General features: G+C 63.1%; 45 protein-coding genes. 23 read left to right on the forward strand and 22 right to left on the reverse strand.

The features are described 5' to 3' along the window. Positions 1 to 54: 54 nt before the first annotated feature. Together HCZ87_RS05535 and HCZ87_RS05540 are read right to left on the reverse strand one after the other, a co-directional pair. Entirely contained in the window at positions 55 to 765 is a 711-nt protein-coding gene (locus tag HCZ87_RS05535; protein ID WP_167642775.1) for an FkbM family methyltransferase, read from the reverse strand. A gap of 146 nt (positions 766 to 911) precedes the next feature. Beyond that, positions 912 to 2,726, reverse strand: coding sequence for an acyclic terpene utilization AtuA family protein (locus tag HCZ87_RS05540; protein WP_167642776.1), 1,815 nt, complete (start codon positions 2,724 to 2,726; stop codon positions 912 to 914). Between the two features lie 300 nt (positions 2,727 to 3,026). On the opposite strand from HCZ87_RS05540, the gene HCZ87_RS05545 reads away from it, so the two are divergent. The 11 genes from HCZ87_RS05545 to HCZ87_RS05595 all read left to right on the forward strand — a co-directional run bounded on the left by HCZ87_RS05545 (position 3,027) and on the right by HCZ87_RS05595 (position 13,158). Further along, positions 3,027 to 3,890 (forward strand): branched-chain amino acid aminotransferase, encoded by an 864-nt coding sequence (locus HCZ87_RS05545; RefSeq protein WP_167642777.1) that lies wholly within the window; start codon positions 3,027 to 3,029, stop codon positions 3,888 to 3,890. Between the two features lie 124 nt (positions 3,891 to 4,014). Beyond that, a complete protein-coding gene (locus HCZ87_RS05550; protein ID WP_167642778.1) occupies positions 4,015 to 4,470 on the forward strand; it encodes a universal stress protein in 456 nt (151 codons plus the stop codon). A gap of 190 nt (positions 4,471 to 4,660) precedes the next feature. Further along, positions 4,661 to 5,224, forward strand: coding sequence for a NifU family protein (locus HCZ87_RS05555; protein ID WP_167642779.1), 564 nt, complete (start codon positions 4,661 to 4,663; stop codon positions 5,222 to 5,224). Continuing rightward, positions 5,214 to 5,873 (forward strand): tRNA (adenosine(37)-N6)-threonylcarbamoyltransferase complex dimerization subunit type 1 TsaB, encoded by a 660-nt coding sequence (gene tsaB / locus HCZ87_RS05560; RefSeq protein WP_254868532.1) that lies wholly within the window; start codon positions 5,214 to 5,216, stop codon positions 5,871 to 5,873. Before HCZ87_RS05555 ends, tsaB begins: the two co-directional genes overlap by 11 nt. Beyond that, a complete protein-coding gene (locus HCZ87_RS05565; RefSeq protein ID WP_167642780.1) occupies positions 5,866 to 6,318 on the forward strand; it encodes a GNAT family N-acetyltransferase in 453 nt (150 codons plus the stop codon). The genes tsaB and HCZ87_RS05565 overlap by 8 nt, the downstream gene beginning before the upstream one ends. A 135-nt stretch (positions 6,319 to 6,453) precedes the next feature. Beyond that, positions 6,454 to 7,449, forward strand: coding sequence for a BMP family protein (locus HCZ87_RS05570; RefSeq protein ID WP_167642781.1), 996 nt, complete (start codon positions 6,454 to 6,456; stop codon positions 7,447 to 7,449). A 188-nt stretch (positions 7,450 to 7,637) separates the two neighbouring features. Beyond that, positions 7,638 to 9,167 carry an ABC transporter ATP-binding protein gene (locus tag HCZ87_RS05575; protein WP_167642782.1) on the forward strand — a complete coding sequence of 510 codons (1,530 nt, stop codon included), beginning with the start codon at positions 7,638 to 7,640 and terminating at the stop codon, positions 9,165 to 9,167. Next, on the forward strand, positions 9,168 to 10,262 hold the full coding sequence (locus tag HCZ87_RS05580) for an ABC transporter permease (protein WP_167642783.1): 1,095 nt from the start codon (positions 9,168 to 9,170) through the stop codon (positions 10,260 to 10,262). Continuing rightward, positions 10,262 to 11,269, forward strand: coding sequence for an ABC transporter permease (locus HCZ87_RS05585; RefSeq protein ID WP_167642784.1), 1,008 nt, complete (start codon positions 10,262 to 10,264; stop codon positions 11,267 to 11,269). Before HCZ87_RS05580 ends, HCZ87_RS05585 begins: the two co-directional genes overlap by 1 nt. Before the next feature lie 204 nt (positions 11,270 to 11,473). Further along, the gene (locus tag HCZ87_RS05590) at positions 11,474 to 12,391 is read left to right on the forward strand and encodes a sulfite exporter TauE/SafE family protein (protein ID WP_167642785.1); all 918 of its coding nucleotides are present in this window, start codon (positions 11,474 to 11,476) and stop codon (positions 12,389 to 12,391) included. Continuing rightward, entirely contained in the window at positions 12,391 to 13,158 is a 768-nt protein-coding gene (locus HCZ87_RS05595; RefSeq protein ID WP_167642786.1) for a TIGR02186 family protein, read from the forward strand. Before HCZ87_RS05590 ends, HCZ87_RS05595 begins: the two co-directional genes overlap by 1 nt. Before the next feature lie 126 nt (positions 13,159 to 13,284). Here HCZ87_RS05595 and HCZ87_RS05600 read toward each other — a convergent pair whose 3' ends face one another. The 5 genes from HCZ87_RS05600 to HCZ87_RS05620 all read right to left on the reverse strand — a co-directional run bounded on the left by HCZ87_RS05600 (position 13,285) and on the right by HCZ87_RS05620 (position 19,654). Next, positions 13,285 to 14,022, reverse strand: coding sequence for an SDR family oxidoreductase (locus tag HCZ87_RS05600; RefSeq protein WP_167642787.1), 738 nt, complete (start codon positions 14,020 to 14,022; stop codon positions 13,285 to 13,287). Further along, positions 14,019 to 15,560: an ATP-dependent RecD-like DNA helicase gene (locus HCZ87_RS05605; RefSeq protein WP_167642788.1), complete on the reverse strand. Its 1,542-nt coding sequence runs from the start codon at positions 15,558 to 15,560 to the stop codon at positions 14,019 to 14,021. The genes HCZ87_RS05600 and HCZ87_RS05605 overlap by 4 nt, the downstream gene beginning before the upstream one ends. Positions 15,561 to 15,656: 96 nt before the next feature. After that, positions 15,657 to 16,376 carry an autoinducer binding domain-containing protein gene (locus tag HCZ87_RS05610; protein ID WP_167642789.1) on the reverse strand — a complete coding sequence of 240 codons (720 nt, stop codon included), beginning with the start codon at positions 16,374 to 16,376 and terminating at the stop codon, positions 15,657 to 15,659. 421 nt (positions 16,377 to 16,797) lie between these two features. Next, on the reverse strand, positions 16,798 to 18,078 hold the full coding sequence (ccrA, locus tag HCZ87_RS05615; protein WP_167642790.1) for a crotonyl-CoA carboxylase/reductase: 1,281 nt from the start codon (positions 18,076 to 18,078) through the stop codon (positions 16,798 to 16,800). Between the two features lie 163 nt (positions 18,079 to 18,241). Beyond that, positions 18,242 to 19,654 (reverse strand): 1-acyl-sn-glycerol-3-phosphate acyltransferase, encoded by a 1,413-nt coding sequence (locus HCZ87_RS05620; RefSeq protein ID WP_167642791.1) that lies wholly within the window; start codon positions 19,652 to 19,654, stop codon positions 18,242 to 18,244. 176 nt (positions 19,655 to 19,830) lie between these two features. Between HCZ87_RS05620 and HCZ87_RS05625 the strand changes: the two genes are divergently transcribed. From HCZ87_RS05625 to deoD, 3 genes are all read left to right on the forward strand, one after another. Continuing rightward, complete coding sequence (locus HCZ87_RS05625) at positions 19,831 to 21,804, forward strand: protein meaA (protein ID WP_167642792.1); 1,974 nt, start codon at positions 19,831 to 19,833, stop codon at positions 21,802 to 21,804. Positions 21,805 to 21,933: 129 nt separating this feature from the next. After that, positions 21,934 to 22,254: an H-NS family nucleoid-associated regulatory protein gene (locus tag HCZ87_RS05630; protein WP_167642793.1), complete on the forward strand. Its 321-nt coding sequence runs from the start codon at positions 21,934 to 21,936 to the stop codon at positions 22,252 to 22,254. 16 nt (positions 22,255 to 22,270) lie between these two features. Next, positions 22,271 to 22,975 carry a purine-nucleoside phosphorylase gene (gene deoD / locus HCZ87_RS05635; RefSeq protein ID WP_167642794.1) on the forward strand — a complete coding sequence of 235 codons (705 nt, stop codon included), beginning with the start codon at positions 22,271 to 22,273 and terminating at the stop codon, positions 22,973 to 22,975. A gap of 93 nt (positions 22,976 to 23,068) precedes the next feature. Here deoD and HCZ87_RS05640 read toward each other — a convergent pair whose 3' ends face one another. The 14 genes from HCZ87_RS05640 to HCZ87_RS05705 all read right to left on the reverse strand — a co-directional run bounded on the left by HCZ87_RS05640 (position 23,069) and on the right by HCZ87_RS05705 (position 35,161). Continuing rightward, positions 23,069 to 23,929 carry a DUF1989 domain-containing protein gene (locus HCZ87_RS05640; protein ID WP_167642795.1) on the reverse strand — a complete coding sequence of 287 codons (861 nt, stop codon included), beginning with the start codon at positions 23,927 to 23,929 and terminating at the stop codon, positions 23,069 to 23,071. A 180-nt stretch (positions 23,930 to 24,109) separates the two neighbouring features. After that, entirely contained in the window at positions 24,110 to 25,288 is a 1,179-nt protein-coding gene (locus tag HCZ87_RS05645) for a type III PLP-dependent enzyme (RefSeq protein ID WP_254868533.1), read from the reverse strand. Between the two features lie 208 nt (positions 25,289 to 25,496). Then, positions 25,497 to 25,697, reverse strand: coding sequence for a hypothetical protein (locus HCZ87_RS05650; protein ID WP_167642797.1), 201 nt, complete (start codon positions 25,695 to 25,697; stop codon positions 25,497 to 25,499). A gap of 71 nt (positions 25,698 to 25,768) precedes the next feature. Beyond that, a complete protein-coding gene (locus tag HCZ87_RS05655) occupies positions 25,769 to 25,960 on the reverse strand; it encodes a hypothetical protein (RefSeq protein ID WP_167642798.1) in 192 nt (63 codons plus the stop codon). A 126-nt stretch (positions 25,961 to 26,086) separates the two neighbouring features. Beyond that, entirely contained in the window at positions 26,087 to 27,154 is a 1,068-nt protein-coding gene (locus HCZ87_RS05660; RefSeq protein ID WP_167642799.1) for an aldo/keto reductase, read from the reverse strand. 504 nt (positions 27,155 to 27,658) lie between these two features. Next, positions 27,659 to 28,438 carry a succinate dehydrogenase iron-sulfur subunit gene (locus tag HCZ87_RS05665; protein ID WP_167642800.1) on the reverse strand — a complete coding sequence of 260 codons (780 nt, stop codon included), beginning with the start codon at positions 28,436 to 28,438 and terminating at the stop codon, positions 27,659 to 27,661. 129 nt (positions 28,439 to 28,567) lie between these two features. Further along, positions 28,568 to 29,440 carry a hypothetical protein gene (locus HCZ87_RS05670; RefSeq protein ID WP_167642801.1) on the reverse strand — a complete coding sequence of 291 codons (873 nt, stop codon included), beginning with the start codon at positions 29,438 to 29,440 and terminating at the stop codon, positions 28,568 to 28,570. A gap of 88 nt (positions 29,441 to 29,528) precedes the next feature. Continuing rightward, a complete protein-coding gene (gene sdhA, locus HCZ87_RS05675) occupies positions 29,529 to 31,334 on the reverse strand; it encodes a succinate dehydrogenase flavoprotein subunit (RefSeq protein WP_167642802.1) in 1,806 nt (601 codons plus the stop codon). Positions 31,335 to 31,358: 24 nt separating this feature from the next. Then, entirely contained in the window at positions 31,359 to 31,730 is a 372-nt protein-coding gene (gene sdhD, locus HCZ87_RS05680) for a succinate dehydrogenase, hydrophobic membrane anchor protein (RefSeq protein ID WP_167642803.1), read from the reverse strand. An 11-nt stretch (positions 31,731 to 31,741) separates the two neighbouring features. Continuing rightward, positions 31,742 to 32,125 (reverse strand): succinate dehydrogenase, cytochrome b556 subunit, encoded by a 384-nt coding sequence (sdhC, locus tag HCZ87_RS05685; RefSeq protein WP_167642804.1) that lies wholly within the window; start codon positions 32,123 to 32,125, stop codon positions 31,742 to 31,744. A 336-nt stretch (positions 32,126 to 32,461) separates the two neighbouring features. Further along, positions 32,462 to 33,508, reverse strand: a complete 1,047-nt coding sequence (locus tag HCZ87_RS05690; RefSeq protein ID WP_167642805.1) for a MaoC family dehydratase — start codon at positions 33,506 to 33,508, stop codon at positions 32,462 to 32,464. Between the two features lie 2 nt (positions 33,509 to 33,510). Beyond that, positions 33,511 to 33,714, reverse strand: coding sequence for a DUF1737 domain-containing protein (locus HCZ87_RS05695; RefSeq protein ID WP_167642806.1), 204 nt, complete (start codon positions 33,712 to 33,714; stop codon positions 33,511 to 33,513). Positions 33,715 to 33,718: 4 nt separating this feature from the next. After that, positions 33,719 to 34,267 (reverse strand): NnrU family protein, encoded by a 549-nt coding sequence (locus HCZ87_RS05700; protein ID WP_167642807.1) that lies wholly within the window; start codon positions 34,265 to 34,267, stop codon positions 33,719 to 33,721. Positions 34,268 to 34,306: 39 nt separating this feature from the next. Next, positions 34,307 to 35,161: a CoA ester lyase gene (locus HCZ87_RS05705; RefSeq protein WP_167642808.1), complete on the reverse strand. Its 855-nt coding sequence runs from the start codon at positions 35,159 to 35,161 to the stop codon at positions 34,307 to 34,309. Positions 35,162 to 35,512: 351 nt separating this feature from the next. Between HCZ87_RS05705 and HCZ87_RS05710 the strand changes: the two genes are divergently transcribed. Then, entirely contained in the window at positions 35,513 to 35,839 is a 327-nt protein-coding gene (locus HCZ87_RS05710; protein WP_167642819.1) for a hypothetical protein, read from the forward strand. A gap of 333 nt (positions 35,840 to 36,172) precedes the next feature. Next, positions 36,173 to 37,135, forward strand: a complete 963-nt coding sequence (mdh, locus tag HCZ87_RS05715) for a malate dehydrogenase (RefSeq protein ID WP_167642809.1) — start codon at positions 36,173 to 36,175, stop codon at positions 37,133 to 37,135. Positions 37,136 to 37,206: 71 nt separating this feature from the next. Here the strand turns inward: mdh and HCZ87_RS05720 are convergent, their stop codons facing one another. Beyond that, entirely contained in the window at positions 37,207 to 38,304 is a 1,098-nt protein-coding gene (locus tag HCZ87_RS05720) for a glycosyltransferase family 2 protein (RefSeq protein ID WP_167642810.1), read from the reverse strand. A 348-nt stretch (positions 38,305 to 38,652) separates the two neighbouring features. Here HCZ87_RS05720 and sucC point away from each other — a divergent pair, with 348 nt between their 5' ends. The 7 genes from sucC (at position 38,653) to HCZ87_RS05755 (ending at position 47,159) form a co-directional block, all read left to right on the forward strand. Then, positions 38,653 to 39,846: an ADP-forming succinate--CoA ligase subunit beta gene (sucC, locus tag HCZ87_RS05725; RefSeq protein ID WP_167642811.1), complete on the forward strand. Its 1,194-nt coding sequence runs from the start codon at positions 38,653 to 38,655 to the stop codon at positions 39,844 to 39,846. A 397-nt stretch (positions 39,847 to 40,243) separates the two neighbouring features. Further along, positions 40,244 to 41,131 carry a succinate--CoA ligase subunit alpha gene (sucD, locus tag HCZ87_RS05730; RefSeq protein WP_167642812.1) on the forward strand — a complete coding sequence of 296 codons (888 nt, stop codon included), beginning with the start codon at positions 40,244 to 40,246 and terminating at the stop codon, positions 41,129 to 41,131. Between the two features lie 166 nt (positions 41,132 to 41,297). Then, positions 41,298 to 41,765, forward strand: coding sequence for a DUF805 domain-containing protein (locus HCZ87_RS21185; protein WP_303048833.1), 468 nt, complete (start codon positions 41,298 to 41,300; stop codon positions 41,763 to 41,765). Next, positions 41,762 to 44,713 (forward strand): 2-oxoglutarate dehydrogenase E1 component, encoded by a 2,952-nt coding sequence (locus HCZ87_RS05740; protein WP_167642814.1) that lies wholly within the window; start codon positions 41,762 to 41,764, stop codon positions 44,711 to 44,713. Before HCZ87_RS21185 ends, HCZ87_RS05740 begins: the two co-directional genes overlap by 4 nt. 14 nt (positions 44,714 to 44,727) lie before the next feature. Further along, on the forward strand, positions 44,728 to 46,236 hold the full coding sequence (gene odhB / locus HCZ87_RS05745; protein WP_167642815.1) for a 2-oxoglutarate dehydrogenase complex dihydrolipoyllysine-residue succinyltransferase: 1,509 nt from the start codon (positions 44,728 to 44,730) through the stop codon (positions 46,234 to 46,236). Between the two features lie 118 nt (positions 46,237 to 46,354). Then, a complete protein-coding gene (locus HCZ87_RS05750) occupies positions 46,355 to 46,747 on the forward strand; it encodes an MAPEG family protein (protein WP_167642816.1) in 393 nt (130 codons plus the stop codon). A 1-nt stretch (position 46,748) separates the two neighbouring features. Then, entirely contained in the window at positions 46,749 to 47,159 is a 411-nt protein-coding gene (locus HCZ87_RS05755; protein ID WP_167642817.1) for an MAPEG family protein, read from the forward strand. The last annotated feature ends 35 nt before the right edge of the window (positions 47,160 to 47,194 follow it).

Consider the following 47,194-nt stretch of genomic DNA (forward strand, 5'->3'; position numbering starts at 1 on the left):
GGCCGCATCCTTCGGTGGCGCCGCTGGCGCGGCGCGGTTGCGCGTGCTGCCTGGTTAGCCCGCCACATCCCCCTCGCGCAGGCAGGTCCAGACGATGCGGGTGGAGACCTCCTGCACCTTGTGAAACCCCGCCGCGCGCAGGACATTCTTGCACGCGCGCATGCCCGCGACCTCATAGACCTCGGGGTGAAATTCGATCACGATGGCGCGAAAGGGCGCAAGGTCCATCGCCTGCAAAAGCGCCAGCTCGCCGCCCTCGATATCCATCACCAGAACCGTCGGTTCGAGCTCCGCCACCACCTCGGCCAGATCCACCGTCGGCACTTTGACCACCCGCGAGGGCCGCCCGCTCTCGTTGATCAACGACGAGCCGAGAAAGCTGCTGCGCAGGTGGAACTCCATATCCGCCGGGCGATCCTCGCCCGCAAAGAGCAGCTGATTGCGCAGCTCGATCCGGTCCTCAAGACCGTTCATCTGATGCAGGGCAGAGATCACCGGGATCAGCTCCGGGTTGGCCTCAAAGGACAGCACCTTTTGCGGTTTGGCATTCTGCGCGATCACCGCGCCCACGATCCCCAGCCCGGCGCCGACCTCCAGCACCCTGTCCTCGGGCCCCACCACATGCAGGGCACCGGCGATCTCCGGCCCTTCATAGCGGGCTTCGTTGATCCGCTTGATGCGCGTCTCGTTCAGGAAGCGGGACATCGGGACCTTGACGCCGTGACATACTGCGGCGACCTCCGGGGCGGGGGCGGGCTCTGACATGCTGTATTCTGCTCTTTCTTGTCATCGGGGTGGCCGTTGGTGCGGCTCCGAAGACCCCAACAGGCGTTGGCCGCCACTCTGGCGCAAGAGACGCGGCAAAGGCAAGCATCCGCACGCCCAGGCCCGGCCCGGTCGCCGCTCTGGTGCTATTGACGTGCGCTGCTCAGCAGGGACCAATCCATCAGGATCGGGGCCGCCAGCACCAGCTGCGCAAAGCCCCTGCCCTGCGGATCATTGCGCAACGAGCGGCAACCGCCGCCGCCCAGCGCCCCCGAAATCGTGATCGTCATCGCATGCAGCCCAGGCACCGGATAGCGCCTGATCCGCGCGCCTTTTTTCATAAAATGGCCAAAGACCTCTTGCAGATGCAGCTGGGTCAGCCCGGACCAGATCCAGGGAAGCTGCTCCGGGTGGCGGGCGATGACGCCAAGGGCAACCATATCGCCAAGATCACAACTGCGCGCAAAGGCCACCCGCGACAGCGGCATCGAGACCGTCGGCCCCTTCGCCATTGGCGCCCTGGGCGGATCCGGCGGCGCGACGGTCTTCACCGTATCCCGGGGCAGGCTGGGGGCGGGCTCCAGCAGCTTGCGCGGCGGGGCATTGCCGATCCGCAGGCTCAGTGGCACCTCCGATTTCGGCGTCAGATAGGAAAAGGACGCCAGCACCGGCGCCGGGCGCGGACGCAGGCCCGCACAACCGCAGAGCCCGGGCGGCGCCGCCTGTTCAAGCGCCATCAGCGCCTTCATAAAAACCATGGTGCCGCTGGCCTCCGGGTGGCGGACCGCGATCTTCAGCACCACCTCGCGCGCCACGTCAGAGGCGCGCAGGGCGCCGAACTGGCTCTCCCCGCCCAGGACCTCGACGCTGGTTTCGGCGAAGGGGGCGAGCTTGCGCGCCGCCACCCCCTCTGCCGCCCGGTGCAGCACCGCAGCGGCGAAATGTTCGGCCTTTTGTTCCGCATCCAGCCCATAGAAGGTGAGATATTGACCGATCCGAAACCCATCCCGCCAGGTCCCGCTGATCTTGTAGCGCTCCGGGGGCGGCAGGCCGCGCGCGCCGCGCAGGCGCACCCGGTCGGGGCCGATCTCCTCCAGCTGGAGGGCGGTCACATCGCAGATCACATCCGCCAGCGCATAGGCCGTGGGCTCGGCAATCCCGCCGAGAAGCTGCTCGCCCACCGTGCCGGGGCTGACCAACCCGCCGGTGCCCTCGGGCTTGGTCATCACAAAGCTGCCATCGGCCAGGATCTCGACGATCGGGGCCCCCAATGAGGCGATATCCCCGGCGACCTCCTCCCAATCGGTGAAATTGCCACCGCAGGCCTGCACGCCGCCCGCCAGCACATGTCCGGCCAGCCCGCCGCCCGCCAGATAGTGAAGATCGCGCGGCTCCCAGCCGAAATGCTGCATCGCCGCCCCAAGCGTCAGGGCGCTGGCCGCACAACAGCCGGTGATGATGATATCCGCCCCCTCGTCCAGCGCCGCGACCACCGGGGCCGCGCCGAGTTGCGCGTTGAGGCTGGTGATCCGCTCCGCCGGGGGAAACTCCGCCTTGCTGTCCAGATCCAGCGGCGCGCGTTTGGCGATCTTGTCCAGCTCCGGCATCAGATCATCGCCGCTGATCGCCGCCACCTGAAGCGCAAGCCCCGCCTGTTTGACCGCCTGCATCACCATCGCCGCGCAGGCCTCCGGGTTGGCGCCGCCCGCGTTGGCGATCACTTTCACCCGCTGCGTGGCGATCTGTTTCAGATGGGGCAGCAGCGCATCATTCAGAAACTCGACAAAAAAACCCGCCTTGGGATCCTGCCGCCGGGCCTGGGCCTGGATCGCCATGCTCGTCTCGGTCAGGTAGTCATAGACCAGCACATCCACCTGCCCCGCAGCCAAGAGCTGCTGCGTGGCCTGCGCCGCGTCGCCCCCGTGGCGACAGACCCCACCGACGCGCAAAACATTGCTCATTTCAGGCAGCCCGGCCCCCTTTCCCATATTCGCGTTCAGATCCCGCGTTCGCGTTCAGGCCGAAATCCGCCGCGGCGACTCGCCTTTTTCTGCGCTCATCATGGCGCAATCGGGGGCGCTGAGTCTCGGGGATGTCGCAATTTTCTTGATTTTACGATATGTTAGCGCAAGTGCCCCCTCCCGGACCCCGACCGCGCGGTGCCGGTGCCTTGGGACAAATTGGCACTGGACCTTGCCCGGCCTGCCGCCTAACGTCGCGATTGTATCCAATCCTGCCCTTTCCAAGACCCGAGGTTTCCCATGGCTGTCGGCAGCACCATCCGCACCTATTTCAACGGCACCTGGCATGACGGCGACACGCCGATCATCAAAGCCGCCGACCACGCCGCCTGGCTCGGCTCCACCGTGTTTGACGGTGCGCGCTGGTTTGACGGCGTCACCCCCGACCTGGACAAGCACTGCGCCCGCACCAATGCCTCTGCCGAGGCGCTGATGATGGCCGCCACCGTGCCCGCCGACCAAATGGTGGAAATCGCGCTGGAAGGGCTGAAGGGGTTTGCGCCCGATGCGGCCGTCTATATCCGGCCGATGTATTGGGCCACCGATGGCGACCAGAGCGTGATTGCCCCCTCGCCCGAAGCAACGCAATTCGCGCTCTGCCTGGAGGAGATCCCGATGGCACCGGCCGACGCCAGCGCGACGCTCACCCGCACCCGTTTTCGCCGTCCGGTGCTGGAATCTGCGGTGATCAACGCCAAGGCCGGCTGCCTTTATCCCAACAACGCCCGGATGCTGCGCGAAGCCCGCGCCAAGGGCTTTAGCAATACGCTCACCTGCGATGTGATGGGCAATGTGGCCGAAACCGCGACCGCGAATATTTTCCTGGTCAAGGATGGCGAGGTCTTTACCCCGATCGCCAATGGCACCTTCCTCGCCGGGATCACCCGTGCGCGCCATATCGAAAACCTGCGCGCCGATGGGGTCACCGTGCATGAAACGGTGCTGAGTTATGCCCATTTCGAGGTCGCGGATGAGGTCTTCATGTCCGGCAACCTGTCCAAGGTCACCCCGGTCACCGCCTTTGACGATGTCACCTACGCCCATGGCCCCATGACCAAACGGGTGCGCGAGCTGTACTGGGATTGGGCCAAATCCGGCGCCTAGGGGCGCGCCGGGCGCGCGGGCAGCGGATCGCGCGCCACCGCTCCAGACCGGCCTCCTGCACGGATCTATTGCGCGGAGGCATCGCATCGGCCAATATACGCGTCACACGAGAGCAGAGGGTTCCATGCGCAAATTCCTGGTGGTGCTGGACGACAGCCGAGAATGCCTGAACGCCATGCGCTTTGCCGCCATGCGCGCAGCCAAGACCAACGGCGGCGTGCAGATCCTGTCGATCATCCCGCCGGATGAGTTCAACCACTGGATCGGCGTCGGCGAGGTCATGCGGGAAGAGAGCCGCGAGCGTATCCACGCCCATTTCGAGGTCTTCGCCAAATGGATGCGTGACCGTCAGGGCGTTGACCCGGAGCTGGTGGTGCGCGAAGGCGAGATCGTGCCCGAGATCCACGCCCAGATCGAAAGTGACCCGGAAATCGGCGTGCTGGTGCTGGGCGCGGCCAGCGGACGCAAGGGCCCCGGCCCCATCGTCAGCCAGCTGATCCGCACCGCCGGATCGCTGCCCTTTCCCATCACCATCGTGCCGGGCGACATGTCCAAGGAAAAGCTGGAGGCCATCACCTGACGGCCCCGCCCGCCCCTCTCACAGCCACGCCGCCCGCATCAGGCCCCCGCGCAGAGCCGCGCCTCCGAAGGTCCCGGCCAACATGCCAAGGCTTGCAATTCGCGCCGCAGCCGCTAATTTAGAACCATTCCAAAACTTGACAGGCCCGGGGCGCAGGCGCATATCCCGGTGACCCTGATGGAGAGCCGATATGTTTATCCAGACCGAATCCACGCCGAACCCGGCAACCCTGAAATTCCTGCCCGGCCAGACCGTTCTGGAAGCAGGCACCGCCGATTTCCCCTCCGCCGAGGCCGCCGGCAAATCGCCGCTGGCACAGCGCATCTTTGCCGTGGGTGGCGTCACCGGAGTGTTCTTTGGCAATGATTTTGTCACCGTCACCAAGGATGACGCGGTCGAATGGGATCACATCAAACCCGCAGTGCTCGGCGCGGTGATGGAGCATTACCAATCCGGCCAGCCGGTCATCGACGAGGGCGGGCAGCAGGCCTCGGGCCACGCTGAACACTCCGGCGAGGATGGCGAAATCGTCAACCAGATCAAGGAATTGCTGGACAGCCGCGTGCGCCCGGCGGTGGCACAGGATGGTGGCGACATCACCTTCCACGGTTTTGATCGCGGCGTTGTCTACCTGCATATGCAGGGCGCCTGCGCGGGCTGCCCCTCCTCGACGCTGACCCTGAAAATGGGCATCGAGAACCTGCTGCGCCACTACATCCCCGAAGTGACCGAGGTCCGCCCCGTTGCCGTCTGACCAAGACCCGGCCAAGGCGCTGATCCTGGCGTTTGATACATCGGCCGCGCATTGCGCGGCCGCTTTGCTGCGCGGTGACGAGATCCTGGCCCAGCGCCAGGAAGAGATGGCGCGCGGACAGGCCGAACGGCTGATGCCGCTGCTCGAAGAGGTGCTGGCGGCGGGCGATGCAACCTGGGCCGACCTCGACGCGGTGGCGGTGGGAATCGGGCCGGGCAATTTCACCGGCATCCGCATCTCTGTCTCGGCGGCGCGGGGGCTGGCGCTGGGGCTCGACAAGCCGGCCATCGGCATCTCCAGCCTGGAGGCGCTGGCCTGCGGGGCCGAGGGTCCTGTGGTGACCAGCCTCGATGCGCGGCGCGAGATGCTTTATGTGCAGATCAATGATCAGCCGCCCTGCCTGACCACGCTGGAGAGCCTGCCGCCCCTGCCCGACGCGCCGCTCTGCCTCGGCCATGCCGCCGCCGGGATCGCGGCCCGCTGCAAGGGCACCGTCGCCGCCGCCCGCTATCCCATGGCCGAGGCGATCGCGCGCGTTGCCGCCACGCGGCTGGGCCAGCCCGACCTTCCGCCGCCCGCGCCGCTCTATCTGCGCGAGGCCGATGCGGCGCCGTCGCGGGAGCAGCCCCCGGCCCTGCTCGATGACTGAGACCGCAGCGACCGTGCCGCCAAGCGCCGAGGCGCTGGCCGCGACTCACGCGGCGGCCTTTACCCAATCGCCCAGCCCGTCGCGCCCCTGGTCCGCCAGCGAGATCGCCGACCTTCTGGCGGATCGCTTCACCTATTTCACCGGCGACGCCCGCGCCTTTGCCCTGGCGCGCGAGATCGCCGGAGAGGCGGAGCTTTTGACCATTGCCACCCATCCCGATCATCACCGCCAGGGTCTGGCCGCGCAGGTGATGCAGGACTGGATGCAAAAAGCCGCAAGCCGTGGCGTCACCGACGCTTTTCTTGAGGTCGCAGAAGACAATACCGCCGCACGGGCGTTATACTGCCGATGCGGATTCGGGCTTGTTGGGATTCGAAAAGCCTATTATCCGCGCCCACCGGCGGCAGCGGCGGATGCTTTGCTCATGAAACGGCTGCTTCCCTAGCGGAAGCCCTGTTTTCTGAACCGATTGGTCAATAATGGGTTGACCCCGGACCAGCGCAAGAGGCTAAATCGCTCCACCTTTTAGAACGGACACGCCCGCCATGCGGGGCAGAACAAGAATACTGGGAGTATGTGAATGACCCTGATGAAATCGCTCATGGGCGCGGTGGCCACCGTCGCACTGACCGCAGGCGCCGCGCTGGCGAATCCGGCGCTGATTTTCGACCTTGGCGGCAAGTTCGACAAATCCTTCAATGAGGCGGCCTTTAACGGCGCGCAGCGTTGGGCCGACGAGACCGGCGGCAAATACCTGGAAATCGAGATGAAGTCCGAGGCCCAGCGCGAGCAGGCGCTGCGTCGCTTTGCCGAATCCGGTGCCAACCCGATCATCACCACCGGTTTTGCCATGAGCGCGCCGCTGGCCGAAGTGGCCGCTGACTACCCGGACACCAAATTCGTCACCATCGACGGCTGGGTCGATGCGCCGAACGTGCATGTGGTCAGCTTCACCGAGCATGAAGGCTCCTTCCTTGTTGGCATGCTGGCGGCGGAAGCCTCCAAATCCGGCACCGTTGGCTTCATCGGTGGCATGGATGTTCCGCTGATCCGCAAATTCGCCTGTGGCTATGCCCAGGGCGTCAAGGCGGTGAACCCGGATGCGACCGTGATTGCCAATATGACCGGCACCACCCCGGCGGCCTGGAATGACCCGGTCAAGGGCTCCGAGCTGACCAAGGCGCAGATCTCCCAGGGCGCGGATGTGATCTACGCCGCGGCTGGCGGCACCGGTGTTGGCGTACTGCAAACCGCAGCCGACGAAGGCATCCTGTCGATCGGCGTGGACAGCAACCAGAACCACCTGCACCCGGGCAAGGTTCTGACCTCGATGCTGAAACGCGTTGACGTGGCCGTCTACAACATCATGAGCGCGGGCGAGGATCTTGAGGTTGGCAAGGTCACCCTCGGTCTGGCCGACAATGGTGTGGGCTATGCCATGGACGACAACAACGCCGATCTGGTCAGCGCCGATATGCAAGCCTCTGTCGAGGACGCGAAGGCGAAGATCATCGCGGGCGACATCAAGGTTCACGACTATACCAGCGACGACAGCTGCCCGGTTCTGAACTTCTGATCCACATGACCCGCCCCCCGCGTCGCCATCGGCATCTGCCCGGCAGCGGGGGGCAAGAATATGGCCCGGAGGTCACGCCCATGTGCCCTCCGGGTTTGGTATTTCCCGTCCCGGTCCTTCTCTTGACAAGAATATAACGTGCAGGCTCTAGCTGCATGAACCGGCGATGAGGTGACAGGGGAGCCCCGATGACGGCACCAGCAATCGAACTCAAAGGCATTTCCAAGGCCTTTGGCCCGGTCCAGGCGAACAAGGACATTTCCATCAGCGTCCAACCCGGGACGATCCACGGCATTATCGGCGAGAACGGTGCCGGGAAATCCACGCTGATGAGCATTCTTTACGGATTTTACAAAGCCGACAAAGGCGAGATCTGGATCAAGGGCAACAAGACCGAGATCCCCGACAGCCAGGCCGCCATTGCCGCCGGAATCGGCATGGTGTTCCAGCATTTCAAGCTGGTCGAAAACTTCACGGTGCTGGAAAACATCGTGCTTGGCGCCGAGGATTCCGGCCTGCTGATGCCCTCGCTCTCGCGCGCCCGTAAGGAGCTGAAGGAGCTGGAGGAAGAATACGAGCTCTATGTGGACCCCGACAAGCGCATTGATGAGATCGGCGTCGGCATGCAGCAGCGGGTGGAAATCCTCAAGGCGCTCTATCGCAAGGCCGAGATCCTGATTTTGGACGAGCCCACCGGCGTGTTGACCCCGGCCGAGGCGGACCAGCTGTTCCGCATCCTCGACCGGCTGCGCTCGGAAGGCAAAACCATCATCCTGATCACGCATAAGCTGCGCGAAATCATGGAATATACCGATACCGTATCGGTGATGCGGCGCGGCGAGATGAACGCCACCGTGAAGACCTCCGAAAGCAGCCCCGAACAGCTCGCCGAGCTGATGGTGGGCCGTAAGGTGTTGTTGCGGGTGGATAAAACCCCCGCCACACCGGGCAAGCCGATCCTGGAGATCGAGAAGCTCTCGGTGGTGGACGAGGCCGGGGTGCAGCGCGTCAAGGACATCGACCTAACCGTGCGCGCGGGCGAGATTCTCGGCATTGCCGGGGTTGCGGGCAATGGTCAGTCGGAACTGCTGGAGGTTCTGGGCGGCATGCGCCCCGGCACCGGCACGATCCGCATCAATGGCCAGCCGCTGCCGCTTTCGGGGGCCGGATCGGATGCACGGTCACGGCGCCATGCGGGCATTGCCCATGTGCCCGAGGATCGCCAGCGCGAAGGTCTGATCATGGATTTCGACGCCTGGGAAAACGTCGGCTTTGGCTATCACCGGGAAGCCGAATACAAAAAGGGCCTGTTGCTGGACAACGCCGCCCTGCGCGCGGATACCGCCGCCAAGATGGAAAAATTCGACGTCCGCCCCCCCAATCCCATGCTCGCCGCCAAGAATTTCTCTGGCGGCAACCAGCAGAAAATCGTTGTCGCCCGCGAGATCGAGCGCAACCCCGACCTGCTGTTGATCGGCCAGCCGACCCGCGGCGTGGATATCGGCGCCATCGAATTTATCCACCAGCAGATTGTCGCCCTGCGCGATCAGGGCAAGGCGATCCTGCTGGTGTCGGTAGAGCTGGAAGAGATCCTGTCGCTCAGCGACCGGGTTGCAGTGATGTTTGACGGCAAGATCATGGGCGAACGCGCCGCAGATCAGACCGATGAAAAAGAACTCGGCCTCCTGATGGCCGGCGTCGCGGGGGAGGCCGCGTAAATGGAAAAGATGCCTAAATGGGCCGATGTGGTGCTGATCCCGGTGATCAGCCTGCTTCTGGCCGCGATTATCTCCGCCCTTGTGATCCTCTTCATCGGCGAAAGCCCGACCGAGGCGCTCTCTCTCATGGTGAAAGGCGCGCTGGGGTCCACCTATGGCTGGGGCTATACGCTCTATTATGCCACCAACTTCCTGTTCACCGGGCTTGCGGTGGCGGTGGCCGCCCATGCCGGGCTCTTCAACATCGGCGGCGAGGGGCAGGCGATGATCGGCGGCCTCGGGCTGGCGATCGTCTGCCTTTATATCCCCTTCCCGCATTGGTCGATCGCCTTGCTGGTCGCCGGTCTGGGGGCTGGGCTCTTTGGTGCGGCCTGGGCGGCGATCCCGGCCTATCTGCAAGCCAAACGCGGCAGCCATATCGTGATCACCACCATCATGTTCAACTTCATCGCTGCGGCGGTTCTGAACTACATGCTGGTCAATGCGCTGAAACCCAAGGGCGCGATGGATCCCTCCACCGCGAAATTCCAGGAGGCGGCGCAGCTGCCCTCGCTGCACGAGATCCTGGCGCCGATCGGCATCGAGTTCTCCAAATCCGCCCCCGCCAATGTGACGCTCTTTGTCGGTCTTGCCGCCTGTGTGGTGGTCTGGGGCCTGATCTGGCACACGCCGCTGGGCCACGAGATCCGCGCCCTGGGCAAATCCGAGCGCGGCGCGGTTTATGCGGGCATTTCGCCGGTGCGCACCATCATGGTGACCATGCTGATTTCCGGCGCGCTCTGCGGCTTGATGGCGACCAATAACGTCATGGGCGAGGCCGAACGGCTGGTGCTCAACGCCACCGAGGGCGCGGGCTTTATCGGCATCGCGGTGGCCCTGATGGGCCGCAACCACCCCTTTGGCGTCTTCCTTGCGGCGATCCTTTTTGGCTTTCTTTATCAGGGCGGGGCGGAGCTGGCGCTTTGGACCAATATCCCCTCTGAACTGATCGTGGTCATTCAGGCCCTGGTGATCCTGTTCACCGGTGCGCTGGACAACATGGTGCGCATGCCGATCGAGAAGATCTTCATTGCCCTGCGGAAGGAGAACGCCTGATGGATTTCCTGACCCTGATCCAGGTGCTCGACAGCACCGTGCGCATGGCGACACCCCTGTTGCTCGCCTGCCTGGCTGGATTGTTTTCTGAGCGCGCCGGCATTTTCGACATCGGCCTTGAGGGCAAGATGCTGATGGCGGCGTTTTTCTCCGCTGCGATCGCCGCCATCACCGGCAATGTCTGGCTTGGCCTTCTGGCGGGCATCGCCGCCTCGCTGGCGCTCTCGGCCCTGCACGGGCTGGCCTCGATCACCTTTCGCGGCAATCAGCTCATCTCTGGCGTGGCGCTGAACTTCCTGGCCTCGGGCCTGACGGTTCTGATCGCCGAGAGCTGGTTCCAGCAGGGCGGGCGCACGCCGTCGCTGCTGACACAGGGCCGCTTCAACGGCATCGAGCTGCCCTTTGCCATCGGCCCGACCGACGCCGAGGCCGCGGGCCGTCCGCTCAGCGAGCTGATCGCCAATGCCAATGTGGTGCAGCAGCTCTATTCCGAGCTGATCTCCGGCCATTCCATCCTGGTCTATGTCTCCTTCCTCGCCGTGCCGCTGACCTGGTGGGTGCTGTTCCGCACCCGCTTTGGCCTGCGCCTGCGCGCGGTGGGGGAAAACCCGGCAGCGGTGGACACGGCGGGGATCTCCGTGGTGCGGCTGCGCTTTGCGGCGATTGCCATCTGCGGTCTGCTCTGCGGTATCGCGGGGGCCTATCTGGCGACCGGCCTGCAAGCGGGTTTTGTCAAGGAGATGACCTCCGGGCGCGGCTATATCGCGCTGGCGGCGCTGATCTTCGCCAAATGGCGGCCCTGGCACGCGCTGGGGGCCTGTCTGCTGTTCGGTCTGCTTCAGGCGGTCGCGCTCAGGTTCCAGAGCATCCAGCTGGGTGGTTTCACCATTCCGGTGCAGGTGATGGACGCGCTGCCCTATATCCTGACCGTGGTGATCCTGGCCGGTTTTGTCGGCCGCGCCATCCCACCGCGCGCCGGTGGGCAACCCTACGTCAAGGAGCGTTGAGCCCTTAACCCTCCTGTTCCGCGGGCGAGCCCCCTCGCCCCCTGTAGCGCCCTTGCCTCAGATCCGAGCGCAAGGGCGTTTTTCATTCGCCTGCTGTCGCTTTCGCGACCGGTCTGCTCTACAGTTGATGAAACCCCGCCCCGCGGATGTCGCGTGGTCAAAATTTTCAGTGCTTCACTGGCCCATAAAAGACGCCCCAAGCATATGTATATCTATCTTCCCATCGCCGAAGTCGCCGTAAACGCTTTTCTCGTTCTCGGACTCGGCGGCATGGTGGGCGTGCTGTCGGGCATGTTCGGGGTGGGCGGTGGCTTTTTGCTGACGCCCTTGTTGTTCTTTATCGGCATTCCGCCCTCGGTCGCGGTCGCCACCGGCGCCAATCAGATCGTGGCCTCCTCGGTCTCTGGTGTGCTGGCGCATCTGCGCCGCCGCACGGTGGATCTGAAGATGGGCATGATCTTGCAGGCGGGCGGGCTGGTTGGTGCCACCCTGGGGATCGTGATCTTCAACTACTTGAAATCGCTGGGGCAGGTCGATCTCTTCGTGACCCTGTGCTATGTGGTCTTCCTCGGCATCGTCGGCGGGCTGATGTTCATCGAGAGCCTCAACGCCCTGCGCAAATCCAAACGTGGCGCACCGGCCGCGCGCAAGCAACGCAGCTGGATCCATGCCCTGCCGTTCAAGATGCGCTTTCGCACCTCCGGGCTCTATATCTCGGTGCTGCCGCCCATTCTCGTGGGGGCCTTTGTCGGCATGCTGACCGCCATCATGGGGGTTGGCGGCGGTTTCATCATGGTTCCGGCGATGATCTACCTTCTGGGCATGCCGACCAAAGTGGTGGTCGGGACCTCGCTGTTTCAGATCATCCTGGTGACCGGCGCCACCACCATGATGCATGCGATCACCAACCAGACCGTCGATATCGTGCTGGCCGTGCTGCTGTTGCTGGGCGGCGTGGTGGGGGCGCAATTCGGCACCCGTATCGGCGCCCTGCTGCGGGCCGAGCAGCTGCGCATCCTGCTGGCCCTGCTGGTCATTCTGGTCTGCGCCAAACTGGCGCTGGATCTGCTGCTGGAACCTTCCGAGCTCTATTCCCTCAGCCCGTTGCGGGAGGCCAAGTAATGCCCCTGATGCGCGCTGTCCTGCTGTCGATCTGTTCGCTGTTCTGGGCCACCCTGGCCCCGGCGGAGGAAATCGTGCTTGGCCTGAGCCAGGATCGGGTGGCGATCACCGCCACCTTTGACGGCTCCGAAATCCTGATCTTTGGCGCCGTCAAGCGCGAAGCCCCGATCCCCGCAACCGCCCCGCTGGAAGTGGTGGTGACCGTCTCCGGCCCCGACGAGCCGGTGATGGTGCGTCACAAGACCCGCAATATGGGGATCTGGATCAATACCGAAAGCGTCGCGGTCGATTCCGCGCCCAGCTTTTACGCCGTCGCCACCAGCGCGCCGTTTTCCCAAGCGATGAGCGACACCGAAGATCTGCGCCACAAGGTCTCGATTCGCCGCGCGATCCGCTCCGTTGGCTCCGAAATCGAAGGCGCCGAGCGCTTTACCGCGGCGCTGATGCGCATCCGCGAGGAAAACGGGTTTTACAGCCTGCGGGAAAACACCGTGGCGCTGGATCAGCAAACCCTGTTCCGCACCGCACTCAGCATGCCCGCGGATCTGATCGAGGGCGAGTATAAGACCCGCATTTTCCTGACCCGCGCGGGCAAGGTGGTGTCGCATTATGAAACGGTGATCGCGGTCAACAAGGTCGGGATGGAGCGTTTCCTGTTCAACCTCTCGCGCGAACAGCCGGCGCTTTATGGCGTGCTGGCGCTGTTGATCGCCGCCATCGCCGGATGGGGCGCTGCGGCAGGGTTCCAGCTCTTGCGCGACCGCTGATCCCGGGTGTGACCGCGCCGCGCGCCCGCGCGCGGCGCCCGGCCCAACCAGAGGCCAGGTGCCGTCAGGCGCAGGGCAAATGGGCGGGAGCACCCCCGGCCTTCGCGCGCCCCCTCGATGGCCTCTTCAGCCCCGGCCGATATAGGGCATGCGCGTTGCCATCACCGTCATGAACTGCACATTCGCCTCCAGCGGCAGATCCGCCATATGCAAGACCGACCGCGCCGCGTCGGCCACGTCAAAGGCTTCCATCGGCGGCGCTTCGGGGTTCAGCTCCGCATGGCGCTGCGCCAGCCCGTCCACCATCGGGGTGCGGGCATTGCCGATGTCGATCTGACCACAGGCGATATTGAAGGCGCGGCCATCCAGTGACAGCGATTTGGTCAGCCCGGTGATCGCAGATTTGGTCGTGGCATAGGGCGTGCTTTCGGGGCGTGGGACATGGGCGGCGATCGAGCCATTGTTGATGATCCGCCCGCCCATCGGCTGCTGATGCCGCATCCGCGAAAACGCCGCCCGGGCGCAGAGGAACATGCCGGTGAGGTTGACATTCACAGAGGCGAGCCAGTCTGACAGCGGGATCTCGTCAATCAACCCCGGCGGGGTGAAAATGCCCGCATTGTTAAACAGCACGTCCAGATGTCCGGCCTCCGTGCAGAAGCGGTCAAAACCGGCCTCCACCGCCTCGGGGTCGGTCACATCGGCAGCCAGCACGATGGCACGGCGATGCCCGGCAGCGATTTCCGCCAGCCGATCCGCGCGCCGTGCCAACAGGCCGACCGTCCAGCCCTGCGCGAGGAAGAGCTCCGCCACCGCCTGGCCGATACCGGAACTGGCGCCGGTGATCAGGATGGATCGTGTCATGGGCTTGCCTCCGCCTCCTGGGTTTCCAATGTCAGGGTCGGCGCCGCAACCTGGCGCAGGTCATCCACCCGCAAGGGGCCAGTGGGTTTGGCCAGCCGGTTGCGCACCACCCAGATCAGCCGTTCCTGGGCGCGGGTGATCGCCACATAGGCCAGCCGTTTCCACAAGGGCTGCCCCGCTTCCCCCCGCCCCATCCGCGCGGCGGCATAGATGTCGGGAGCAAAGACCTGCGTGGTGTCCCACTGGCTGCCCTGCGCCTTGTGGATCGTCACCGCCGCGCCATGCAGAAAGGTCGCCCCCATGCGGGCGGCAAAGGGGATAAACGGCTCTTCCTCATCGGGTTTTTCGATCTTCACGATCGAGGCGGCCGAGATCTGCGGATCTTCGGCGCCCATCACATGCAGCCGCGAGAACCCGGGCTTGCGACCGGGGCCGAGGTAGATCACCTGCGCGCCCTTGATGAGGCCCCGCGCCTCCAGGTCCAGCCGTTTCTTGCGGTGTTTCAGCGGCAACTCCAGCCCGTCGCAAATCAGCGGCTCGCCCTCCAAAAGCTGATCCTCCGGCGCGCCATGCACCGCGCGAAAGGCGTTGATCAGCCGGATGCGGGTGTTGTTGCGCCAGACCAGCACCGGCGAGCGCGCCATCAGGTCGACCTCCACCCGCTGGCCCCAGACCACCCGCTCGTCCTGGCGGGCCTTGTCTTCGACCATCCGTTCGAAATCGTCAAACCCCAGCTGCGGATCCGCCAGGGCATGCGCCAGATCGAGGATCGGATTGTCCGCCTCCTGCCGGTGAATGCGGTTAAGGATCAGCTGGCGCTCCTCGGGCAGATCGTCAAACACCATCGAGCCGGACTGGTTGACCGGCGCCAGCTGCGCCGGATCGCCAAACAGCACCAGCGTCGGAAAGATCTCCTTCAGGTCCTCGAACTGGCGGTTGTCCAGCATCGAGGCCTCATCGACAAAACCGATGTCCAAAGGCTCTTCGCGCCGTTTCCAGCCGGTGATGAAATCTGACCCGCGCAGCCCCGCCGCCGCCATTGCGCCGGGGATGGATTTGTTCTTTTCGTAAAACGCCGCCGCGCGCGCCAGCGCCTCGTCCGTCAGCCCGTCAATATCGGGCCGCTCTCCCTCGCCCGCCAGCCATTCGGCGATGCGCTCGTATTCCGGATCATACACCGGGGTATAAAGAATGCGGTGAATGGTGGTGGCGGGCACCCCGCGCAGGCGCAGCACGCTGGCGGCCTTGTTGGTCGGTGCCAGAATCGCCAGGGTGCGCTTGTCGCCCTTCTTGCGGCTCTCGTAATCGCCGGAGACAACCTCCACCCCCGCCGCCGCCAGCGCCTTGTAGAACTCGGCCAAAAGCAGGGTCTTGCCCGATCCCGCCTTACCGATCACGGCGGAAACGCCGGTCTCGCCGCGCGGCGGATGCAGCAGGTCTTCGCCCAGATCGACGCCAGCCTTGCGCAGCTGTTCTGTCAGGGCATCAAAGGCTTGCGCCTGATCGTCGGAGAATTGAAGGGCGGGTGTTTCTGTCATGGCGCGACCCTACAACCGCCCGCGGGCCGGCACCAGTGGGATTGATACGCGCCCCGCCCAAGCGCCAGGGTCAGGGGGGGCAACGCCGCTCTGCGATCAGACCGCGATCAGCCCCAGCGCGATCGCCTTGGCCACCGCATGGGTGGTGTTCTGCGCCTGCAACTTGTGGCGCGCGCCTTCGATATAGACCCGCAGCGTATGTTCGGAAATCTCCAGCGCCTCTGCCGCCCGGGCGCGGCTGTGCCCTTCGGCCAAGAGGCTCAGCGCCTCGTTCTCGCGCATCGAAAGGGGCTGTTCCGGCGCCGGGTAATAGTTCATTTCAAAATCAAGCGCGCGCCGGTTCACGTAGTGGGCCAGCAGGATCAGATCGCGGCTGTTCTTGCGGGCGAATTTATCCCAGGCGGGGCCGTCGCAGTTCTTGGTGATGGTGAACACCGCATATTGCCCCGCAGGCCCCCGCACCGGGATGCTATAGCCCTGCGCGCCCATCCCATGCGCCAGACTGTCCTTGCGAAACGCCGCGGCCAGCCGCGTGGACCAATCCAGGTCGCGCCAGTCCACGGGGTGAAAGGCGGTGTAGCAGGCGATCACCACCGGGTCGATCCGATGATAGCGCATCGCGATATAGCGATCCTGCCAGGCCAGCGGCAATGTGGTGAAACCACAGATGCTATCGGAGCGGTCCACCCAGCGATAGGACACATGGCCAAGGTCCAAAAGGTCCCGGAACCGCGTCATCAACTCCCTGATTTCTTCAAGGTTACTCGCCGCCTCGATCGCTTCGAGCATCGCATTCAGGGTCTGACGTTTCACCATTACCAACCACTCACCATCACATGCTGACGTGCGGTAAATCCGCGAAAAAAGCAACAGGACCGCCGCGCCAATCGCAGCGTTTTTCGCCCTTATCGCACACCACCCGGGCCTCTGCCCCACCGGATTGACGCGCCGGGCCACCATCTGCGGGCCGGAGCGGGGTGAATGATGTGCAATGGCATGCACCTTCTCTGTCAATCCGAAACAGGACTCGCTTCCCCCACAGGACCTCACCCAAACACATAAGAAACACGGCTGACGCCCCTGCCCCCCGCAGGGCCGCCGAATCCGATGTGACTCCTGTTTTAGACCAGCAGACTGGCCTCTGACCAGATAGAAGCTGTCATTTTGATAATAAAGCCCGGCTGCTGCGCAGCCGGGCCTCGGACGCGGGATCTCCCCGCAAAACCAGCATAAAACATTAGCCGTTCACGACTTCTTCCAGCGTGCGCAGCCCGGTGCGCGGCGCCTGAACCAGCACCGACATATTGCCCGGCTTATGTTCGTTGCGCAGCATCTTCATATGCGCCTGGGGCAGTTCCGCCCAGGAGAAGACCTCCGACATGCAGGGATCGAGACGGCGCTCCACCATCAGCTTGTTGGCGGCCGAAGCCTGTTTCAGATGCGCGAAATGCGAGCCTTGCAGGCGTTTCTGGTGCATCCACATATAGCGCACGTCAAAGGTGCAGTTGAAGCCGGAGGTGCCGGCGCAGATCACCACCATGCCGCCCTTTTTCACCACGAAGGTGGAGACGGGAAAGGTTGCCTCGCCGGGGTGTTCAAACACCATATCGACGTTGTTGCCCTTGCCGGTGATCTCCCAGATCGCCTTGCCGAATTTGCGCGCCTCTTTGAACCAATCGGCATATTCCGGCGTGTTCACGGTGGGCAGCTGACCCCAGCAATTGAAATCGCGCCGGTTCAGAACGCCCTTGGCGCCCAGCGACATCACAAACTCGCGCTTGCTCTCGTCCGAGATCACCCCGATGGCATTGGCGCCCGCCGTGTTGATCAGCTGGATCGCGTAGGAGCCAAGCCCGCCGGAGGCGCCCCAGACCAGCACGTTCTGGCCCGGTTTCAGATCATGCGGCTCGTGGCCGAAGAGCATCCGATAGGCGGTGGCCAGCGTCAGCGTATAGCAGGCGCTTTCCTCCCAGGTCAGATGCTTCGGGCGCGGCATCAGCTGCTGGCTCTGCACCCGGGTGAATTGGCTGAAGGAGCCATCCGGCGTCTCATAGCCCCAGATCCGCTGGCTGGTGGAGAACATCGGATCGCCGCCGTTGCATTCCTCGTCGTCGCCATCGTCCTGATTGCAGTGGATCACCACCTCGTCGCCGACCTTCCAGCGGGTGACCTTGTCGCCCACCGCCCAGACAATCCCCGCCGCATCCGACCCGGCGATGTGATAGGGGGCCTTGTGGCCGTCAAAGGGGCTGATGGGCTGGCCCAGCGCGGCCCAGACGCCGTTGTAGTTCACGCCCGCCGCCATCACCAGAACCAGCACCTCGTTGCTGTCGATGCTCGGCACATCGACCACTTCCTGCTGCATTGCGGTGTCCGGCTCGCCGTGGCGCTCCTTGCGGATGGCCCAGGCGTACATCTTTTGCGGCACATAGCCCATCGGGGGGATTTCCCCCATTTCATACAGATCTTTCTGCGGTGCGTCGTAGCTCATGATGCCGTCCTGCGTATCCAAAGCCATGCCGGTCTCCCCTGGTCTCATACTCCGGGATTCATGTCCCGATGACGTGAAATTCTGCGACGCAGAATCGCGTCCTCCCCTTATGGGTAAGAATGAGCGGGTAACATTGCAACCCCATTCGTGATGATTTTGAAATTTTATAACCTCGCGAGCGCAGAAACGCCTATGCGCCCGCAGAAATTTCCGCGCTGCTCTCTCCGGGATCGGGTGGCTCCAGCGCGGCGGGCACCAGATGGGCGATGGAATTGGCGTAGAAATGCAGCATATCCATCTGGCTGCGCTCGGGGATGATCTGCGCGCCGCTGCTGCGGATCAGCCCCCGGCGGCGCATCTGCTGCACCGCGCTCTGGACCACGAATTCATGCGAATGCGCGGGCATGTGGATCTGCGCCAGCGGCATCAGCGCCGTGACCTCGGCCACCGCATGCACCAGCGCGGTCTGGCTCATGGCGCCGCGCTGGATCAGGATATAGCTCACCAGCGGCACCGGCAGCACCGGCACCACCTCGCCAATGCGGGACATCAATTCGCGCGCCAGCTCGCGCGCCGGATCGCGGCCCGGTTCCGCCGCCAGCTCGCTCAGCGCCAGCGGTCTGCCAAAGCTCACCGCCGCCGCGCCCGCCCGCTGATAGCGCCCGGTGATCCAGCGCCAGAACTGCCAGACCAGCCGCAGCATGACCGATCCGATGCGCGCCCGAAACCGCCGCGTGCCGCTGCGGGCGGCCTTGGTCAGGACCTTGTCCTCCAGCACCCGGTCATAATTCAGCGCCACCGGCACAAAGACCACGTCCTTGCCCATCTCACTGCTGCCTTCGAGGATATATTTCAGCAGCCCGTGTTTTGGCGGCATCAACCCGCCGGTCAGGCTCAGCCCGCCTTCGGGGAACATCGCCTGCGTCACCCCTGCCCGCGTCGCCAGCCGCACATAGGCCGCCAGCACTTTGCGATAGAGTTCGTTTTGCGATTTGCGGCGGATGAAATAGGCGCCCATGGCCCGGATCAGGCGGCTTAATGGCCAGACCCGCGCCCATTCCCCCACCGCATAAGACAGCGCCGAGCGTTTCGCGACCAGATAGGTCACCAGCACGTAATCCATATTGCTGCGGTGATTCATCACAAAAACCACCGTGGAATCCTTGTCGATCGCCTTCAGCAGCCCTTCGTCATAGCTGCCCAATCGCACATTGTAGATGGCATTGGACAAAAACCGCGCCGCCCGGATGGCAAAGCTGAAATAGGTGAAGGCGGAAAAGGAGGGCACGATTTCGCGGGCATAGCGGCGGGCCTCTTCAAAGGCGACGTTTTCAGGAATGCCCCTGGCCGCCGCATGATCCGAAACTGCCTGCGCCACCTGCGGATCGTAAATCAGCCGCTGAATCATATCGTAGCGCCGTGCCAGTTTAAACGGCTCGATCGGGCGTTCCAGCCGCTCGTTCACCCGCGCCACCGCGCGTTCCAGCCGGCGGCGAAAAAACCAGCGCACCGAGGGAAACAGAAAATGCGAGGCAAAGGTGACCGCCGCAAACAGCAGGATCAACACAAAGGCCCAAATCGGTAATTCCACGGTCTGCGTCATAGCCGCACTGTTACCGAGCCCCCCTGCCATGACAAGCACAAGCGGGCGGCTTCTGCACCTGCAAAGGTCACAGCCGGGAAATTGCCGCAACGCGGCGAATTGACAAGGTTTCAAAATTCCAGTTTATACACAGCTGAGGAAATATAATTACCCACGCACAGCACACGAGGTCCGCCATGTCGCAAGCGCAGCAAGATCGCCCCAAAGACCGCCCCTGGCTGATCCGCACCTATGCGGGCCATTCCACCGCCAGCGCCTCCAACGCGCTCTATCGGGCCAATCTCGCCAAAGGGCAGACCGGCCTCTCGGTGGCGTTCGACCTGCCGACCCAGACCGGCTATGACAGCGATCACCAGCTGGCGCGGGGCGAGGTTGGCAAGGTTGGCGTGCCGGTCTGCCACCTGGGCGACATGCGGGCGCTGTTTGACCAGATCCCGCTGGACCAGATGAACACCTCGATGACCATCAACGCCACCGCCCCCTGGCTGCTGAGCCTGTATATTGCCGTGGCCGAGGAACAGGGCGCCGACATCAAAGCGCTGCAAGGCACCGTGCAGAATGATCTGATCAAGGAATACCTCAGCCGGGGCACCTATGTCTGCCCGCCCGCGCCGAGCCTCAAGATGATCGCGGATGTGGCCGAGTACTGCTATCACAACGTGCCGAAATGGAACCCGATGAACGTCTGCTCCTACCACCTGCAAGAGGCGGGGGCGACGCCGGAGCAGGAGCTGGCCTTTGCGCTCGCCACCGCGCAGGCGGTCCTGGACGAGCTGCAACCCCGCGTTCCGGCGGAGGATTTCCCGGCCATGGTGGGGCGCATTTCCTTCTTTGTGAACGCGGGCATCCGCTTTGTCACCGAGATGTGCAAAATGCGCGCCTTTGTCGAGCTTTGGGACGAGATCTGCCGCGACCGCTATGGCGTCGAGGATCCCAAGTTCCGTCGCTTTCGCTACGGCGTGCAGGTGAACTCGCTTGGCCTCACCGAACAGCAGCCGGAAAACAACGTCTATCGCATCCTGATCGAGATGCTCGCCGTGACCCTCTCGAAAAACGCCCGCGCCCGCGCGGTGCAGCTGCCCGCCTGGAACGAGGCGCTCGGCCTGCCCCGCCCCTGGGACCAGCAATGGTCGATGCGGATGCAGCAGATCCTGGCCTATGAGACGGACCTTCTGGAATACGGCGACCTCTTTGACGGCAACCCGGTGGTGGACGGCAAGGTCGAGGCGCTGAAGGCCGGTGCGCGGGCGGAGCTCGCAACACTGGACGGCATGGGCGGCGCCGTGGCCTCGATCGAATATATGAAATCGCGGCTGGTGGAGTCCAACGCCGAGCGCCTGAACCGCATCGAAGCGGGCGAGACCGTGGTGGTGGGCGTCAACAAATGGACCGAGGGAGAGCCCTCTCCGCTGCAAACCGAGGATGGCGGCATCATGACCGTGGACCCGGCGGTGGAGGCCGAGCAAATCTCCCGGCTCAACGCCTGGCGCAGCAGCCGCGACACCGCAGAGGTCACCGCAGCGCTGGACGCCCTGCGCGAGGCGGCCCGCAATGGCGACAACATCATGCCCGCCTCAATCCGCGCCGCCAGGGCCGGGGTGACCACCGGCGAATGGGCCGAAGAGATGCGCAAGGCCTATGGCACCTATCGCGGCCCCACCGGCGTCTCTGCCTCCCCCTCCAACAAGACCGAGGGGCTGGAGCATCTGCGCGAGGCAGTGAATGCGGTCTCCGACCAGCTGGGCCGCCGGTTGAAATTCGTGGTCGGCAAGCCCGGTCTGGACGGCCATTCCAACGGTGCCGAGCAAATCGCCTTTCGCGCCCGCGACTGCGGCATGGACATCACCTATGACGGCATCCGCCTCACGCCCGAGGAACTTGTCGCCTCTGCGCGTCAGGACGAGGCCCATGTTGTCGGTCTTTCGATCCTCTCCGGCAGCCATTTGCCGCTGGTCGAGGACACGATGACGCGTTTGCGCGACGCCGGGCTTTCGGATGTGCCGGTTGTGGTCGGTGGCATTATTCCCGATGACGACGCAGAGAAATTACTCAACCTAGGTGTTGCACGCGTCTATACACCAAAAAACTTTGAGCTGAATTCAATCATGATGGACATCGTCGAACTCGCAAAAACAAACGCGAAAACGTAAAATTTCGCGCTGTTTTTCGCCGAAATTCGAAAAACACGCAATTAGATGCTGAATAGCATCTGGAATTCGGTCTAATAGGAAGCCTAGCCCGGAATTATCATCCGTGGCTATTTTCCTATGGAGTAAACAATGTCCATCGACTTGACTGAAATGTCCCGAAAAGAGCTGCTTCAGCTTCAGAAAGACGTTGAAAAGGCACTGAAAGATGCCGAGCAACGTGAACGCAATGCAGCCCTGAAAGCCGTCGAACAAGCGGCTGCCGAATTTGGGTTCTCTCTGGATGAGGTCCTGACATCCCCCGCCAAAGGCGGCGCGCGCAAAAGCAAAGCCGTCGCGAAATATCGCAACCCCGAAAATCCTGACGAAACGTGGACAGGCCGTGGCCGGAAACCGCATTGGGTTCACGCCGCGCTCAGCCGGGGCGTTGATATTTCCGACCTCGAAATCTGAACTGGGACGACAATAAGTGACAGTTCATATTGGAGCAAAAAAAGGCGATTTCGCCGAAACCGTCCTGATGCCGGGCGATCCTTATCGTGCGAAATGGGCCGCAGAAACATTCCTGAGCGATGTGCGCCTCGTCAATGAGGTGCGTGGCATGCTCGGGTTTACCGGCACATGGAAGGGGCACCGGGTCTCGATCCAGGGCAGCGGCATGGGCATGCCCTCGCTGTCGATCTATGCCAACGAGCTGATCCGCGACTTCGACGCCCAAACCCTGATCCGTATCGGATCCTGTGGCGGCATGCAGCCTCAGGTAAAGGTCCGCGATGTTATTATCGCAATGACCGCCACCAGCGTCAGCACGCCCTCCCACAGCATCTTTAAAGAGTTGAACTTTGCCCCAACCGCGGACTGGACGCTGTTGCGCAACGCCGTTGCCGCCGCCGAGGCCCAGGGCCTCACCCCGCATGTGGGTGGGATCTACTCCTCCGACACCTTCTATGACGAGCGCCCCGATCTGAACGAACAGATGGTGCGTCACGGTGTTCTGGGCGTGGAGATGGAAGCGGCAGAGCTTTATACGCTGGCGGCCCGTTACGGGCGGCGGGCGCTGGCGGTTCTGACGGTGTCAGATCACCTGCAAACCGGCGAGGCGCTGCCCTCGGAAGACCGCGAACGCAGCTTTGGTGAGATGGTGGAAATCGCCCTCACCGCCGCGTTTGCCTGATTTGGCCGCTGCCTGCGCCACTCACCAGGCATGCCAAGTGACATTGAAAAGGGCCGCCCTCGGGTGGCCCTTTTTGCTGCGAGCCTTGCGCGCTCAGCGCCCGTGGCTGCCGTCATAGCCATTGCGCGCCGGGCTCTGCCAGCCCGCCAGCGCGCCCTCCGCCGGGGCAAAGACCTCGACCCGGAGCGGATAGCAGGCGGCGGTGTCGCTGGAATGCTCGGTCGAGCAATCGCCCCCCGGGCAGGCGCTCAGCGCGCCCAGGATGTCGATCTCGGCAAAAAACTCCAGATAATCGCCGGGGCGCACCGGGCTTGCCTTCATGAAATACTGCCCCGTGTCGCGGGTAAAGCCGGTGCACATGAAGACATTCAGCACGTCATGCACATGTGGCTCTGCCTCAATCAGCGGGATATTCAGATGATCCGCCAGCGCCCGGGTCAGGTTGGAATGGCAGCAGTGATGGTAGTGCCCGCCTTGCAGCAGCGCCCCGGTATAAGGGTCGCAGCGGGTGCCGATCACATCATGCACCGAGCCGCCATAGGCGTCGATGCCGTACCACTCCAGCGTGTCGGCCAGGATCGTCGCCATCGGGCGCAGATACGGCAGGTTCGACCAGAGCCGCTCTCCGGTGCTGACATGGGTGCCATGCAGCGCCCGCGTCTTGCCGGAAAAGAATCGTTCGGAAATGTCGTTTCGATTCCAGAGGTTAAGGTCGCCCACCTGCGGCCCCTCAACCGAGGAGATGCGGAAAAATTGCCCGGCCTCGGCCTCGAACACGGCGGCCTCGCGCGCCGGCACGAGAACCTCGGCGACCTTCGTGGCCCCCTCCCGTGCCGCCTGATACAGCGCCAGATCCGGCCGCGGCAGCGTTTCAGGCGGATAGCAAATGACCGGCTTGATGGCGCGGCGCGCCTCTGCGTCGGCGGGGATCGGAAAAGTCTTGGTTGATGTCATCTCTGGATAGGCTCCCTGTTGGGTGCAATCTATCCTACACATTTCAAATGAAAAGAGGCGCGCGCGTTCCGCAGCCCCCCGGGCGAAGGCTCAGCGCACCGATTTGACGCGTTCCGCGCATCAGCCTGACCCTGAAATGATCCGGGGCCGCGCCTTTGGCCGGCCCCGGATCACAACAGATCAGATCACCACGACATCCAGCGGCGGGAAGCCGTTGAACCCGACCGTGGCATAGGTGGAGGTATAGGCTCCGCAGGAATGGATCACCACGCGATCCCCGGCCCGAAGGCCAAGCGGCAATTGCACCGGCTGCTTTTCATAAAGCACATCAACGCTGTCGCAGGAGGGGCCAGCCAGAACGCAAGCGCCGGTCGGCTCGTGGTCACGCTCCGTGGTGATCTTGTAGCGGATCGCCTCATCCATGGTTTCGGCCAGACCGGAGAATTTGCCGATGTCCAGATAGACCCAGCGGTGCAGGTCGCTGTCATGTTTGCGCGACACCAGCAGCACCTCGGCGGCAATGGCACCGGCCTCGGCCACCAGACCCCGGCCCGGCTCCGCCATCACCTCGACATCACTGCCAAAGCGCGCATCAACCCGCGCCATAACGGCGGCGGCATAGGCCTCTGCGCCCATCACCTCGCTGCCATAGCTGGCGGGAAAACCGCCACCGATGTTCAAAAGCTTCAGTGCATGGCCCGCGGCCTGGGCGGATTGCCAGATCCCGGCCACCTGATCCAGCACCCCGTCCCACATGGCCGGATCGCGGGTTTGCGAGCCGACATGGAAGGACAGCCCATGCGGCACCAGCCCCAGCGCGGTGCAGCGTGCCATCAGGCTGATCGCCATCTCCGGCGCGCTGCCGAACTTGCGGCTGAGCGGCCAGTCGGCGCCGGTGGGCTCCACCAGAACCCGCAGGCAAACATGGGCACCGGGCGCATGCTCGGCCAGCTTTTCCAGCTCTTCTTCCGCATCGGCGGCAAAATGGCGAATGCCCAGATCGTAAGCATAGACGATATCGGCCGGGCGTTTGATGGTGTTGCCAAAGGTGATCCGCGCGGCAGAGGCCCCGGCGGCACGGCACATCTCGATCTCGGCGCGGCTGGCGGCATCGAAATTCGACCCCAGCGCCACCAGACGGCGCAGGATCTCCGGCGCCGGGTTGGCCTTGACCGCATAGTGGATCTTGGCCCGGCCCAACCCGCGCGACAGCGCCAGATACTGGCGCGCCACGGCGGCGCTGTCGATCACCAGCGTCGGCTGATCAAAGCGCGTATTGGCAATATAGGCGAGGTGGCGGGGGGCAAGACTCGCGTCATCGCGGGCGATTTGCCCGAGCACATTTGCATTCATGGTCATCTCCAAAAGACCCGGCCATATATGACCGCTCAGTTCCATCAGAGACGTTACCGTCGCTACGTAACCCTAGGGATCTGAACCCTTTCGACAGAGGCGCGTGCGTTGGCGTCTAGAACGCGCATATCGGGCAAAACCCTGAGTCGATCAAGGGTCAATTTCTGCATGGGAGATATTTCTTTTGCGCATGACGCAGGCACGCTTGTCGGCGTCAGGACCCTTCGCCCTGCCCGCGCAGACAATGGATCGGGCTGCCCTCGCCCGCATCCCGCGCGCCACAAAAGGCGCAGTGCCAGCCTCCGACCCGACGATCCGCGCGCCAGCGGCAATTGCGGGTGAGCGTGGTGGTCTTGCGACGCCAGTACAGATAGCCCAGCGTGCCAAACAGCAAAAGGATCAGAAGGATCGGCATGGCACGCGTCTAGCCCCCTCGCCCGGTGAGATCAAGCATCCACCGGACCTGGGGGGCCGTATCTTCGCGCCTCAGGCGGCCTGGTAGTAGTCCAGCACACCATCCACGGCGGTGGTGTCATCGGCCAGAACCACCGGGGTTTCCGGCGTATAATAGGACCAGGCTTCATCCAGCGCGGCCAGCGCGGCGCGGGCGTCGAGGGAGATAACATCAACGGGGTGAGCGGCGGTTTTCAGTTCGGTCATGGTGTGTACTCGGATCATATCGGTTCTCAATGCCTCCCTCGCGGCGGACCCTACACCGCATTCCCCGCCGCCACATCCGCCAGTTTTGCAAGGACGGCATGCAGATCCTGCAATCGCCCCTGCGTCAACTGGCGCCCGAAGACCTCAGCGCGTGTCGCGCCGCCCGGCCCGGTTCAGCGACGGGCTGGGCAGGCTGTCGTGCAGCTCTTCGATCACATCGAGCACCTCTTCGCTCAGGGTGATATCCTCCGCCGAGAGACATTCCTCCAGCTGGCTGACCGAGGTGGCGCCGATGATATTGGCGCCGAGATAGGGGCGGCTGTTCACAAAGGCCAGCGCCAGCTGCGTCGGGGTCAGCCCGTGATCGCGGGCCAGCGCCACATAGCGATGCAGGATATCGCTGTCGCGGTTGCGCCAATGGCCCGACATCACCTCGGCCCCCCAGGGCAGGCTGAAGCGCGCGCCCTCCGGCTGCGCCCCGTCGGCGTATTTGCCCGACAAGGCCCCGCCCGCCAGCGGCGAATAGGCCAGCAGATCCACGCCTTCGCGCATCGCGACCTCGCCGGCGGCGACATCCCAGTGGCGCTGCAACAGGCTATAGGGGTTCTGGCTGGATTGGATGCGCGGCAGGCCCTTGCTGCGGTGCAGCTCCAGATAGCGCATGATGCCCCAGGGGGTCTCGTTCGAGACACCAATCTCGCGGATCTTGCCCTTCTCGATCATCCGCCCCAACGCCGCCAGCATGCCCTCCATGTCCTCGCCGGTGAGCGAGCGATGCAGATGCGGCTGGAAATCGCGCTGGCCAAAGGCGTTCAGCTGGCGTTGCGGCCAATGCAGCTGATAGAGGTCGATCACCTCAACGCCGAGCCGCTTGAGAGAGCCATCCACCGCGGCCTCCACATCCGCAGGATTGAGCCCATGGCTGCGATAGGGGCCGCCCGGCCCTTCCATCTTGGTGGCGAGGATCACATCGTTGCGCCGCCCCCGTTCGGCAAACCAGCGGCCGATATATTCCTCGGTGCGGCCGGCATAGTCACCGGACATCGGCACCGGATAGACCTCGGCAGTGTCAAAGAAATTGACGCCGCGCTCCAGCGCCAGATCCATCTGCGCGGCGGCCTCCTCATAGCTGTTCTGCACGCCCCAGGTCATGGTGCCGAGGCAAATCCGGGAAACATTGAGGTCGCTGGTGCCAAGCTTACGGTATTGCATGAAAATCTCGCATATCTGGGGGCTGTTGAGACCAGAGATAAAGCCTGCGCCGGGATATCAAAGAGCCGATCACGGGATTGGCACGATTGGGAAGAGATTTGGCACGGATCGCGGCTGTTGCGCCCCCGGCGCGCGCCCTGCTGCCGTGATATTCATCCCCCCGTGTCAGGCTGACGAGCGTCGCGACAGCACGATCAAGGAGACACGGCCCGCCAAAGACCACCCTCACCCGGGTGCAGGTGCGGGTCCGATTCGAGCTCATGTTCGGACGTGGGGCTTTCCACCCCATCCGACCCTCCGCCCCATGGGCGGCCGCCTATTTTTGAATTGAACGAAAGAGACAAGATGAAAACGACAGCCCCCGAGCCTGGGTGGGGGTGAAGCCCCCTCCCGCGGGGAGGGTCGGGGGCTGTCCGGCCTTCGGCCAGACGGACCACCTGCATACAAACAAAAACCCCGCAGCCAAACGGCTACGGGGCAAAACCTGCGACCTGTCGGTCCCGATCAAACCGCGCGGTCGATCATCATTTTCTTGATATGCGAAATCGCCTTGGCCGGGTTCAGCCCCTTGGGGCAGGTCTTGGCGCAGTTCATGATGGTGTGGCAGCGATAGAGCTTGAAGGGATCTTCAAGGTTATCGAGCCGCTCGCCGGTCGCTTCGTCACGGCTGTCGATGATCCAGCGATAGGCGTGCAGCAAGGCGGCGGGGCCGAGGTAGCGATCACCATTCCACCAGTAGCTCGGGCAGGAGGTGGAGCAGCTGGCGCACATCACGCATTCATAAAGCCCGTCGAGCTTCTTGCGGTCCTCGATGGATTGCTTCCACTCCTTGGCGGGGCGGTTGGTCTTGGTTTCCAGCCAGGGCATGATCGAGGCATGCTGGGCGTAGAAATGGGTCAGATCGGGGATCAGGTCCTTCACCACCGGCATATGCGGCAGCGGGTAGATCTTCACATCGCCCTTGATCTCGTCCAGCCCATAGATACAGGCCAGCGTGTTGATACCGTCGATGTTCATCGCGCAGGAACCACAGATCCCCTCGCGGCAGGAGCGGCGGAAGGTCAGGGTCGGGTCGATCTCGTTCTTGATCTTGATCAGCGCGTCCAGCACCATCGGGCCGCATTTGTCCATATCAAGGAAATACGTGTCCACGCTGGGGTTTTTGCCGTCATCCGGGTTCCAGCGGTAGATCTGGAACTTGCGCACATTGGTGGCGCCTTCGGGCTTGGGCCAGGTCTTGCCTGTGGTGATCCTGGAGTTTTTCGGGAGTGCGAATTCAACCATGATCTGTCTCCTTGCTTGGCTGCCCACCGCCACCGCAAAGGCGCAGGTGATCGGGGGAAGAGGGCTGGACCCGGACCATCCGGGTATCATTTCGGGCGCAGAAGCTGCGCATCGTGTCGGCGCGAGAGGTCATTGCAAGACCTCCGCGTCAAATCCGGGCAGCGCGGCAATGCGCGCCAGGCGGGCGGCGTCTTCGGGAAAGGCGCGCGTGAGGCGCGCGCAGAGATCCTCATCCAGCGCCGCGAGCCGCAGCAGCGCCTGATATTCGGGATCATGGGCCATCATGCGCCAGCGCGCCTGCGGCGCCAGATCCTCGGCCGTGGCGGCCGCCTTCTGGAAACTTGAGCCGCCGCCATAGGGCTGCACCGCGCCAAGACCATTGTCGCGCAGCGGCAGGCCCAGTCGCGCCAGAACCCCTTCGCGATAGGCCGCATCGGCAACCCATTGGTCATAGCAGATCGGCACATGGCCGGTCTGGTCGGCCTCCGCCACCTCGGCCAGCAGGTCGCCATAGGTCGCCAGCGCCCGCGCCATCACCGCCATCCGGTCGCCAGAGCGGTAATTTTCATTGCCTTGCAGCTTTTTCAGCAGCGAGGCGCTCCAGTTCAGGAAACTGCGGAAGATCAGGATATCGCCGTCAAAGGCCGCGTCGCCATAGGGGCCGGACATCGGGCGCTCGGCGCAATAGCGCAGATGCACCGTGTCCTCGTAAGAGATCAAGAGCAACGCGCCCTCCCCGGCCGCCTTGGCAGCGGCGGCGACATCATCGCGATGCCAGTGACCGGACACCTCGATGCCCTTGCGGCTGCGCAGCGGATCGGTCCCGGGACGGCAATTGTTGAGAAACAGCGCCTGCCCCTCGGGCGCATTGCGCTGCAACCAATTGGTGATCGCATGATTGCCGGACCGACGCATGCCCACCACGCGCAGGGCGGTTGCCGGCGTGATACCAAGCCCTGCCCAATCACCGGCCTGCGTGAATTCGGAGCGAACGGCCATCATCGCTGCACCTCCCCAACCCGACGCAGACCGCGCGCGCCGAACGGGGCACACGCGGTTGCATCACAGGATTGGATCGGCGCAAGCCGCATCAGAAGGTCCGCGCTTTCGGGGCGATCTTCGCCAGCGAGATGCCGCCTTCTTCTTCGGTCGAGAGCGGATCAACGATCACCGGACGATAGCTGAGCTCGACCGAGGCACCCTCGACGCGGCTGATGGTATGCACCCGCCAGTTCTCGTCGTCCCGCGCGGCGTAATCCTCATGCGCATGCGCACCGCGGCTTTCCTTGCGCGCCTCGGCACCGTGGATGGTGGCCAATGCGTTGGGCATCAGGTTGGTCAGCTCCAGCGTTTCCATCAGATCGGAGTTCCAGACCAGCGAGCGGTCCGTCACATGCAGATCGTCCAGCTTGCCCGCGATGGAGGTCATCTTCTCGACGCCCTCTTTCAGGGTCTTGTCGGTGCGGAACACCGCCGCATCCGCCTGCATGGTGCGCTGCATTTCCAGCCGCAGCTCTGCCGTGGGCGTGCCGCCCTTGGCGTTGCGCAGGGCATCAAAGCGGTCAAACGCCTTGTCGATAGACGCCTGGTTCAGCACCGGATTGGGCGCGTTCGGATCCACGATCTCGCCCGCGCGGATCGAGGCCGCACGACCAAAGACCACCAGGTCGATGAGCGAGTTGGAGCCCAGACGGTTGGCCCCATGCACCGAGGCACAGCCCGCCTCGCCCGCGGCCATCAGGCCCGGCACGATCGCGGTCGGATTCTCGGCCGTCGGGTTCAGCACCTCGCCCCAATAGTTGGTCGGGATGCCGCCCATGTTGTAATGCACCGTCGGCAGAACCGGGATCGGCTCCTTGGTGACATCCACCCCGGCAAAGATCTTGGCGCTTTCGGAAATCCCCGGCAGCCGCTCGGCCAATGCCTCTGCGGGCAGGTGGGAGAGGTTCAGGTGGATGTGGTCGCCATGTTCGCCAACACCACGCCCTTCGCGGATCTCCATCGTCATCGAACGAGAGACATAGTCGCGCGGCGCGAGGTCCTTATACTGCGGCGCGTAACGCTCCATGAAGCGCTCGCCCTCGGAGTTGGTCAGATAGCCGCCCTCGCCGCGCGCGCCTTCGGTGATCAGACAGCCGGAGCCATAGATTCCGGTGGGGTGGAATTGCACGAACTCCATGTCCTGCAAGGCCAGACCGGCACGTGCCACCATGCCGCCGCCGTCGCCGGTGCAGGTATGGGCAGAGGTCGCCGAGAAATAGGCCCGGCCATAGCCGCCGGTCGCCAGCACCACCATCTTGGCGTTGAAAACATGCATGGTGCCATCGTCGAGCTTCCAGCACACCACACCCTGACATTGCCCATCCTCGGACATGATCAGGTCGATGGCGAAATACTCGATGTAGAACTCGGCGTTATGCTTCAGCGACTGACCATAAAGCGTGTGCAGAATGGCGTGGCCGGTGCGGTCGGCGGCGGCACAGGTGCGCTGCACCGGCGGGCCTTCGCCAAATTCGGTGGTATGACCGCCAAAGGGGCGCTGGTAGATCTTGCCTTCTTCGGTCCGCGAAAACGGCACGCCGTAGTGTTCCAGCTCGTAAACCGCCTTGGGGGCTTCGCGCGCGAGATATTCCATCGCGTCGGTGTCGCCCAGCCAGTCAGAGCCCTTGACGGTGTCATACATGTGCCACTGCCAGTTGTCCGGGCCCATGTTGGAAAGAGAGGCCGCGATGCCGCCCTGCGCCGCAACGGTGTGCGAACGGGTCGGAAAGACCTTGGTCACACAGGCGGTGCGCAGCCCTTGTTCTGCCATGCCCAATGTCGCGCGCAGACCCGCGCCACCGGCACCGACAACCACCACGTCATAGTCGTGGGTTTCATATTCATATGCTGTCATCGTGTTAAATCCTTACCGCGCGGATCAGAGGGCGAGTTTGACGAGGGCAAAAAGCCCAACGGCGATCATGGTGTAGGAAAAGGCCGCAACCGCGACCAGCATCAGCTTTTCCGCCAGCCCATGCATGTAGTCTTCCACCGCCTCGCGCACTTCGCGCATCATATGCAGGATGCCCACCACCAGCGTCAGCCCGGTGATGATCGCCGGACAGGGGCGGGCGTAATAGGCCAGAACCTCTTCGTAGCTGCCGCCAAGGCCGAGCCCAAAGGTGATCACAAAAAGCGGCACCAGGATGACCAGCAGCATCGAGGTGACCATCGCCTGCCAATGTTCATGGGTGCCGCCCCGGCTGGCGCCCAGCCCTTCGGCGCGTTTGCGGTCTGTCAGATAATTCATCGCGCTGCCCCTTATACGATCAAAGCGGCCAGAACGGTCAGGACCGTCGCGCCAACAAACATGCCCATGCCGAGCTTCTCGGCAACCTCGACCTCAAGGCAATAGCCGAAGTCCCAGATCACGTGCCGCAGACGTCCCAGCATGTGATAGAAGATCGCCCAGGTCGCCCCCAGCATAACAAGATCGCCAAACCAGCTGCGCAGCAGCCCGTCCACAACGGCGAAATAGGGTTCCGAGGTCGCCGCAGCCAGCAGCCACCACACCACCAAGAGCGCCGCTCCCAGGGTCGCGATGCCGGTTATCCGCACCATGATAGATGACGCCGAGGTCATCTGAGGACGATAAATGGACAAATGCGGCGAAAGCGGGCGATTGCCCCGATTGACATCGGCCATGTTGGCTCCTTTCCGGTTAGCTGACGACGTTCTAGCCTATTTTTGCGCTCTGTCACGCAACCGAGTGGTAAAAATCATCTGATTTTGTGGTTGTTTGGTCGTTTTTCTCACACTTGTGATCACAACTCGGAATGCCGTGATCACAAATTAAAAATCCTATAACTTCACTCAGAATCAATCAATCCACCCCGGCCACACCAAAACCAGCCGCCCCAAGCGGCATGATCCCGGCACGGGCCCCAATGACATGGCGCAACAGACCCGTACTTCTTCTAACCGGAAATATCCCGGGGGTGAATTGCCCAAAGGGCAAGAGGGGGCAGCGCCCCCACCCTCCTAGAGCGGCATCACCGCCCAGTAATCGAGATCCAGCAAGACCTCTGGCAGATATTTCCCGCCCTCATCCCGCAGCTGGAACGGCGCACCGCCCGACGTGGCCACCAACCGCAAGCGGATCGCACCAACGCCCGGCGCGGCGGTCTCGGCCTTGTCCAGCACCTCTGACCAGGCGCGGATCGTTGTGCCTGCCAGACAGGGGTTGGCATGCGCGCCACCATTCAGCCCGACGATCATCTGCGCATTGGCCAGCCCGTTGAACGACAGCGCCCGCGCCATGGAGATCACATGACCGCCATAGATCAGGCGGCTGCCGTCGGGGCGCGCGGTGGTATCGAAATGCACCTTGGCGGTGTTCTGCCAGAGTCGGGTGGCCAGCATATGCTCGGCCTCCTCGACAGTGACCCCATCCACATGGTCGATCCGCTCGCCCACCGCGTAATCGCCCCAGCGATGCGGCTCTCCGGCCAGGGTGAAATCATAGCCGGTGAAGTCGAGCCCCGCCGGCAGCAGCAGATCTTCCGCTGCCAGAACCGGCACCAGATCCGGCACGTGGGTCTCCGGTGCATCGGCTGACGGGTTGCCCTTGCGCACCATCACCCATCGCACGTAGTCGAGCACCAGCTCGTCGCGCTGGTTAAAGCCACGGCTGCGCACCCAGACCACCCCGGTCTTGCCGTTGGAGTTCTGCTTGAGCCCGATCACCTCGCTCTCCGCGCGCAGGCTGTCGCCGGGATAGACCGGCTGATGCCAGCGCCCTTCGGCATAGCCAAGATTGGCCACAGCATTCAGCGAGATATCCGGCACCGTCTTGCCAAAGACCAGATGGAAGGCCGCCAGATCATCCAGCGGCGCCGCCGGCAGGCCAGAGGCGCGGGCAAATTCATCCGAGGAATAAAGCGCATGCCGCGCCGGATAGAGCGCGTGATAGAGCGCGCGCTCGCCCCCCGACACGGTGCGCGGCACCGCATGCCGGATCACCTCGCCCAGCCTGTAGTCCTCAAAGAACCGGCCCGGGTTTGTCTTGCCTGCGGTGCTTTTTGCCATCTCTAATGTGCTCCCAGTTTGGTGTCCGGCGTATAGGTGCCCTCCACCTCCTTCACCACCGCCTGACCACAGCGCATCACGCCGCGCGCGGCGTCAAAGGCATAGGTCGGATCGCCATGCAGCGCCCAGCCCTTGTTCAGCGCCTCGGTCACCTTGTGGCAAAAGGCGGAGGTGTCATCCTCACTCAAAAAACGATAGAGTTTCATCTACTTACCCCGGAAACGGCCAAGGGCCGACCAGCCCGTGAATATAGCCGACGACGCCGACCAGCAGCACGGAAATCGCCAGGAACATCAGCCCCTTGGCCACGGTGCCCTTGGGCCCCGGCGTCCAGCTCGGCTCGGCCCGGTTGATCATCAGCACCTCGACCCCGGCCCAGATCAGCATCGAGCCAAACAACACGATCGCCGCCACATCCCCATTGACCAGCAAATGCGCCACCGCCCAGAGCGACAGGCCAAACAGCATCGGGTGGCGCATCCTGTAAAACAGCCGCCCCTTGCGCGGCCCCGGGCTGACAAAGAAAAACGCCAGCACCATCAAGGAGTTGTTCACATGCACCATGACCGCTGGCGGCGACCACACATGGATATATTCCGCGCTGCGAAAGCCAAAGATCATCAGCACGACACTGACCAGCAGCACCAGCGCCACCAGCCCCTTGCCCTTGTCGCCAAGCGCCGCGCGCTGCGCCGGCATCAGCCGTTTGAACAGATGTGCCGCCCACCAAAGGGCAATGCCAAGTATCAGTAGTGCCATGTCTTTTCTCCATGCTCAGACTGGTGCCTGCGACAAGGCTTAGCCGGTGAGCTGGGCAATTGCATCCGCTTTTGCGAGGATTTCACGTGCGGTCGCCACATGCAGGTTTTCGACGATCTTGCCATCCACCACCGCGACCCCCTGCCCCTCGGCCTCGGCGGCCTCAAAGGCGGCGATCTGGCGGCCGGCCAGGTCGATTTCCTCGGGCGAGGGCGCAAAGGCCGCATTGGCGATGTCGATCTGCGCCGGGTGGATCAGGGTCTTGCCGTCAAACCCCATTTCGCGGCCCTGCGTGCATTCCGCCAGCAGCCCGTCCTCATCCTTAAAGGCGTTATAAACCCCATCGACGATCACCTTCCCCTCGGCCCTGGCCGCCAGCACGCAGAGGCCCAGACCGCTCATCAGGGGCAGCCGGTCCGGGCGGAACCGGGTCTGCATCTCCTTGGCGAGATCATTGGTGCCCATCACCATCCCCTGTAGCCTGGGGTGCGCGGCAATCGCGGCGGCATTCAGCATGCCACGCGGGGTCTCCATCATCGCCCAGAGCGCCAGATCGCCGGTGATCGCTGCCAGCGCGTCCAGGTCTTCGGGCGAAGACACCTTGGGCAGCAACACGGCGTCACATCCCATGTTCGCCGCAGCCTCCGCGTCCGCGCGCCCCCAGGCCGTGTCGAGCCCGTTGATGCGCACAATCTTCAACCTTGCGCCATAGCCCCCCGCCGAGAGCGCCTCGGCCAGGGTGTCCCTTGCGCTGGCCTTCTCCCCGGCGGTGACCGCGTCTTCGAGATCAAAGATGATCGCATCCACGGCAAGGCCCCGCGCCTTCTCCAGCGCCCGGGGCCGGGATCCCGGAATATAAAGCACCGAGCGGTAAGGGCGGGAGCGCGGGTCCATGAGAGATCCTCCAGATCTATGCGTGAGACATAAAATTACCCAAACGGCTACATTCGACGCCTGATCATTTCAAGTCAAAATGTGCTGCGATGCAGAAATTACCTGAGTCTCCCCCAGTCAGATCCTGTGTAAAGGTTTGAAAAAACAGGTGAACGCCGCATTAACCAGATATCAGCACCTCTGTGTCAGTCTCACTCTTACCGACGCTCCCCTGCGACAGATGTCTCTTTGCCAGCGCCGGGCGGGGTCTGACCCCGCGATCATGATGAACTGCCACAAAACCGGCCCGCTCAGGTTCGGGATGCGCCCTCTGCATCCCTTCGCGGAGGTCGTTTCGAAAGGGGTAAGATGATGATGAAGACACTGTTGAAAAGCGTTGCGGGCCTTGCCCTTGCTCTGGCTGTGGTCGCCACAACGGCGACAACCGCCGACGCACAACGCCAGAACTGCGCGCCGCGCGAGCTGGTGGTGAAACGCCTGGCCGAGAAATATGGCGAAAGCCGCCAGAGCATTGGCATGGGCCAGCAAGGAATGGTGATGGAGACCTTTGCCTCCAACGAATCCGGCTCCTGGACGATCACGGTCACCACACCAAACGGCATGACCTGCCTTGTCGCCTCCGGTCAATCCTACGAGGTGCTGGCCGAGGCGCTGCCGGTGGTGGATACCGACGCCTGACCGCGCCCGACCCGGCCGCCGCGAGGGCAAAGAGTCGCGCCAATCCGCCCAACCGTGCAGGGGCCACAGCGGTTCGAATCGCCCTCAAGGGCCGCGCAAGCAGGCTTTGAGCCGGGCGTTTCGCGCCTGAAGAGCGGTCCGGCGGCGCGGCGCGGCAGTCTTTGCGCGCCGGTGAGAGACAGTGAAAATGACCGCTAAATCACCAAATATTGTCGCAAACAGGCGTAAAACACCCGGCACTTCCGACAATGCCGCGGCGCAGAACACTTGCGCGGCGGCACTGAACGCCGTAGGCATCGGTTCAGAAATCAACCGGACCGGAGAGACTATCCCATGGCACGACCCAAAATCGCCCTCATCGGCGCAGGTCAGATCGGTGGCACCCTCGCGCATCTCGCAGCCCTCAAGGAACTTGGTGACGTCGTATTGTTCGACATCGCCGAAGGCACCCCCGAAGGCAAGGCGCTGGACATTGCCGAATCCGGTCCGTCCGAAGGCTTTGACGCCTCGCTCAAAGGCACGCAGGACTATGCCGACATCGCTGGCGCAGACGTCTGCATCGTCACCGCCGGCGTGCCGCGCAAACCGGGCATGTCCCGCGACGACCTTCTGGGCATCAACCTCAAGGTGATGAAATCCGTTGGCGAAGGCATCCGCGACAACGCGCCGGACGCATTCGTGATCTGCATCACCAACCCGCTGGACGCGATGGTCTGGGCGCTGCGCGAATTCTCCGGCCTGCCGCATGAAAAAGTCTGCGGCATGGCAGGCGTGCTGGATTCGGCCCGCTTCCGTCACTTCCTCGCCGACGAATTCAACGTGTCGATGAAAGACGTCACCGCCTTTGTGCTGGGCGGCCACGGCGACACCATGGTTCCCTCGGTGCGCTATTCCACCGTCGCGGGCATCCCGCTGCCGGATCTGGTCGAAATGGGCTGGACCACGCAGGACAAGCTGGACGCGATCGTGCAGCGCACTCGGGATGGCGGCGCGGAAATCGTTGGCCTGCTGAAAACCGGCTCTGCCTTCTATGCGCCGGCAACCTCGGCGATCGAAATGGCCGAAGCCTATCTGAAAGACCAGAAACGCGTCCTGCCCTGCGCCGCCTATGTTGACGGCGCGCTGGGTCTGAACGGCATGTATGTGGGCGTGCCCACCGTGATCGGCGCCGGTGGCATCGAACGCGTGGTGAACATCAAGCTGAACGCAGAAGAGCAAGCGATGTTCGACGCCTCCGTGACCGCGGTCAAAGGTCTGGTCGACGCCTGCAAGGCGATCGACAGCTCGCTGTCCTAAGCGCCAGACAGTCCAAACGGAAAGGCCGCCCAACCTCGGGCGGCCTTTTCTGTTGCTGGATGCCAATCTGCCTATTCTGCGAGGATGGCCTCTGGCTCGGGTTCAAAAAACTGCCGGTAGCGCCGCTGCCAACGGGCCCGGAACCGATCCGCATTGGGCAGATCCAGCGCCAGGGCCTGATCGAAACTCCGCACCGAAAGATCCACCTCGATCCCATATCCCCGCATCGCAGCCCCCGGATTGATCCGGGGTGTTGCCAGCAGCCCCAGCAGATCCAGCCGCTCCAGATCCACCACGGGCAGTGATTTCAACTGCTGGTGCAGGGCAACCAATGCGACCATATCGCGACCGCTCTCCTGCACTTGCCGGATCTGAGCCAGCCGCGCCTGCGACAGCTGCGCATGGGCGCCCTTGGCCTCTGGCTGATCCGACCAGCCCCGTGTCAGCTTGGCGATAAAATGCAAACCGGTGAGCCCATCGAAGTGCAGGATCCGGGCGCGGGTGGCCGGCCATGAGATCAACCGCGGTTGTTCCTTTGGGTCTTTCGCCCGGGGCGAATGGATCCCCTGCCACAGGGATCGCCCGGTGCGGACGACGGATTTCCCCTGCGAATGCCCGGTCAGCCCGTTGTGCAAATAGGGCTGCACATCAGCAGACAGGACCTGCGACTGGTTCGGCCAGCCACGTGCAAGCGGCGCCCGCATATACCCATCAAACAACTGAAGCTGCGGGCGATCCCTGTCAAACACCCGCTCCAGATTGGGCAGGGCCAGGAAATCCACCTGGTCCGGCAGCGCCCCCAGGAGAGCAGACAGCGGCAGATCCACCTCCAGGAATTCATCGGCATCCAGATGTAGCAGCCAGTCCACCTCGGCCCGTGCATAGGCGCGGATCGCATTGCGGATTTGCCGCTTTTCGGTGGCGGGCGGCCGGGGGCCGCCGATGTCCTCCTGCCAATAGGCGTCATCGCAGAGCGTAACCCGACAGCCCGGCAGCCGCTGAAGCGCCGCCTCTACCTGCGGGTCGGGGCGATCCAAAAACAGCTCCACATAGCTGGCCCCCAGCGCGAGGTGATGGCTGACGAAGGCAAGGAGCAGAACGGTGGGTTCGTGGCAGGTGCAAACCACACCCCAGCTGACATCTTGCTGTCCGCCATCAATAAAATACATACCTATGCGTCCTTGGTCATATTGCGGGCGCGAGGGACTTTATATTCACCCCAAGCGAGATCAACCCAAAAACGAGCAACGCGAGCGGAGCACACCCCTATGGTGTTCGCCGCACCCTGTCATCGGGACGTTTCGACAGGCGGTGCCAATGCGTGGAGGTCACACGAATCACTTGCTGGCATGGCTCCTGGCACCGCTTTCATTTAGTGATCACACCCCGTGACGCTGTGATCACAAATTCGCAAAAACTCCGCCATTTGGCGCAAGAAGGGCAGAAAACCCTTTAACCTCTTGTTTGAACACGGCGTACTAAGAAGGGAAAATTGCAGCCAGACGGGACAGTTTCTCATGAACATCCACGAATATCAGGCCAAGGCCCTTCTCCGCAGCTACGGCGCGCCGGTGTCAGACGGGCGGGTCGTAAAGAAAGCAGACGAGGCCAAGACCGCAGCCGGTGAGCTCGATGGCCCGCTCTGGGTTGTAAAGGCCCAGATCCACGCAGGTGGACGCGGCAAGGGCTCTTTCAAAGAGGCCGACGCGGGCGAAAAGGGCGGTGTGCGCCTGACCAAATCGGTGGAAGAAGCCGCCGAGGAAGCCAAGAAGATGCTGGGCCGCACCCTTGTCACCCATCAGACCGGCCCCGCCGGCAAGCAGGTCAACCGCATCTACATCGAGGCGGGCTCTGGCATCCAGACTGAACTGTACCTGGCGCTGCTGGTGGACCGCCAGACCTCTCGCGTGTCCTTTGTGTGCTCCACCGAGGGCGGCATGGACATCGAGGAAGTCGCCGCCTCCACCCCGGAAAAGATCCTGTCCTTCTCGGTCGATCCGGCCACCGGCTACCAGCCCTTCCACGGCCGCCGCATCGCTTTCTCGCTCGGCCTTGAGGGCACGCAGATCAAGCAATGCGTCCAACTGATGGGTCAGCTCTATAAAGCCTTCATCGAGAAGGACATGGAGATGCTGGAGATCAACCCGCTGATCGTGAGCGACGATGGCAACCTCAAGGTGCTGGACGCCAAGATCGGTTTTGACGGCAACGCGATCTATCGCCATGCCGATATCGCCGAGCTGCGCGACACCACCGAGGAAGACCCCAAGGAACTCGAAGCGTCCAAATACGACCTGAACTACATCGCGCTGGACGGCGAGATCGGCTGCATGGTCAACGGCGCCGGCCTGGCGATGGCCACCATGGACATCATCAAGCTCTACGGTGCGGAGCCTGCGAACTTCCTCGACGTGGGTGGCGGCGCCACCAAGGAGAAAGTGACCGAGGCCTTCAAGATCATCACCTCTGACCCCAACGTCAAAGGCATCCTGGTCAATATCTTCGGCGGCATCATGCGCTGCGACGTCATCGCCGAGGGCGTGATCGCCGCGGTGAAAGAAGTCGGCCTGGAGGTTCCGCTGGTCGTGCGTCTGGAAGGCACCAACGTCGAAAAGGGCAAGGAGATCATCGCATCCTCCGGCCTCAACGTGATCGCCGCGGACAACCTGTCGGACGGCGCCGAGAAGATCGTGAAAGCGGTTAAGGGCTAAGCAGGATGCGAAATGGTTCAGCCTATGCGCTCGTTGTGGCAGCATCGCTGATGGCAGCATGCGCCCCATCGGCGGTCAGTGTCCGCAACGGGCCACAGGCGGAAAACCCGTTGACAGGGGTAGTGGACTATCCCTCCAACGCCGCCACTGACGTGGCATATTACGGATCAACGTTCGCCGCTCCAGCACAGCCCAATGACACTATCCCGGCGCAACACGTCAATAGTGCCCAGCTGTACCAGCAGGGTGCCCAGCCCGCCAATGGGAACGAGTATAACCGGAATGCTGACATCTATAGGGGCGCTTTTGCCGGAGCCCTTTCTGTGTCCGCCGCGCATTGACGCGCGCCTGATCTCAGGCGCGCCACCCATTCGAGAAAAACAGGAGACTCCTAAAAATGGCAGTCCTCATCGACGAAAACACCAAAGTCATCTGTCAGGGCCTGACCGGCTCGCAGGGCACTTTCCACTCTGAACAGGCCATCGCCTATGGCACCAAGATGGTCGGCGGCGTCACACCCGGCAAGGGCGGTCAGACGCATCTTGACCTGCCGGTGTTCAACTCCGTGCATGAAGCCAAGCACGTGACCGAGGCAAATGCCTCCGTGATCTATGTGCCGCCGCCCTTCGCCGCGGATTCCATCCTTGAGGCGATCGACGCCGAGATGGAGCTGATCGTCTGCATCACCGAGGGTATCCCGGTTCTGGACATGATGAAGGTCCAGCGCGCGCTGGAAGGGTCCGCCTCGCGTCTCATCGGCCCCAACTGCCCCGGCGTGATCACCCCCGACGCCTGCAAGATCGGCATTATGCCCGGTCACATTCACAAGCGCGGGAGCGTGGGTGTTGTGAGCCGTTCCGGCACCCTAACTTATGAAGCTGTGAAACAGACGTCAGATATCGGCCTTGGCCAATCCACCGCAGTCGGCATCGGCGGCGACCCGATCAAGGGCACCGAGCATATCGACATTCTGGACATGTTCCTCGATGACCCGGAGACCCAGTCCATCATCATGATCGGTGAGATCGGTGGCTCTGCCGAGGAAGAGGCCGCAGAATTCATCGCCGAGCAGAAGAAAAAAGGCCGCTGGAAGCCGATCGCCGGTTTCATCGCAGGCCGCACCGCCCCTCCGGGCCGTCGCATGGGCCACGCGGGCGCGATTGTCGCCGGTGGCAAAGGTGGCGCCGAGGACAAGATCGAAGCCATGCGCTCTGCCGGGATCATCGTGGCAGACAGCCCCGCGACCCTGGGCGAAGCGGTTCAGGAAGCGATCGCCAAGGGCTGAAGTCTGCTGAACGCCTACACAAGACGGGCAGCGCTTCTTAAAGAAGCGCTGCCCCTTCTGGAAAGATCACACCGGGAAACGCAGCGAAAATGACTTTTTTTCAGAACGCAAAAACCTGTTTCAAGAAGTCGTTTCATTTCAAAGGGCGCGCGACCAAATCTGAGTTTTGGAAATTCTTCTGGTTCGTGGTTCTGGGCCTCATACTCTGCGTTATCGTGAATTCGATATTATTCGGCCCGTCTACCACCTACACCTTTCAGGCAGATGCAAATGGTCAGCTTATAATTCTGGGATCTTTGGAACGATATTTGTATTGGTCTGTGCGCTTCCCATGATCAGCGTCGGTTGGCGCCGCATGCATGACGTAGGCAAACCCGGTTATTTTCCTTATCTCACCATTTTTGCCTGGATCTTAATCGTGGCTGGCGTGCTGATCGCCTACAACGGTTTCGGCGCGACAATCGAGGACATTCGCGACACCGGCCAAGCAAAGGTCCAGATAAATCCAGCACTCGGTCTTGCGATCTTAGTTGCTTTCATTCTCGTCCTGATTACGAACATCCGCTGGCTCGTGTCACCTTCACTATCCGGCGCCAACAAATACGGTCCCAACCCGAATGAGGTTCCACTATGACCGACCAAAGCCCCAACGACATCTTCCATGCCTCCTCCTTTATGCAGGGGCATAATGCCGAATATCTGGAGCAGCTTTACGCGCGATACGCCAGCGACCCGAATGCGGTTGATGCCGCCTGGGCAGAGTTCTTTCGCCAGATGGGCGACGCGGAGCTCGACGTAAAGAAAGAGGCGCAGGGCCCGAGCTGGGCGCGCAGCGACTGGCCGCCGGCCCCCAGTGATGACCTGACCGCCGCGCTGACCGGCGAATGGCCCGCCCCGGTGGAGACCAAGGCCGCCGGCAAGAAGATCGCGGCAAAGGCCAAGGAAAAGGGCGTTGAGATCTCGGACGAGCAAGTGCAGCGCGCGGTGCTTGATTCCGTGCGCGCCCTGATGCTGATCCGGGCCTATCGGATCCGGGGGCATCTGGCCGCCGATCTGGACCCGCTTGGCATGCGCGCCGCAACCGCGCATCCGGAGCTGGACCCGAAGACCTATGGCTTTGGCGATGCGGATATGGATCGGCCGATCTTTATCGACAATGTGCTGGGGCTTCAGGTGGCCTCCATGCGGCAGATCGTGGAGATCGTGAAACGCACCTATTGCGGCACCTTTGCGCTGCAATACATGCATATTTCCGACCCCGAGCAGAGCGCCTGGCTGAAAGAGCGGATCGAAGGCTACGACAAGGAAATCACCTTTACCCGCGAGGGGCGCAAGGCGATCCTGAACAAGATGGTCGAGGCCGAGGGCTTCGAGAAATTCCTGCATGTGAAATACATGGGCACCAAGCGTTTTGGTCTGGATGGCGGCGAGAGCCTCATTCCCGCGATGGAGCAGATCATCAAGCGCGGCGGCAATCTCGGCGTCAAGGAGATCGTCATCGGCATGCCGCACCGGGGCCGCCTGTCGGTTCTGGCCAATGTGATGCAGAAGCCCTATCGCGCGATCTTCAACGAATTCCAGGGCGGCAGCTTCAAGCCCGACGATGTCGATGGCTCGGGCGATGTGAAATATCACCTTGGCGCCTCCTCGGACCGCGAATTTGACGGCAACAAGGTGCACCTCAGCCTGACCGCCAACCCCTCGCATCTGGAAGCGGTGAACCCGGTTGTGCTGGGCAAGGTGCGCGCCAAGCAGGACCAGCTGGCCGACACCGACCGCACCGCCGTGATGCCGATCCTGCTGCACGGCGATGCCGCCTTTGCCGGTCAGGGCGTGGTTGCGGAATGTTTCGCGCTCTCGGGTCTGCGCGGTCACCGCGCCGGTGGCACCATGCATATCGTTGTGAACAACCAGATCGGCTTCACCACCGCGCCGCATTTCTCGCGCTCCTCGCCCTATCCCACCGACAACGCGCTGGTGGTCGAGGCTCCGATCTTCCACGTCAACGGCGACGACCCCGAAGCGGTGGTACATGCCGCCAAGGTCGCAACCGAGTTCCGTCAGAAGTTCCACAAGGATGTGGTCATCGACATCTTCTGCTATCGCCGGTTTGGTCACAACGAAGGCGACGAGCCGATGTTCACCAACCCGTTGATGTACAAGAAGATCAAGGGCCACAAGACCACGCTCAGCCTCTATACCGAACGTCTGGTCAAGGATGGTCTGATCCCCGAGGGCGAGATCGAGGACATGAAGGCCGCATTCCAGGCGCATCTCAATGAGGAATTCGAGGCCGGGAAAGTCTATAAACCCAACAAGGCCGACTGGCTGGACGGGCGCTGGTCGCATCTGGATCGCAAGGACGAGGATTACCAGCGCGGCGAAACCGCCATCAAACCGGAAACGCTGGAAGAAATCGGTCGCGGGCTGACCAGCCTGCCCGAGGGCTATCCGGTGCATAAGACCGTCGGGCGTTTCCTTGCGGCGCGCAAGGCGATGTTTGACAGCGGCGAGGGTTTTGACTGGGCCACCGGCGAGGCGATGGCCTTTGGCTCGCTGCTCACCGAGGGGTACCCGGTGCGGCTGGCCGGTCAGGACAGCACCCGCGGCACCTTCAGCCAACGCCATTCCGGCATTGTGAGCCAGGAAACCGAAGACCGCTACTACCCGCTCAACAATATCCGCTCGGGACAGGCGCAATATGAGGTCATCGACTCGGCGCTGTCGGAATATGCGGTGCTGGGCTTTGAATATGGCTACTCGCTGGCGGAACCCAACGCGCTGACCCTCTGGGAAGCGCAGTTCGGCGATTTTGCCAATGGCGCGCAGATCATGTTCGACCAGTTCATCTCCTCCGGCGAGAGCAAATGGCTGCGGATGTCCGGTCTAGTCTGCCTCTTGCCGCATGGGTTTGAGGGCCAGGGCCCGGAGCACTCCTCGGCACGGCTGGAGCGGTTCTTGCAGATGTGTGGTCAGGACAACTGGAACGTGGCCAATTGCACCACGCCGGCGAACTATTTCCACATCCTGCGCCGTCAGCTGCACCGCACCTTCCGCAAACCGCTGATCATGATGACGCCGAAATCGCTGCTGCGCCACAAGCTGGCGGTGAGCAAGGCGGAGGAATTCACCAGCGGGTCGAGCTTCCACCGGGTGCTCTGGGATGATGCCCAACATGGCAATTCCGACACCCAGCTGGTCAGCGATGACAAGATCAAGCGCGTCGTCATGTGTTCCGGCAAGGTCTATTACGACCTCCTGGAGGAACGCGACGCCCGCGGCATTGATGATGTCTACCTGATGCGGATCGAGCAGTTCTACCCCTTCCCGGCGATCTCCTTGGTCAAGGAGCTGGAACGCTTCAAGGACGCGGATATGGTCTGGTGTCAGGAAGAGCCCAAGAACCAGGGGGCCTGGAGCTTTATCGAGCCGAATATCGAATGGGTCCTCACCCGGATCAACGCCAAACACACCCGCCCGACCTATGTTGGTCGCGCCACCTCGGCTTCGCCCGCCACGGGTCTGGCCAGCCAACACAAAGCCCAACAAGCTGCGCTCGTTGACGAAGCGCTGAGCATCTGAGGAAGATTGAGATCATGACAACCGAAGTGCGCGTGCCCACCCTGGGCGAATCCGTGACCGAAGCGACCGTCGCCACCTGGTTCAAGAAACCCGGCGACACCGTGGCGCAGGACGAGATGCTCTGCGAGCTGGAGACCGACAAGGTAACGGTCGAAGTCCCCGCCCCCGCCGCCGGGGTGCTGGCCGAAATCGTCGCCAATGAAGGCGACACCGTTGGCGTCGATGCCCTGCTGGCCAGCATCAGCGAGGCCGGAGAAGCCACTACCCCCGCCGCAGACGCCCCGAAAGCCGCGGCCGAGGCCCCTGCCGCCGCGAGCGACAGCGGTGCCAGCACCGACGTGATGGTGCCGACCCTTGGCGAAAGCGTCACCGAAGCCAGCGTCTCCACCTGGTTCAAGAAGGTCGGCGATACCGTCGCGCAGGACGAAATGCTCTGCGAGCTGGAGACCGACAAGGTCTCCGTCGAGGTTCCCGCCCCCGCTGCCGGTGTGCTGACCGAGATCATCGCGCCGGAAGGCACCACGGTCGATGCCTCGGCCAAGCTCGGGGTGATCTCCGGCGGCGAAGGTGCTTCGGCGGCGGCGGCCCCCTCTGCTGCGCCTGCCGCAGCCGCTGCACCGGCCGCCGCGGGCAAGGACGTCGCCAATGCGCCATCGGCGGAAAAAGCGATGGCCGAGGCCGGTCTGAGCGCGGATCAGGGCAGCGGCCGCGATGGTCGCATCATGAAAGAAGACGTGGCCGCAGCCGTCGCAGCCGCCAAAGCGGCCCCCGCACCGGCCCCGGCCGCCGCGCCGGTACGTGGTCCGGTCTCTGCCGATGATGCCTCGCGCGAGGAACGGGTGAAGATGACCCGCCTGCGCCAGACCATCGCCAAGCGCCTGAAGGACAGTCAGAACACCGCCGCCATGCTGACCACCTACAACGAGGTCGACATGACCGAGGTGATGGCGCTGCGCAACGAGTACAAAGACCTGTTCCTGAAGAAACACGGCGTCAAACTCGGCTTCATGTCCTTCTTCACCAAGGCCTGCGTGCACGCCCTGCGCGAAGTGCCCGAGGTCAACGCAGAAATCGACGGCACCGATATCGTCTACAAGAACTTCGTGCACATGGGCATCGCCGCCGGCACGCCGACGGGTCTTGTGGTGCCGGTGATCCGCGACGCCGACGCGATGTCATTCGCCGATATCGAGAAGGCGATTGCCGAGAAAGGCGCGCGCGCCCGTGACGGCAAACTGTCGATGGCGGAAATGCAGGGCGGCACCTTCACCATCTCCAACGGTGGTGTCTATGGCTCGCTGATGTCCTCGCCGATCCTGAACCCGCCGCAATCGGGTATCCTCGGCATGCACAAGATCCAGGACCGTCCGATGGCGATCAACGGCAAGGTGGAAATCCGCCCGATGATGTATCTGGCGCTGTCTTATGACCACCGCATCGTCGACGGCAAAGGTGCCGTGACCTTCCTCGTGCGCGTCAAGGAAGCGCTGGAAGACCCGCGTCGTCTGCTGATGGATCTGTAAAACGCCCATTGGCCCTGCTCCGCGCCCAAGTGGCAAGGACCAGGGCCAATGCCTTACGCAAAACGGGCGCGACCGCCAAAGCGGCACAGCCAAAGTCGGCCAACAGGAGCCCCCCACAATGACGCCAGAACTCAGCGCACTTGCTGCAACGGTCCTGATCCATGTGGTCACGGTCTTCTGGTCGCAACGGGCGCTGGAAGCGGATATCGGCCATGATGGCAACGTCGGCACCCGCGAAAATCTGGACGACCGCCTGTCGGAACGCAGCAACCGCCTGCGCCGCTCGCTGGCGAACCACACCGAGAACATCGGCCCCTTCATCATCGCGGTGCTGCTGGTCACCCTGACCGACACCGCCTCATCCTTCACCGCGATCTGTGCCTGGACCTATGTGGCCGCGCGCGCCCTCTATGTTCCGGCCTATGCCTTTGCCTGGGTGCCCTGGCGCAGCGTGATCTTCGCAATCGGTCTACTCGCCACAGTTTCGATGATTGTCGCGAGCTTTATTTGACATGCCCCCCGAACTCACCGCCCTCACCCTCGCCGCGCTCTTGCAGATCTTCCAGATCGCCCTGATGGCGGTGTCCGCGAACCTGGAGCTGCAACCCGGCCAGACCCTCGGGCCGCGCGACCGCGACCGGTTGGGCGGCGATCTCCAGGATATGGTCTCCAAACGCACCGCACGGCTCTTCCGCGCAATGAACAACCACTTCGAGGGGCTGATCCTCTTCTCCATCGCCTGCGTGGCGGTCACCCTCGCCGACAAATCCTCGCCCCTCACCGCGGCCTGCGCCTATGGCTACCTCGCCGCACGTGTCCTCTATATTCCGGCCTATGCCCTTGGCTGGACCCCCTGGCGCAGCCTGATCTGGGCCGTGGGCTATCTTGCGACCACGCTTATGTTGATCGCAGCCCTACTATGAGCTTTCATCTTTTCTCAAATATCCCGGGGGAGGCC

The organism is Phaeobacter sp. HF9A, assembly GCF_011806385.1.
Taxonomy (GTDB): Bacteria; Pseudomonadota; Alphaproteobacteria; order Rhodobacterales; family Rhodobacteraceae; genus Epibacterium.

Coding starts and splice junctions, on each gene's coding strand:
- HCZ87_RS05535 (WP_167642775.1), bottom strand. CDS start 765: ATGTCAGAGCCCGCCCCCGCCCCGGAGGTCGCCGCAGTATGTCACGGC.
- HCZ87_RS05540 (WP_167642776.1), bottom strand. CDS start 2,726: ATGAGCAATGTTTTGCGCGTCGGTGGGGTCTGTCGCCACGGGGGCGAC.
- HCZ87_RS05545 (WP_167642777.1), top strand. CDS start 3,027: ATGGCTGTCGGCAGCACCATCCGCACCTATTTCAACGGCACCTGGCAT.
- HCZ87_RS05550 (WP_167642778.1), top strand. CDS start 4,015: ATGCGCAAATTCCTGGTGGTGCTGGACGACAGCCGAGAATGCCTGAAC.
- HCZ87_RS05555 (WP_167642779.1), top strand. CDS start 4,661: ATGTTTATCCAGACCGAATCCACGCCGAACCCGGCAACCCTGAAATTC.
- HCZ87_RS05565 (WP_167642780.1), top strand. CDS start 5,866: ATGACTGAGACCGCAGCGACCGTGCCGCCAAGCGCCGAGGCGCTGGCC.
- HCZ87_RS05570 (WP_167642781.1), top strand. CDS start 6,454: ATGACCCTGATGAAATCGCTCATGGGCGCGGTGGCCACCGTCGCACTG.
- HCZ87_RS05575 (WP_167642782.1), top strand. CDS start 7,638: ATGACGGCACCAGCAATCGAACTCAAAGGCATTTCCAAGGCCTTTGGC.
- HCZ87_RS05580 (WP_167642783.1), top strand. CDS start 9,168: ATGGAAAAGATGCCTAAATGGGCCGATGTGGTGCTGATCCCGGTGATC.
- HCZ87_RS05585 (WP_167642784.1), top strand. CDS start 10,262: ATGGATTTCCTGACCCTGATCCAGGTGCTCGACAGCACCGTGCGCATG.
- HCZ87_RS05590 (WP_167642785.1), top strand. CDS start 11,474: ATGTATATCTATCTTCCCATCGCCGAAGTCGCCGTAAACGCTTTTCTC.
- HCZ87_RS05595 (WP_167642786.1), top strand. CDS start 12,391: ATGCCCCTGATGCGCGCTGTCCTGCTGTCGATCTGTTCGCTGTTCTGG.
- HCZ87_RS05600 (WP_167642787.1), bottom strand. CDS start 14,022: ATGACACGATCCATCCTGATCACCGGCGCCAGTTCCGGTATCGGCCAG.
- HCZ87_RS05605 (WP_167642788.1), bottom strand. CDS start 15,560: ATGACAGAAACACCCGCCCTTCAATTCTCCGACGATCAGGCGCAAGCC.
- HCZ87_RS05610 (WP_167642789.1), bottom strand. CDS start 16,376: ATGGTGAAACGTCAGACCCTGAATGCGATGCTCGAAGCGATCGAGGCG.
- ccrA (WP_167642790.1), bottom strand. CDS start 18,078: ATGGCTTTGGATACGCAGGACGGCATCATGAGCTACGACGCACCGCAG.
- HCZ87_RS05620 (WP_167642791.1), bottom strand. CDS start 19,654: ATGACGCAGACCGTGGAATTACCGATTTGGGCCTTTGTGTTGATCCTG.
- HCZ87_RS05625 (WP_167642792.1), top strand. CDS start 19,831: ATGTCGCAAGCGCAGCAAGATCGCCCCAAAGACCGCCCCTGGCTGATC.
- HCZ87_RS05630 (WP_167642793.1), top strand. CDS start 21,934: ATGTCCATCGACTTGACTGAAATGTCCCGAAAAGAGCTGCTTCAGCTT.
- HCZ87_RS05640 (WP_167642795.1), bottom strand. CDS start 23,929: ATGACATCAACCAAGACTTTTCCGATCCCCGCCGACGCAGAGGCGCGC.
- HCZ87_RS05645 (WP_254868533.1), bottom strand. CDS start 25,288: ATGACCATGAATGCAAATGTGCTCGGGCAAATCGCCCGCGATGACGCG.
- HCZ87_RS05650 (WP_167642797.1), bottom strand. CDS start 25,697: ATGCCGATCCTTCTGATCCTTTTGCTGTTTGGCACGCTGGGCTATCTG.
- HCZ87_RS05655 (WP_167642798.1), bottom strand. CDS start 25,960: ATGATCCGAGTACACACCATGACCGAACTGAAAACCGCCGCTCACCCC.
- HCZ87_RS05660 (WP_167642799.1), bottom strand. CDS start 27,154: ATGCAATACCGTAAGCTTGGCACCAGCGACCTCAATGTTTCCCGGATT.
- HCZ87_RS05665 (WP_167642800.1), bottom strand. CDS start 28,438: ATGGTTGAATTCGCACTCCCGAAAAACTCCAGGATCACCACAGGCAAG.
- HCZ87_RS05670 (WP_167642801.1), bottom strand. CDS start 29,440: ATGATGGCCGTTCGCTCCGAATTCACGCAGGCCGGTGATTGGGCAGGG.
- sdhA (WP_167642802.1), bottom strand. CDS start 31,334: ATGACAGCATATGAATATGAAACCCACGACTATGACGTGGTGGTTGTC.
- sdhD (WP_167642803.1), bottom strand. CDS start 31,730: ATGAATTATCTGACAGACCGCAAACGCGCCGAAGGGCTGGGCGCCAGC.
- sdhC (WP_167642804.1), bottom strand. CDS start 32,125: ATGGCCGATGTCAATCGGGGCAATCGCCCGCTTTCGCCGCATTTGTCC.
- HCZ87_RS05690 (WP_167642805.1), bottom strand. CDS start 33,508: ATGGCAAAAAGCACCGCAGGCAAGACAAACCCGGGCCGGTTCTTTGAG.
- HCZ87_RS05695 (WP_167642806.1), bottom strand. CDS start 33,714: ATGAAACTCTATCGTTTTTTGAGTGAGGATGACACCTCCGCCTTTTGC.
- HCZ87_RS05700 (WP_167642807.1), bottom strand. CDS start 34,267: ATGGCACTACTGATACTTGGCATTGCCCTTTGGTGGGCGGCACATCTG.
- HCZ87_RS05705 (WP_167642808.1), bottom strand. CDS start 35,161: ATGGACCCGCGCTCCCGCCCTTACCGCTCGGTGCTTTATATTCCGGGA.
- HCZ87_RS05710 (WP_167642819.1), top strand. CDS start 35,513: ATGATGAAGACACTGTTGAAAAGCGTTGCGGGCCTTGCCCTTGCTCTG.
- mdh (WP_167642809.1), top strand. CDS start 36,173: ATGGCACGACCCAAAATCGCCCTCATCGGCGCAGGTCAGATCGGTGGC.
- HCZ87_RS05720 (WP_167642810.1), bottom strand. CDS start 38,304: ATGTATTTTATTGATGGCGGACAGCAAGATGTCAGCTGGGGTGTGGTT.
- sucC (WP_167642811.1), top strand. CDS start 38,653: ATGAACATCCACGAATATCAGGCCAAGGCCCTTCTCCGCAGCTACGGC.
- sucD (WP_167642812.1), top strand. CDS start 40,244: ATGGCAGTCCTCATCGACGAAAACACCAAAGTCATCTGTCAGGGCCTG.
- HCZ87_RS05740 (WP_167642814.1), top strand. CDS start 41,762: ATGACCGACCAAAGCCCCAACGACATCTTCCATGCCTCCTCCTTTATG.
- odhB (WP_167642815.1), top strand. CDS start 44,728: ATGACAACCGAAGTGCGCGTGCCCACCCTGGGCGAATCCGTGACCGAA.
- HCZ87_RS05750 (WP_167642816.1), top strand. CDS start 46,355: ATGACGCCAGAACTCAGCGCACTTGCTGCAACGGTCCTGATCCATGTG.
- HCZ87_RS05755 (WP_167642817.1), top strand. CDS start 46,749: ATGCCCCCCGAACTCACCGCCCTCACCCTCGCCGCGCTCTTGCAGATC.